We start from the raw sequence: 57,671 nt of genomic DNA, 5'->3' as shown, positions 1-57,671 counted from the left end.
ATCTCCACTTTTTCTAGGGTCATGCCGCAGATAGGACAGGTTCCGGGGGTATCACTGACAATCTGTGGATGCATCGGGCAGACATATTTAATGGTGCCACCGTGAGAGGGCTGCGCTTTGTCGACACTACTGAAGACCTTTTGCACATTGGCCGCTTGTTTGGCAGTTGTTGGCTTTACGGACATATCCATCGTCGCAGTTTTATCCTTGCCCTGTGACATGTCCATCTGCATCTTGGCATGATCATCGGGATCTGCTGGGGCCGAGGTCTGTGGTTGTGCCATGTCCATTTGAGGTTTGGCATCTGCATCAGCGTCCTTTTCGACCAGAAACATACCGCAAATCGGACAGCGTCCCGGCTCATGACTCACGATTTGTGGGTGCATGGGACAGACATAGGTTTTCTGGTGCTCTGCTGTAGTTGTAGCACTCGGCTTGGCCGGTGATTGTTTGGGTTCAGTTGCTTCGTCCTTTACCAGAAACATGCCGCATATAGGACAGCGCCCCGGTTTGTCGCTGCGTTCTTGCGGATGCATTGGGCAATAATATGCTCCCTGAGCAGCCGTCGTTGTCTGGTGCTGGTGATCTTGGTGCTCATCGGTAACCGCCAGGGCTTGTAGACTCCACTGTGACCCCGTGGCCAGCGCCAGACTGAGGACGCAAGCCAGGTTTCGACGTGTTTGTTTAGTACTCATATGCCTCATCTCCACCTGCGCCTAAATTTATTGTTGCTGCATGTGCATCGCGTGCATAGCACTGTCACCCTGCGATTGTGCTGGCACCAGCTTCATACCACATTTCGGGCAGCTGTCGCCTTTATGTCCAGTCACTTCTGGATGCATTGGGCAGTGATACACCACAGCATCAGCTTTGGCTTTCACTAGCTTCATGCCACATTTCGGGCAGGAATCGCCTTTGTGTCCGGTCACTTCCGGATGCATTGGGCAGTGATAAACCTCGGCTGTGTCAGCAGCTTTAGTTTGTTGAACGGCTTCACCAGCGTAACTGTAGCTGGTTAGGCCAAGACTTAACATTAGGGCAAAAAACAGGGTAAAAAGGATTTTCATAAGTCACTCCATAGCGGGCAAGACTGAGATCGCTAAGACATCAGTAACAGACCCAAAAATTAATTCAGCTTGTGTTTAGTAGATTTCGGGCACAGGTGTGCCGTAGCAGTTATGCAATGGGGGGTTTTAAGCTGGGATTAACGTCAACAGAGTGGAAATGAGGCATAGGGGTTGCAACGGCAACTTCAGGCTGCTTGGCTGTCGGCCAGGAAACGGCTGCCAGAAGAGTACCTGTCACGGATATCACTAAACAATGACCACCTTTACAGAGTCCCTTGCCGTCACAGCAGTGATGGGTTGCAGTGTCGGGAAGCACTTGTGCAACATGGTGCCCATCACAACAGTCGGGAGTCATAGTCTTTTGAGTGTGACAATCCATTGAAGCAGCCATTGGCTGGCTACTTGTCGCCGACATCATAATTGTGGGTTCTGTAGCATTAGCAGATGGAATCATCCAATGGTCATTAGATAGCAACCCCTGCCCGATAAACGCGAGCATGGTGAGTATCAATCCCATATGACGACGCAGCCGTTGCATAAGATGTCCCAAAATAATGATCGCCTAAATTTTAACACGTCCTAAACAGACTAACTTGATTAAATTCACAATTATCTGAATCTATTCTAAAACTTCAGGCAATCTCAACGCCTATCCTCATGGTTCCTCAATAATTGACCTTGAGTGGTCAGCTAGTCGGCGATAATGCCAGCTTCGCGTTGTGGCGATAAATTGTTGATATTGTTATTGATATCGATGGCGTTAACGAATGGTCGTCGCAGGTAGGCTTTTGTTGTCGCTGCATCATTCAGGTGGGTAAGTTTAGTGAGACCTGCTTTTTGATCCCCAACGTTTACCTGTAAATGCAGCGGTTCTGACGTTACCCAAGTGCTGGCGTCATCTGCGCTGTAACGAAATAAATTACGGTACCACCAGGAGATGCGAACCTTTGGTCAGTTGTAGCCTGTCGCTGTGGTTTGTATTGGGGTGACCATCAACGCCGTCAAGTTGTAAAACCTCGGGCCATGAGAGTTGTGCCGCTTGCAGTTGTGTGGCGATAAATACGGTTGATGTCGCGAGGAAGGCGGCGACAGTCACTGTTAAGGAGACTTTCGTAAACATAGTCATTACTCCAAAATATCGGTAACCAAAATAAGATGTGATGAAGTCGTTTAGACTTAGATACGCGTTATTGATGATTACAGCGAATCTGGAGGCGGAGTTTTTAGGCCGTTGATAACGGTTTGCACACTCCAGCTATTATGGGAAATGGCTTGAGTAGCCGTATCATCTAGCGTCGCTAAGCCAATGGGGAGTGGTGCCGATATCAAATTAGCACAGTGAGTCACACAGGTTCCTGCCGGGCTACAGTTGGCTGTAACGGCACTGCATTGCCGGCCGTGCATTTGTCCCTGACAGCAATGCTTCATTGTCTGCGGTTCAACTAACATTTGGGCAAATGCGTGCTGAGCCACTGGCATCGCCACCGCTTGTCGCGGCGAAAGCGCCTGACTGAACAGCATCATCAGTACAGTGATGGTTAACAGCAAATTTCGCATTATTGGCATGATGTCAGTATGACAAACCTGTTATTAAGAGGCGTTGTATCGGAAAAAGTTGCATTGAAGAAAAAACCTTAACCGGGATTAAATTGAGCAGGATCAAGGAATAATTTTGCGATTAAGCCATTTGCGCAGAATTGCCAAAATAAAAAAATAGTGGGCAGCAATAGATGCGCTAAATTAGCTAAGTTGATTAAGCAGAGTTAGACCTCCGTCGCATTTTAGCTTATTAAGGTCAGATTAATTAAATAAAGTTGGTTTATAATCCGTTTCGGAAAAAGGTATTGTTAAATACTAAAAAAAGAAATTGCATATTCCATATTGGAGAAGAGTGATGAATTGGCGTGCACTATTCAAACCCAGCGCAAAGTATTCCATCGTTTCACTGTTGATTGTCGGTGTAGTGATCGGTGTCATTGGTTACTTTGCCACACAGCAGACATTACATTTTACTAGCTCAGATGCTTTCTGTATGAGCTGCCACAGCCACCATTCTATTCAGAAAGAGTTGATGGCATCGCCTCACGGCAGCAACCCTCAGGGTATCACCGTGACCTGTGAAGATTGTCACTTGCCACATAACCCTATCAAATACCTGATGAAAAAGATCGTGGTATCTAAGGATCTGTATGGCTTCCTGACTATCGATGGTTTTAATACTCAGGCATGGTTGGACGCAAACCGTAAAGAACAGGCAGATAAAGCTCTGGCTGACTTCCGCGCCAATGATTCTGAAAACTGTCAGCACTGCCATACTCGTATTTTCGAAAATCAGCCTGAATCTATGAAGAAGATTGCGGTAACCATGCACAGCATGAACTTCAAGAAAGATCCGGATAAGCGTAAAACTTGTGTGGATTGCCACAAGGGTGTAGCGCATTTCTATCCAAAGGGCTAAGTAATCGTCGCTCTTCATTGAAAGCCGGTGCAGCGCACCGGCTTTTTTTATGTCGTTATCGACTAAAAGCCAACACCTTGTAGGCTAACAGGTCATAAACCTTTATGGCGCTCTGTGGTATTGTTGGCGCATTTAACGCTAGTGAACAAACTGATTGTTGGATTTATGCACAATATTGCTCAAATCATCGCTCAGGAACTGGATGTTCGTGAGCAACAGGTAGCAGCAACCATAACGCTGCTGGATGAAGGTTCTACGGTGCCATTTATTGCCCGTTACCGTAAGGAAGTTACCGGAGGCCTGGACGATACCCAGTTGCGTACCCTTTATAGCCGCCTCGGTTATTTGCGGGAACTGAATGAGCGCCGCGAAGTCATTCTGAAGTCAATTAGCGAGCAGGGCAAGATGACGCCGGAATTGGAAAAAGCGTTGCATGACGCGGATACCAAAACTCGCCTCGAAGATCTTTACCTGCCCTTTAAGCCTAAACGCCGAACCAAAGGACAGATTGCGATTGAAGCCGGTATTGAACCGCTGGCTGAGCAATTGTTTGCGGCTGTGGGGGATAACCATCTCGACCCAGAGCAATTAAGCAGCGCATACCTTAATGCTGACGCTGGCTTTTCTGACGAGAAGGCGGTACTGGATGGTGCCCGCTATATCCTGATGGAACGTTTTGCAGAAGATGCAGATCTACTCGCGAAAGTAAGACGCTATTTGACAGAAAATGCGTTGCTGGAAAGTAAAGTGATCAGCGGTAAGGAGCAGGAAGGGGCTAAATTCCGCGATTATTTTGAACATAGCGAACCCGTCAGTCAGGTGCCCTCACATCGCGCGCTGGCGATGCTACGCGGTCGCAATGAAGGTGTGCTCAGTTTGGCACTAAATGCTGATCCCGGCACTGAGGCTAAAGAAGGCAGTTACTGTGAGCAGATAATTGCCGCGCATCTGGGTTGGCAATTATCTGACTGCGCGGTTGATCGTTGGTTACGAACTGTAGTGACTGCAACCTGGCGCATTAAAATTGCACTGCAGATGGAAACCGAATTTATCGCGCAGATGCGTGAAGCTGCGGAAACGGAAGCTATCAAAGTGTTCGCCCGTAATCTTGGCGATTTGTTGATGGCAGCGCCGGCAGGTGCCAAAGCGACAATGGGATTAGATCCCGGTTTGCGTACCGGTGTGAAAGTGGCTGTAGTGAACGATACCGGTAAGCTGGTGGCTCACACCACCATTTTCCCACATGCGCCACAAAACCAGTGGGACAAGTCGGTAAGAACCTTGGCAACGCTGGCTAACATGCATCAGGTGGAGTTGATCGCTATCGGTAATGGCACTGCTTCTCGGGAAACGGATAAATTGGCGGCAGATGTTATCGCCGCAGTTAAAGAACAGCGCCCACATCTGACCAAAGTGGTGGTGAGTGAAGCCGGGGCTTCGGTGTATTCAGCTTCCGAATTTGCGGCCAATGAATTCCCGGATTTAGACGTGTCACTGCGGGGCGCGGTGTCTATTGCCCGCCGTTTGCAGGACCCGCTTGCCGAACTGGTAAAAATTGAACCCAAATCAATTGGGGTGGGTCAGTATCAGCATGATGTCAGCCAAAGTCAGTTGTCCACGTCACTGGAAGCGGTGGTAGAAGACTGTGTAAACAGTGTCGGTGTAGACGTGAATATGGCGTCGGTTCCATTATTGAGCCAGGTGGCAGGACTTAACCGCACATTGGCAAAAAATATCGTCGATTATCGCGATGAAAATGGCCGCTTCAATAATCGTAAAGCGTTACTTAACGTGCCTCGCCTTGGGCCGAAAGCGTTCGAGCAGGCGGCTGGCTTCTTGCGTATTCATGGTGGCGATAATCCATTGGATGAGTCCGCTGTGCATCCTGAAGCCTATATGCTGGTGGAAAATATCTCGCAAGCCAAAAGCACGCCATTAGCAGCGATCATCGGTAACTCCGCACTGCTAGCCAGTCTGAACCCACAGGATTTCACGACTGCAGATTTTGGGCTGCCAACGGTTACCGATATCCTCAAAGAGCTGGATAAACCGGGTCGTGACCCGCGCGGAGAATTTAAAACCGCGAGCTTTAAAGATGGTGTTGAAGCTATCACCGATCTAAATCCAGAAATGGTGCTGGAAGGGGTTGTCACCAATGTGACTAACTTTGGTGCGTTTGTGGATATCGGGGTGCATCAGGATGGACTGGTACATATCTCGTCGCTCACGGATAAATTTGTGAGCGATCCACACACAGTTGTGAAAGCCGGTGATGTGGTCAAAGTGAAGGTGCTGGAAGTAGACGTACCGCGCAAACGCATTAGTCTTACCATGCGCCTCGATGAGAAGGCCGAACCTAAAGTGGTGCAGCCAAAAGCCAATTCGCAGCCGCCCGTGCATAAACCTGCCGCGAAAGCCAATAAGGCTCCTGCACATAAAGCACAGGAAAAAGCTAAGCCGTTAAATGCGGCGATGGGAAACGCTTTTGCTGAGGCATTTGCCAAACTTAAAAAATAGTTCAGCAACCCAAAGCCGAAGTAAATACTTCGGCTTTTTGACCGCTGTCATGCCAATGCCTCTAAACTTGCGGTAGTCAATGGCGAGGTTTGCTGTTGGTAATATTCCGCAATACGGTTACCCAACGCCCGGTAAAAATCGTCAGATTCATCGGGCATTGGATGTTCACTACTGTCTGATGTAGCGGTTTGGCGGTTGTTCAGCGGCGTTGGGTCTACCCGATTACGGATATCTTTGCGATCCAATGCCGGTTTGATAAAGACCGCCGCTAATAGAGATTTCCCCTGCTGCTTTTGTTGCTGGGAACTCTGCTGCTGTTGCTGATTTGATTGTTGCTGTTCATGTACCAGCGTTGCTTGCTTGGCATTTTGTTGCGCGGCATCTGCTGTTCGTTCATTTTGCGCGTTAAAGGCTCTTTCTTCATGGCCTTTAGCGGGCTCTTGTGGCGGGATGACCGGCGGCCGTTGCTGACCCTCAACCCTTGCAGCATCTGTCGCTGGGTTGCTGGTTGCAAGTGGCACTTGTGGATAATTGGAAACAAGTTGCATGGCAAATCCTTTTGGTCATTGCACAAATTGTAAGCAACTATCGGCTGGAATTAAACCCCTTTTCGTACAACCAGCTACGCAAATACTGTAAAAAATCCTCCGGATGGGAAATAAAAGGCGCGTGAGACGACTTGGGTAATATTACGTCTTCGATTTGCGGTGTCACCGGCAACAACGGCACAATTTTTTGCGGTACTAAGCCGTCCAGTCGCCCCCAAACCCTTAACCACGGTAATGTTAAAGAGGATAAGCTGTCACGCAGGTCGACCTGTTTGAGCATAGAAAGCCCCTGAGCGAGGGCGAAAGCGTCGGGCAATGGCTTGGATAGCACCAATTCCTTGAGATGGCGAATATCTTCGCGCGCTGTGTCGCTACCCATCGCCTGGATCGCTAAAAAGCGTTCTACGGTGCGTTGCAGATCCTGCTGCAGTTGCGCTTCAAACTGTTGCAGTACTGAGGGTGCAATGCCTGGCCACGCATTATCGGGACGCGCCATAAAACAGGGTGAAGAGGCTACCGTTACTAGCGCTTTGACTTTGTCTGGCCATCGCTGAGCAACGCGTGTCGCCAATAAGCCACCCAGCGACCAACCGATCCAGATGGCATCGGCGGGCAGTTCGGCAATTAATCTCTCCGCCCAATCATCCAAAGTGCCGAACTGAGGTTGGCTGTCACCAAATCCCGGCAAATCAACACAGTAACTTCTATACTGGGGAAGTTGCGTCACCGTTGGCAGGAACACACTGCCGTTAACTCCCCAACCATGAAGCCATACCAGAGGTTGACCATCACCAGCTATGTGGCAAAACAGGGACGATGTCATTAATCACAGCCTGAATTCAATAAAGTGAACAAATTTAGCCCTTTCCTGGCAGGATGCCGGGCGTTATTAGCCGCCAGTTTACCTAATCGTTGTCTGCTGTGTCATCAGCGGCTGCTGTCTGCAAGCTCCGGTATCTGCGACGTCTGCCTGCAAAGTTGTCTGTATCAGACGCCGGTTTGTCTGGGCTGTGGTCTGCCATTAACAACCCCCTGCCGCTACTGTGGCAGTTGTCTGTCCACACAGCCAATACCGGTGGTGGCTCCTGCGAGCTATCACTCATTGTTGGGACCGTTAATTCCACAAATCAAATATCACGCTCAGTTCGCCGCATTGCCACCGTTGGTGAAGGCACTGGCAGACCGTGTAACACAAGCGCTAAGCGATGAGTTGATCATCTTGCCGCAAGTGCTAGTGCCTGTGCCACTGCATCCGCATCGGTTACGTCAGCGTGGCTTTAATCAGGCCACCGTGATTGCCAAATTATTGGGACAGTACTTACAGTTGCCAGTGGACGAACAACTTGTGCAGCGGCAAACTGAAACATTACCGCAAGCCGGGTTGGACGGGCAGGCGCGCCGAAGCAATTTGCAGGGAGCGTTCCTGGTGACACAGGCGGTGTCGTGGCAGCGGATTGCGCTGATCGATGATGTGGTCACTACCGGAACCACAATCAATGAACTTGCACGTTCACTTTCACCTTGGACCCCTGATTTGCAGGTCTGGTGTCTGGCGCGAGCAGAAGCCCCGGGAATGTGATCCAGATGCCAAGATAATTTAAACCGCCACCTTAAAAACTTAACCTGTAGATGGGGGGACTACAAAGCTGGCTTCATCAGGAGTATCATAAGCCTAATTCTTACCAATTCACTCAGGTTTATCCTGACGGAGCAGGTTTTTCATGATTAGCATTTCTGAATCAGCACAGGCCCACTTTGTCAAACTGCTGGCCGATCAGCCGGAAGGCACTAACATCCGTGTATTTGTTATCAGTCCTGGTACCCCACAGGCCGAGTGTGGCGTTTCATACTGCCCGCCAGATGCCATTGAAAGCGATGATATTGAACTGGAGTTCAATGGCTTCAACGCAATGGTTGATGAAAAAAGCGCTCCATTTCTGGAAGATGCCAGCATCGATCTGGTAACTGATCAGTTGGGTTCACAGTTAACCCTGAAAGCCCCTAACGCTAAAATGCGTAAAGTCGCTGATGATGCGCCGCTGCGGGAGCGGGTGGAGTATCTAATCCAGTCAGAAATCAATCCACAACTGGCCAGTCATGGTGGTCATATTATGCTGGTGGAAATCACTGATGACGGGATTGCGGTATTGCAGTTCGGCGGTGGTTGTAACGGTTGTTCCATGGTCGACGTCACGCTGAAAGATGGCATCGAAACTCAGATGCTGGAGCGTTTCCCTGGTGAACTGACTGGCGTGCAGGACGTGACTGAACATCAGCACGGCTCTCATTCCTATCAGTAACATGCTGCCGAATAAAAATGGCGCCCAAGGGCGCCATTTTTATTCGGCCAGGCTGTGGTTACGCGGGATAATCTAGGATCGCTGCCTGACGAGCTTACCACTGATAAAGTGGTCGCGGTTGACCCAATAATGACCACCGAGTGTCAGTGTGCGCGCCAACATAAATCCGCTAAGTGCAGCCCATAAACCATGATTGCCCCAGTGTTGTAATAACCACCAAATCGGTAAAAATACTCCGAGCGATGCCGTTAACATACTGTTGCGCATTACCGCGCCTTTAGCGGCACCAATATAGACGCCATCAAACAGATAACAGCCAAATGCCAACAACGGCATAAATGTCAGCCAGGGCAGGTAGCTATCCGCAGTGTCGCGTACACTGGCAATATTGGTAAGTAAGGCGACCAGTTGCACCCCGCCGACCATAAACACTAAGCAAAAGCCACAGGCAACCACCAGTGACCAGCCAAATGCGAGTGATACCGCGGCTTTCACCTCATCGTCTCGGCCTTTACCACTCGCCTGACCGACTTCGGCCTCGGCGTAATATGCTATACCGTCAAGGGCGTATGCGATCAGCAACAGTAAATTCAGCAACACTGCGTTAGCGGCGACGATTTCATCACTGATCCCCGCCCCCTTGAAGGTCATAAAGGCAAAGGTTCCCTGGAGACAGAGACTACGAATGAAAATGTCCCGATTAAGTCTTAATAGCTGGGCGAATCCCTGAAGATTAAGCCGTTCCAAAATTGAGGTTAGCGCGATAGATGGCATCTGCTTCAATTCGCAGATCACCACATAAACTGCCACGCCACAGGCGAGCAGATCCGATGCTACCGATGCCAATGCGGCCCCAGCGACGCCCAGATTGAGTCCGAGTACCAGGAATAAGTCCAGCAAAATATTCGCGAGGTTAGCAATGATAAGTTGCCACATCGCCGCCTTGGGTCGCTGCCGCCCTAGCAGCCAGCCGAGTAACACAAGGTTGAGTAAGGCAAATGGTGCGGACCAGATGCGGATCAGAAAATAGCTCTTGGCATAGCTGGCGACTTCTGGACTGGCATTATTCAGGTAATCAGCCAAGGCCCAGATAGGATTTTGTAGCACCAACAGTAGCATCCCTAACCCCAACGCCAGCAGTCCGGACTGCAATAACACTAGCTGCTGTTTACTGCTATCACCGGCACCAAAGGCGTGAGCCGTCAGGCCAGTGGTTGCCATGCGGAGAAATGCCAATAACCAGAACAGCAATGTTATAATGGTCGACCCTAATGCCACGCCGCCAAGAAACCAGGCATCACTCAGATGACCGATAACGGCAGTATCTACCAGTCCCAGTAGTGGCACGGTAATGTTGGACAAAATCATTGGCACAGCCAGCGCCAACAAGCGTCGGTTTTTTTGTCGATCAAACAGGCTGAACAGCATAATTCCCCGGAGGTTGGTAAATGTTAAGTGGTAAACGTGTGTTAGTTGCTTTGGCGCTAATGCTTGCCGCACCCTTGTGTCAGGCGGTGGTCATTCTACAGTACCATCATGTTTCAGAAACCACACCTAAAGTCACCAGCGTGACTCCGGCGCAATTCAAACAGCAGATGCAGTATCTGGCAGAGAATGGATTCAAGGTTGTACCGTTAACAACGGTTGTTGACACCATTAAAAAAGGTGAGGATTTGCCGGTCAAAACCGTGGCCATTACCTTCGACGATGGTTATCGGAGTATTTTTGAAACCGCGCGTCCAATCCTTAAATCTTATGGATTTCCTTATACTTTGTTTGTGTCGATAGCACCCACCGCAAAAGGTTACCGTGAAATGATGAGCTGGCAACAATTGCAGCAACTCGCGAAAGAGGGGGTAACCATTGCTAACCATAGCTATGGTCATGAACATCTTATTCGTAAACTCCCCGGTGAAACCGAGTCGCAGTGGCTCGCCCGAGTGAAGCAAAATATTCTTGATACTGAAGCTGAGTTGAAAGCCAGAACCGGGCAGGATGTCAAAATGCTGGCCTATCCCTACGGTGAGTACAATACCGCATTGCAACAACTGTTGACCCAATTAGGCTATGTTGGCTTTGGTCAGCAATCCGGTGCAGCGGGCCCTTATTCAGAGTTGACCGCGTTACCAAGATTTCCCGCCGCGGGAGTCTATGCCGAAATGAATACGCTAAAGGTTAAACTGCTTGCACGCAATATGCCGGTGGTCAGCAGTTCTCCAACCAATCCAGAACTGGCCGCGGGTCAATGGCAACCGCAATTGCGTGTAACCTTAAAACTCGATGATATCAATCCATCGCAGATGTTATGTTATTTGCCGGGGCAGCCCGCTACTGCACCGCAATGGTTAACCAACGATACCTTTATGATCCAGGCACAGAACCCTCTGCCAGCAGGTCGCTCGCGTTATAACTGTACCGTACCCAGCAAGCAGGGGAGCGGTTATTACTGGTTTTCGCAAGCGTGGGTCCGGCCGGATGATCGGGGACAGTGGTTAGCGGAATAACCAGATTGCAATTACCTGATTGTTATTAATGACCCAATTATCGGGAAAGCGTCATAAAACGGCGATAGGATGGCGGCTTAAGACTTGCTCCAACGTGCGGGTTTTAGGCATCATATGCAGATCATAATATTTCGCTAATAATTGGCCATTATGCTGAGCGGCGAAATGTCAGAGACCTATTGTTAAGGTTCGGGAGTATATCGTTGATTTCTGTAGTAATACCTGCCAAAGATGAAGCTGGCAACATCGGTCCGCTAATGGATGAAATATGTCAATCACTGAATGGTCTGTGCGATTTTGAAATTCTGGTGGTCGATGATGGCAGCAGTGACGGTACTGCTCAGGAAGTTATCGACACCGCGAATAAAAATCATTGCAGTGCCAAGGCGATTGTTCATAACCGTAGTACCGGACAGAGTACCGCTGTCGCTACCGGGGTTCGCCAGGCATCTGGGAAGTATATTGTGACGCTGGATGCCGATGGCCAAAATGATCCCGCTGATATCCCGGCGATGCTGAAATTGACCGAAAATATTACTGCTGAACATTTTTGTATCGCTGGCTATCGTAAAAACCGCAAAGATACTGCCTGGAAACGCTTCCAATCTCGATTTGCTAACAAAGTTCGCGATGCCATGTTGCACGACGGGGTGCCAGACACCGGTTGTGGTCTGAAACTGTTTCCGCGCGAGACTTTTTTAAGGTTGCCATATTTTAATCACATGCACCGTTATATTCCTGCATTGGTAAGACGTCTTGGTGGCGAAGTCTATATCTCGGTAGTGCATCATCGTGATCGTGGCGTCGGTGTTTCCAAGTACACCGCCTGGAATAGAATGTGGGTTGGCATTGTCGACATTCTGGGGGTGATGTGGCTTATCCGCAGAGCAAAAATAGCAGAGATTAAACGCATTGATAGCACCCAATAATGGACTCAAGCGGCTGGCTAAGGCCGGTGTCGTCGTTATCATTTTATTGTTACTGACCTGGGCGGTAAAAGAAGGGTGGTTTGAACACCTGACCGATAGTAACTGGGTCGCACGCTTTGTGAAAACTAATGGGCTTTACGGCTGGGGTATTCTATTACTCGCCGGCGGCTTTTTCACCGCAGTTGGCGGCCCACGTCAGGTCATTGCCTTTGTCTTTGGCTTTGCCATCGGAGGCTGGCAAGGCGCGCTATATTCCACGTTAGCGGCTTTGCTGGGATGTGCCATCAGTTTCTATGTGGCACGACTGACCTTCCGCAGTAGTCTGCAACGTCGTTTTGGTCGCAGACTGCAAAAGTTTGAAAATCTGGTGATCCGCAATACCTGGCTCAAAGTCTTGATGATCCGCTTGTTACCGGTCGGCAGCAATTTGTTGACTAACCTGTTCGCGGGAGCTACCCACGTACCCGCCAGAGGCTTTATGGTTGGCAGTACCATCGGCTATTTACCGCAGATGCTGATTTTTTCCTTTGCAGGTGCCGGGTTGGGGTTATCGGATCATATTCAACTAAGCATCAGCATCGTGCTGTTTTTAGTGTCCAGTATTATCGGCGCCTATCTATATCGCAGTCGTTTACAACATCAGGTAGACGAGCTGATTACCGAAGATAAAGAGACTGTTAAATGAATTTCCTGTTCAAACCGTTTGACTCAGACGACTATCGCCGAGTGTTCTGGGCCCTGTTCTGGCTGACCCTCGTGGTCATGCTGATCGGTGTCGGTCTGCGCTCTCCTTGGCCAGCTGATGAACCGAGATTCGTAGAAGCAGCCCGTGAAATGGTGGCTAATGGCCAGTGGCTGTTTCCCAGTCGCGGTGGTGAATTTTATCCGGACAAACCACCGGTATTCATGTGGGCCATTGCGCTTTGTTATCTGATTTTAGGAAACCTCAAATTAGCTTTCCTGTTACCCAACGCATTTTGTGGCTTACTGACCGTGATGCTGGTGTATGACCTTGGTGCCAAATTGTGGAATGTTCGCACCGGACGCAACGCTGCATTGTTGCTGTTATTGGTACCACAGTTTCTGGTGCAAGTGAAAAGTGCCCAGATAGATGCCATGGTGATGTGTTGGATTACCGTAGGTTGTTACGGACTGATCCGTCACTTTATGCTTGGTCCGAATTGGCGGTGGTATTTTGTTTCTTGGGCGTTTATGGGCCTTGGCGTCATCACCAAAGGGGTTGGCTTTCTGCCATTATTGATGTTGTTGCCTTTAGGGTTCTATGCTTGGCGCCAACAACTTTATCGCCCTAGTTGGAAGTGGCGGGCGGCATTAGGGCCTTTGGTCATGTTGGCTGTTATTGCTGCTTGGTTGGTGCCAATGGTGTTGACGGTGTTACACAATGGCTCGCCGGAATACACCGCTTACATGAACAATATTCTGTTTAAGCAAACCGGTCATCGTTACGCTAATGCCTGGCACCATATTAAACCGTGGTATTTCTTTATTGTCAGTGTGATCCCTTGGTTATGGTTTCCGCTGCCATTTCTCGCGGTCGCGCACTGGAAGACGTTTGTTGCAAAAATAAAGGCTGATCCGCAGATTGTCATTCTGTTGGCTTGGGTAGCGCTGGTCGTGCTGTTTTTTAGTATCAGTCCAGGTAAACGTAACCTTTATATTTTACCGGCACTACCTATCGCCTCTCTGGCCGTTGCTGCTGCATTGCAAGGTGTGGGACAAAGACGCTGGTTTGAATGGCTAGTGACCGGACTGCTGTGGCTGGTCAGTGGGTTAACCCTGGCACTGGGCGTGATGGCCGTGATGGAAATGCCCTGGCTGCTGAACAAATTGGATGAGTACACTGACAACCTAGCGGCGTTTGGTTACTTCCTCATAGTGATGGCCGTGCTATGGTTGGTGATACTGGGATGGGCACGCCGTTCATTTTCCCTAATCCGCGCCGGAGCCATGACATTTGTTGGTTGGATGTTGTTTGCTACCTGGGGTTATCAGCTATTAGATTCAGTTCGTACACCCAAAGCGGTGTTGCAGCATACGGCTGAAGTCATAGGTAACGACGCCCAACTCGGTTTGCTCCATTTTAAAGAGCAGTTCATTTTGTTTTCACCGCTCGACATTACGCATTTCAGTTATCTGGCACCGCTATCTGAGCAAGAACGTAACGCCTGGCGTTGGATGCAACAGGGTGATAAACGTTATTTGCTGCTACCTGGTGATGACAAATTGCAGTGTTTTGATATGTCGAAAGGGCAAAATATGGGCACAGCTCATCGTATCGATTGGTACTTGTTGGGCGCGGACGCGTTGCTGCCGACATGTCCTGAACCTGAGCGCGTTGAGATTTATCATACTGAGCGTCCGGGAAAATGGATGGCAGAATAAGTGGACTATCAGTGAGATGACAGGCAATAAAAAACCGCAGTGACATCTGCGGTTTTTTATTGCTGTATGAGGAATCAAATTAATAGGTGCGGTTAATGCACGGCCTGCAATCGGGGAAGTGGAGTTGCATTATCCGCACAGGAACTGGTTTCTAGCACAATTCCCATGGCCCGTGCACTTTTGGCAACAAGCTGCAATCGACGTTTATCTTTGTGATCCAGCTGTTCGACCCAACTGATCACCGCACTGGAAGTGCCGCTGGTCAGTGCTTTTTCTGTGGCCCACAAGGCTTCAACTTCGTCGCGGGCGCGAACCTGCAATACGCGATCCATCCTCACTCCAGCCCGCGCGAGCAGTTCTTTGTAACCTATGGCATTCTCAGGATTAATCAGCACAATCCAGCGGCCCTGCTGACTTAATTGTGCCAATTGTGCACTCAGCTGCTGTAATTCCTGACGTCCATGACTGCGTGTCGTTAAATTGGCAATCCCCATTTGCTGCCAGGCGCTATCAGTCGGATAAATCGCTTCCTGCCATAACCCCGGATGTCTGGGGGCGTTACCCATCACAATGCTCATAGCCAGTCTCCATTACGAATTACGCCTACGGCCAGACCTTCAATGGTCAGTGGCTGACAGGTGAGGTCCACTCTAATCGGTTGATAATCATCATTTTCAGGATGTAGTAAAACGATGTTGCCTTTCTTTTCAAACCGCTTAACGGTGACATCATCTTCAACGCGGGCAACCACAACTTGTCCATTACGCGCTTCTTGCACTTTGTGCACGGCAAGCAGATCGCCTTCAAGAATGCCGATGTTTTTCATACTGTCACCGCGTACGCGTAACAGAAAATCGGCACTGGGATGAAACATGGCCGGATCCACCTGGTAATATTGCTCTACGTGTTGCTGCGCCAGAATAGGTTCACCAGCGGCTACCTGGCCAATTAGCGGCAAGCCGGTTTCTTCTTGAGCGGTTTCATCTATAGGTAATCGGATACCGCGGGAGGTACCCGGCATGATTTCAATACACCCCTTTTTTGCCAGTGCTTTAAGGTGTTCTTCTGCCGCGTTTGCGCTTTTAAAGCCTAAACGACTGGCAATTTCGGCCCGTGTTGGCGGCATACCGGTCTCGGCAATATTGTGCTTAATCAGCTCCAGTATTTGCGCTTGTCGTGGTGTCAGTGGTCTCATATTGATTCCTGTTTTTTCATACAGTAACTGTTAGTATATACAGTATTTTTGATAGCGCAAGTATTAACCAGTTATCAGACTGTTGGCTAAGCCTTAGCGTATTCTGGTATTCTACGGGGTCATTGACCGAGGTTTAGATTCTAACAACACGATGTCCAAACAAGACTCAATCTGGCGCACATCGCTGCGTTGGCTGCAGCGGCAGCTGGTGCACACAGTGGTTGTGCCGCAGGATCCATTCACTGACTTGAATCTGGATCCATCAAAACCAATGGCGTATGTGGTGAAAACCGAATCCCTCAGTGATATTGCTGCATTAGCAGATGTCACCGATAAGCTGGGATTGCCAAGTCCGTACGCTCCTCTCGTGGTGGGTGATGAACACTTGCCACGTGTGGTTTGCCTGGAAGGGGCTAAACCGCTGTTCGGGAGCCGCAAAGGTATACTGCCGTTTCTTAACAGCTTTACCCAACTGTTAAATCTGCATAAATCTGACCGTTCACTGGATATCCAGCTGGTGCCGGTAAGCCTTTATTGGGGACGTACCCCTGGCAAAGAAGACGACTCGATGCGCGCTGCGGTATTTGAGCGGGAGAACCCTACCTGGCTGCGTAAGTTTCTGATGATCCTTTTTCTTGGCCGTGACAACTTTGTGCAGTTTTCCAATGCGGTGTCATTGCGCTTCATGGCGGATGAACATGGCACCGACCAAGCGATTGCACATAAATTATCGCGGGTGGCTCGGGTACATTTCCGCCGTCAGCGTAAAGTGATGACCGGTCCGGTATTGCCCAATCGGCAGGCACTGTTTGCCGACCTGCTGCAGTCAGAAAATCTGATCAAGGCAATCAAAGAGGAAGCGGACAGCAAGAAGAGCACCGAAATAGAAGCGCGTTCTCAGGCCGAAGCTTATCTGGACGAAATCGCCGCTGACTATTCTGATAGTCTCATTCGCGTCTCCAAACGACTACTCACGCTGTTGTGGCACAAGCTCTATCGCGGGATTTCTATTCGAGGCGCGGAGCATGTGCGGCAACTGCATCATGATGGCCATGAAATTGTCTATGTACCGTGCCATCGTAGCCACATGGATTATCTGTTGCTGTCTTACTTGCTGTATTTCGAAGGCATGGTGCCACCGCATATTGCCGCAGGGATTAACCTCAATTTTTGGCCGGCCGGGCCGTTATTCCGACGGGGTGGGGCATTCTTCATTCGGCGGAGTTTCAATGGCAATAAGCTCTATACCGCCGTATTTAAAGAATATCTCGATCAACTGTTTGCTAAGGGCTACTCGGTAGAGTATTTCACCGAAGGTGGCCGTTCCCGCACTGGCAGATTGCTGTCACCTAAAACCGGGATGCTGGCGATGACGGTCAATTCTGTACTGCGTGGCATTGATCGGCCTGTAACCTTAGTCCCGGTTTATCTGGGCTATGACCATGTGATGGAAGTGGCGACCTATCTGAAAGAGCTTAGCGGACGGAAGAAGCAAAAAGAGTCAGTATGGCAGGTCCTCGGTGCTGTGCGTAAATTAGGTAACTTTGGCCGGGTATATGTGAACTTTGGCGAACCGATTAACCTGCAAAGCTTTTTAACCGCTGCGGCTCCTGATTGGCGTGATGAAATGTCCGCTGAGCCGGATCAAAAGCCCGTATGGCTGACCCCGATGGTGAATAATCTTGCCAGTCGAGTGATGACACATATCAACGATGCGGCTGCGGCCACGTCGGTTGCCCTGATTAGTCTGGTGTTGTTGTCCACCAAGCAACATGCCTTAGCGCGTAAGACGTTAGAAGCGCAACTGGATTTCTATTTGGATCTGCTGCAGCAGGTGCCTTATACCAGTTATGGTTCGGTGGCCGAAGGCGATGGTCATGAATTATTGCGCCAGGGCATAGAGCTGAATAAATTTTGTGTAGATAATGATGGACTTGGTGATATTGTTTCGATTGACGAAAAAGTCGCAATTACCATGACTTATTATCGCAACAACGTGCTGCATTTGTTTGCGATCCCGGCATTGGTTGCCAGCTGTTTGCTGCGTGCAGAACTGAGCAGTCGGGAACAGCTACGGGACGTTTTGCCGAAGTTTTTCGCGTTACTGCAGGCGGAACTGTTCATGGGACAAAAGGCGTTGCCGCATTATATCGATGCGATATTACAACGTTTTGAAGCAGCCGGTTACCTGACACCGGGGACGTTAAAGGTAACCGAAAGCGGTATTAACACCTTAGGCTTGCTTGCCGAGACAATGGGCGAGACCTTACAGCGTTATGCCATTATTTTTAATTTATTATCGGCGCATCCGGAAATTGAGCGGGGCGATTTGGAAAGCGAGAGTCATCTGCTAGCCAGTCGTTTGGGGGCTTTGCACGGTATCACTGCGCCAGAGTTTTACGATAAGAAGCTTTATGCCATGCTCAGCATCCGTTTGAAGGAGCTGGGGTATTTATGCGGCTCTGACAACCAGCAGGCAATCCACCAGATGCGGGATTACACCAATCTGCTGTTGCGGCCAGAGATCCGTAAAACCATTGAGGATAGTATCCAGATAAGACAGGAGTCTTGATGAACACTCAGGATGTCAGCGCCAAAGCCCCCTCCCTGCTTGGCGGTGCAATGATTATTGCGGGTACCACTGTCGGTGCCGGCATGTTTTCTCTGCCAGTGGTTGGCGCCGGTATGTGGTTTGGTTATTCGGTCGTCATGTTGCTGGTGGTGTGGTTCTGCATGTTAATGTCCGGGCTGTTACTGCTGGAAACTAACCTGCATTTTGAACCCGGCGCCAGCTTTGACACCCTGACCCGCAAGACCCTCGGACAGTTCTGGCGGGTCCTGAATGGGGCCTCCATTGCCTTTGTGCTATACATCCTGACTTATGCCTATATCAGCGGCGGCGGTTCTATCGTCAATCACTATCTCGCCGGCTCTGGGGTGAGTCTGCCGCAGAGCGCCGCAGCGCTGATGTTTGCGCTGGTGTTGTCGGTAATTGTATTTATCAGTACCAAAGCCGTTGATCGCGTGACCTCCATTATGATCGGCGGCATGGTGATTAGTTTCCTGTTGGCGATTGGTCATCTATTTTCCGGGGTAGACAGTGTGAAATTGTGGCAGCCTGACGGACCACAACACTTTACACCTTACCTGTGGGCAGCCATTCCGTTCGGGCTGGCAAGCTTCGGTTATCACGGCAACGTCCCATCTTTGGTGAAGTATTACGGCCATCGTCCAGCATTGATCGTTAAGGCACTGTTTATCGGGACCTTCATCGCCTTGGTTATCTATCTTGGGTGGCTGGTGGCGACCATGGGGAACCTGCAACGTAGTGCTTTTTCGGCAATTATTGAGCAGGGTGGCAACATGGGCGTACTGGTGGCGGCATTGAGTAAAACTATGCCCTCCGGAATGCTGGATACCATGTTGACCTTATTCGCAAACCTGGCGGTTGCATCGTCTTTCCTAGGAGTAACGCTGGGCTTGTTCGATTATGTGGCAGATCTGTTTGGCTTCGATGATAGCCGCATTGGTCGGATTAAAACCGCGTTGGTCACCTTTATTCCCCCAACAGTTATGGGGGTGTTGTTTCCGAACGGCTTCCTGATCGCAATCGGTTTCGCAGCGCTCGCGGCCACTATCTGGGCTGTGATAGTGCCAGCGCTGATGGCTTACCGTTCTCGGCAGATGTTTGCCGAAGCTAAACGTTTCCAGGTACCTGGTGGCACCGCGTTAATTGTGGTAATCGTCGCGTTTGGCGTATTAACCGCAGCATGTCATCTGTTGGTGATGGCGGATATTTTGCCGCAATTTCGCGGATAACGCGGATAATTTGAGCGGTTGTCGGTACGGCTTGTCAGTGTGATGGCAAGCCGCTTGACTTTGTGCTTAAAGTCAGTAATTTATGGTGCCACTGCGATGCAGTCACGTCATTTGCGGGTGTAGTTCAATGGTAGAACGGCAGCTTCCCAAGCTGCATACGAGGGTTCGATTCCCTTCACCCGCTCCAATCGATTTCTCTTGATATTTCCTCACTCATGCGTGCGTTAGCGCTATCTTCTGCTTTAATAAAAATGCGACTCAGCCAAGCAGGATTGCGTTATGAAGATTGCACATTATGAACAGGGATACCCCTGCTGGAGTGAACTGGCCAGTACCCAGTACGAGCAAGCTAAGGTGTTTTACCAGCGTCTCTTTAATTGGCAGTATCAGGATATGCCATTACCGCAAGGGGCATATGCTATTGCCAGTCTGCATGGTGAGGATGTCGGTGCTATTTATCAACAACAAGCGCAGCAAAACATGCCGAGCCAATGGATCGCCTATTTCGCCGTAGATAGTGTGGATGCAACGATAACGGCGGTACATGCGGCTGGTGGTCAGTTATTACTGGGACCACATCAAGTGGGGGACGCGGGGCGCATGGCGATGTTTACCGATCCAGACGGCGCCAAATTTGCGGTATGGCAGGCCAACAATCATCCTGGCGCAGGACGCTTTGATGAAACCAACAGTTTGTGTTGGGTCGAGTTGGTGTGCAAAAATCCAAAGACTGCCCGTGATTTTTATCCGCAGATTTTTGGCTGGCTGCCGCGTATCAGTAGCAATCCTGATTTTGACTATACCGAGTGGCAGTTGGCCGATGTGAGCCTAGGCGGTATGATGCAAATGCCGCGGGAATGGGGGGCGATGGCGCCTTATTGGATGCTGTATTTTGCGGTTGACGATTGTGATGCCACTGTGGAAGTCGCATCGGAGATGGGAGGCACGATATTGGTGCCTCCCAATGACATCCCGGAGGTGGGGCGATTCGCTGTGCTCAACGACCCAAGCGGCGCAACTTTTGCCATTATCCGTTTGTCGCCAGTGCTCTAAGGACGATCGATACGGAATTTCCGGCCACAATTGCCTGGGCGAACTGCTGCAGCTTCAGTCAATAATTGTGCCAGTGGGACGTCATCCGCAATGGTTGCTGGCAGTGAGATGCGGATTTCAGTCAACATCTGGTTATCACATTTCAGTGTCAGCTTATGTTCACTTCCTTCGCCAAAAGCTTGTTTCCAGGCGTTGATAAAATCCTGCTTTTTCACTGTGCCGCCGAGGTGATAACTGATGAAACTGATAAGTGGTGTCGCATCATTGACCTGTTGGGCGAGCTCGGTGGCGAGTTGGAAATAGTGATTGGGCTGTTCATCGCGGCAACTACCGTGTTTCCAATACTCATGTCGTTCCAGACAGCTGCCGTAAGCATAGCTGGGCATCAGCTGTTTTAACGTCGAAGATGTTTTGTCATCGAGAGGCAGTGCTGGATAATCGCAGAAATTTTTCGGTTGCTGTTTGACCGCACCACAATAACCATAGCTGTTGCCACAATTGCTGTTATTGGGCCATAAGCCGTGCAGCGTGAAATGTCCCGCGGCATAACTCTTGCGAGATATCGCTTTGCATTCCGGCTTATTGCTGCCATGTAACTCACAAAAAGCACTTTGCCAGGATAGGGCTAATACCTGACTGTCGAAGTGCTGCTGCAGATTACATTTGTTAGCGACTGGGGCTGCAACAATCGCCGGGGTCTTGAGATGACCGCATTCAGCGGCAATCCAGCGTAAAGGCGCTTGAGGCGACTCGGTTGTTACCCTAAACCAGTGTGGGTTCGGCGTTCCAAGCACTTCTTTAACAATAAACTCTTGTCCAGGCGTACTGAACAGGTTGTTAGGGTTGGTGTGCTTGTTTTTCGATTGATATAACGGACATTTGCGATCGGCGATAAAGCTACCGTCATCGACAGGTGCAGCCAGGCTGTTGTGGCAGATCCCCAGTAACAGCGTGATGCTTAATATGGTTTTAACCTTACCGCTCAGATTAAAACGATATTCAGTGATTGGCATTAGTGAAATCCTGGTTTCAAGTCTTTGATAAAGCCAATTAAAATTATTGATTTCCCTTAGTATTTTGACCGAAAACAGCGGGTACTGATATTACGGCAATGCTCGCAGGTGTTGATTTGATGTCAGGCGCAATTGTTCTACTGCGATAGCCGCTGGCCTAGGGTAATTAACTTAACCCTTGGCGATAATGGCTATCGTTGATTGCGTTGTTAATACGGCATCACTCCTCTTCTGGTTTAAAGGGCTGGTATTGAATTGCATTAACATACCATTCTTTTAGGCCCGATGGCGTCTGAACTCTGACTTCATCATCTACCTGTTTACCAATAAGCGCTCTGGCCATCGGGGAATCGATAGTGATGTAGCCCTTCTTGGTGTCGATCTCGTCTTTGCCAACAATCCGGTACTGCACGACTGTGCCCGCGTCATTCTCCAACTCGACCCAGGCACCAAAAAAGATTTTGCCTTCCTGTTTGGGGGAGTAATCAACGATGGTCAGTTCGTCCAGACGTTTAGCCAGGTAACGTACCCGGCGATCAATTTGTCGCAAAAGACGCTTATTGTAGGTGTAATCGGCGTTCTCTGAGCGATCACCTTGTGCGGCAGCTTCCTGAACTTTTAGCGTAATTTCAGGGCGATACTGTTTCCAGAGATATTTCAGTTCCCGATCCAGCGCTTCCCATCCCTTGCGGGTGATCAGATGTGCATTACTCATTGAGGTTCGTGCTAATCCTGCGATACGTCATGTGTTAATTCATCGTGGCGATAATGGTGTTTTCTGGACTGAAGCCGGCGTAGAAATAATCACCCAGTTGCAGTTCGATGTCTTGTAGTAATTCATTTGCGACTGAAGCATACACCTTTTCGCCATTGCCAATGTCGAGAGTGATTTCACTCTTATCCTGATTGCGTTTGATATTCAGCAATTGTCCCTGCAAACAGTTACCATTTTTCACGGCTTGCTTATGGATTAATACCGTTGGTGCTTTTACCAGTAGTAGTACCTTTTTCCCTGGATGCAATCCCAGTCGATCGGTGCTGGCATGGGTTATCGCGGCGTGTACCTGCTGCCCGCTGCTGAGCTGTACCAACACATTGTCACTTAAGGTGTCACCTTGCAGACCCACGATTTCTCCTGACAATTGATTACGAGCGCTGGTTTTGAGCGAAAAATGTGCCATGAGCTCCAGCAAGTTATCCATGGGGACGGCTTCATCAAGCAAGGCTTCCAGCGCCATATCCTGCATCTGATCCATTAAGTCATACACTTTAAGCAATCGATGGCCGAAAGGGGTCAACTGCGCGCCACCACCGCCTTTGCCGCCTTTTTCACTGCTAACCAGAGGCATATCTGCTTGCAAGTTCATATCGTTCACCGCATCCCAGGCGGCTTTATAACTGATACCGGCTTCACGCGCTCCCTGGCTGATAGAGCCGGTATCGCGGATTTGCTGTAATAACTTAATCCGGCGCGGATTCGCAAACAGCTGCTGTTGATCATTCAGTGTCAGTAGGGCTTTGAGATTCATCTTCTTTTTACCGGCTTGGTGTTGACCGTATTTTCGTTCAAACCCGCACGAAAAACCACCTCAGATCACGAAACTTGTCGAATCTGTTGTTTATCGATATATAGTGATGTATATATCGAATAGGTTTAGACCCGTTTTTCTACACTGATTGCTCGATTAAGGATAAAAAATGAAATCACTGGTGCGTGTATTACTCGCCTCGGCGCTGGGGCTGGTATTGAGCTTTGGCGTCAGTGCCAAAGAGAAGTTGACCGTGTTTGCGGCCGCGTCATTGACCAACGCGTTGACAGATATTGGTCAGAATTTTGATAAAGCACACGGGAGCGAAACCGTCTTCTCGTTTGCCTCTTCCTCAACATTAGCCCGGCAAATCGCGGAAGGCGCTCCGGCAGAATTGTTTTTATCTGCTAATCAGAAATGGATGGACTATCTGGTTGATAACAAGGCCGTTGACAGCAGCAGTCGGGTAACCTTGTTGCACAATGCCCTGGTGCTGATCGCTCCCAAAACCAGTGCTGCAAAGGACGTAACCATTTCTGCATCTTGGGACCTGAACGCCGCCGTGGCGGACAGCCGTTTAGCCGTAGGCGATCCTGACCATGTGCCAGCCGGACGTTATGCCAAACAGTCGCTGGAAAATCTGGGATTGTGGCCGCAGGCAGAACCGCTATTGGCGCGCGCTAACAACGTGAGAGCGGCGCTGGCACTGGTGGAACGTGGAGAAGCACAGCTAGGCATTGTCTATGCCACTGACGCGCTGATTTCTAAAGATGTGAAGACTCTAGGCGTATTCCCCGAAAGCAGTCACAAACCGATCAGTTATCCGTTAGCGTTGGTAAGCAGTAAACCCAGCGCTACCGCAAAAGCATTTTATGACTACCTGCAAACTGATGCGGCCAAAGCAGTTTTTGTTAAGTACGGTTTTGTTATCAAGTAAAGGATATTGAGCCTTGGCGTTACTGACAGAGTATGAAGTCGCCGCTTTATTATTAAGCCTGAAAGTCTCGCTGACAGCGGTTTGTTGCAGTCTGCCAGCGGGGATTTTGATTGCTTGGGTGCTGGCGCGCTTCGATTTTCCCGGTAAATCGCTATTGGACGGCGTGATCCATCTGCCTTTGGTGCTGCCGCCGGTGGTCGTCGGGTATCTGTTGTTGATCTCCATGGGACGCTCGGGCTGGCTTGGTCACTGGCTGTATGAAACCTTTGGCATCAGTTTCGCCTTTAGCTGGCGCGGTGCGGCATTGGCGGCAGCCGTGGTTTCGTTTCCCTTGATGGTACGCGCAATACGACAAGCGTTTGAGGCTGTAGATACTCGACTGGAACAAGCCGCTCGCACCTTGGGCGCCGGACGGTTAAGGGTGTTTTTTACCATTAGCCTGCCATTGACGGCACCGGGGATCGTTTCCGGTATGGTATTGGCTTTCGCCCGCAGTCTTGGCGAATTCGGTTCGACCATCACCTTTGTGTCTAATATCCCGGGAGAAACGCGTACGCTGCCATTGGCGATGTATTCGTTTATTGAAACCCCGGGTGCTGAAGCGCAAGCCGGACGCCTGTGTGTTATCGCCATCATTATCTCACTGTTATCGTTGGTAGCGTCACAATGGCTGGGTAAAAAAGCCCAACAGAGGGCACACGGACAATGCTAACTATCAAGGTAAAGCGGCAGTTGGGCGAAACACTGCTGGATGTGGACGTGGCCTTGCCATTACAGGGCGTCAGTGCGGTGTTTGGTCGCAGTGGTGCGGGTAAAACCTCATTAGTGAATATCTTAGGTGGGTTAGCTGCGCCGGACAGCGGTGAAGTCAGACTCGGGGAGCGCTGGCTTTACCATTCCGGCAAACATATCAATTTACGACCCGAACAACGCAATGCGGGATTTGTCTTCCAAGATGCCCGGTTGTTTCCGCATTATCGGGTGCGTGGCAATCTCAATTATGGTCGTAAAGGCAATAAATCGGTGGCGCAGTTTGACGCCGTGGTGCAACTGTTAGGATTGGAGCATTTGCTGGAGCGCTATCCAACAAGCCTGTCCGGGGGAGAAAAGCAGCGTGTGGCAATCGGCCGTGCGCTGCTGACTAATCCGGAGATTCTGCTGATGGACGAACCGTTGGCATCGCTGGATCTACCGCGCAAACGCGAGTTGTTACCCTACCTGCAACGATTGACGCGAGAGCTGAAATTGCCAATCGTCTATGTCAGTCACAGCCTGGATGAAATTCTGCAACTGGCGGATTACATGCTGGTGATCGACAAAGGTAAAACGGTGATCAGTGGCCCATTAGAAACTGTCTGGGACAGTGATGAATTGCGGCCTTGGCTGAGTCAGCAGGAGCAAAGTTCACTGCTGCTGGCGACGGTAGCAGAAACACATGCAGATTACGCCATGACCCGATTACAGCTGGACAATGGTGCTAGCCTCTGGGTGAGCCAGACGCATCGGGAACCCGGCGAACGGATCCGGGTGCGGGTACATAGCAATCAGGTGTCCGTGTGCACGACTATGCCGGTGGGAAGCAGTATTCGTAATATCCTGCCGGTCACCGTTGCACAGATTAATACTACGGCCAACAGCGATTACGTGCAGCTGCGTTTGTCGCTATCCAATATGCCGTTGTGGGCTAACATTACCCGCTGGTCGCTGGATGAGTTGGCTCTCAAGCCGGGGACCGAATTGTTTGCACAAATCAAAGGGGTCAGCCTTACCGAGGCTGATATTGCCCATTCGTAATTTTTTAAGCATTAAAATCTGCATAAAATTAATGAACTTGACGCGGCTATCTTAAATTCCTGTTACAAAGTATCGGGTGGCTTTTTGCGGGTTAACTCGCTAAATTTTGGCCGGACTTTCCACTTTTCGGTTACTATGGTGCAAAATCAGGCCATACGCCGCGTAGCGGCTTTCCGTTTGCTTTAAGGAACACTCGCATGGGACAAGAAACTTCCAAGATTCTGGTGGTTGACGATGATATGAGGCTAAGAGCCTTATTGGAGCGTTATCTGGTAGAGCAAGGGTTCCAGGTGCGCAGTGCTGCCAATGCTGAACAGATGGATCGGTTGCTGGAGCGGGAAAATTTTCACCTGCTAGTGCTGGATTTGATGTTGCCCGGCGAAGACGGCCTGTCGATTTGCCGCCGTTTGCGCCAGCAAGGCAGTGTGTTGCCAATCGTGATGCTGACCGCCAAAGGTGATGAAGTTGACCGAATTATCGGCCTTGAACTCGGTGCCGATGATTACCTGCCCAAGCCCTTCAATCCGCGTGAATTATTAGCGCGTATCAAAGCGGTCATGCGCCGTCAGACGCAGGACATCCCCGGTGCGCCATCACAACAGGAAGAGTTAGTCGAATTTGGCGAATTCAGCCTGAATCTTGCGACTCGCGAGATGTACCACAATGATGAGTCTATCGCGTTGACCAGCGGCGAATTCGCCGTTTTGAAAGTATTAGTGACTCATCCGCGAGAACCTTTATCCCGCGATAAACTGATGAATCTGGCACGTGGTCGTGATTATTCTGCGCTGGAGCGGTCCATTGACGTTCAGGTGTCGCGTCTGCGCCGTTTGATTGAAAAAGACCCAGCCAATCCACGCTATATCCAGACGGTCTGGGGACTGGGATATGTCTTCGTGCCGGATGGTGCGCAACGGAAATGAAACTTCGCTGGTGGCAGCGGCTGCTGCCGCGTAGCGCCTTCAGCCAGACGGTGATGCTGATAGGCTGCCTGCTGTTGATCAATCAGTTGGTGTCCTATCTGACGGTTACGGTCTATTTCATCAAGCCCAGTTACCAGCAAATCAACCAGTTGATTGCGCGGCAGATCAATCTGTTGTTTGCCGATGGTGTCGATATCGGTCGTGAGCATTTGACCATGGTTGATGCCTTGAATGCCAAAGTGCATAGCGACGAGATGCAGGTTTATAACCAGCAGCAGGCGCGTGCAGCCGGAATTGAACACACGACCTATTACGGCTTTCTGTCGAGCCAGATGTCCCAATATCTGGGCGGCGATGCTGAAGTAAGGATCTCGCAGCATGATAGAGGCTTGCAGATCTGGATCCGACCACCGCAGGCGCCCTCAGTGTGGATCAAGGTGCCACTTAATAGCTGGAATGAAAACGCGCTCTCGCCCCTAAATCTGTATCTGCTGGTAATTGGTGCCTTGAGTGTCGCCGGTGGTTGGTGGTTTGCCCGCCAGCAAAACCGCCCATTGCGACGTTTGCAGAAGGCTGCCGTAGCCGTATCCCGCGGCGACTTCCCCGAACCGTTACCGCTGACCGGATCATCGGAAATTATCGAAGTCACCAGCACCTTTAACCAGATGGCGCAGAGTATGCGGCAGTTGGAACAGGACCGGGCGCTGTTGATGGCCGGGATTTCACACGATCTGCGTACGCCGTTAACTCGCATCCGTTTGGCCTCGGAGATGATGGCACCGGAAGATGCCTACCTGCAGGAAGGGATCATCAAAGATATTGAGGATATGGATGCCATCATCAACCAATTCATTGCATACATCCGTCAGGATCAGCAGGCGCATGAACCGGCACAGATTAATCAGCTGATTGAAGACCTAGTGCAACTTGAAGGTAAACGTACTGAAGGGATTGAGATGGTATTAAGTCCCGATTGCCCGGTCATCAATATTAACGTGATTGCCATAAAACGGGTATTGGCCAATCTGGTGGAAAATGCGCGCCGTTACGGTAATGGCTGGATCCGCATCTCATCCGGCTGGGATCGGGATTGGGTCCGCTTCTGCGTGGAAGACAACGGCCCGGGCATTTTGCCGGAACAGGTTAAAACGTTGTTTCAACCTTTTACCCAAGGTGACAGCGCACGTGGCAGTGTCGGCTCCGGACTCGGCTTGGCCATTATCAAGCGGATCATTGAACGCCATCAGGGGCAGATAATACTGGATAATCGCCGTGAAGGTGGCTTGCGCGCCACCATCAGATTACCGCGAGACTAATTACAGTGCCGCCAGAATGGTGCGCGCATCGCTGACTTTAAACACTTTGGGCTCATCGACATTCAGGAGTGTCACCACGCCATCGTCTACGATCATGGCGTAGCGACGCGAGCGTATGCCACCGAAATGACCAGTATCAAAATTCAGACCCAATGCCGTTGTAAATGCGGCATCGCCATCAGCAGCCATCATAATTTCTGTGGCATTTTGCGCTTCACCCCAGGCTTTCATCACAAATGCATCATTGACCGCAAGGCAGATGATTAAATCGACGCCTTTGGCTTTTATCTCATCTGCCAGTGCCACAAAGCCGGGTAGGTGGGCATTAGAACAGGTGGGGGTGAAGGCGCCGGGGACGGCAAACATGACCACTTTTTTCTTGGCAAACAGCTCTCGGATCTGATGTTCGACGACACCTTCAGCGGTAAGTTCGCTGAGCTTGCCTTCTGGTAAACGCTGACCTTGAGTAATCATATCGAGAGTCCTTGTTAAGTGATTGAATTTATGCAGACAGCCGTCTTCTGAATGGCAACCGACACAATAGCCAAATGAGACTGAGCAACGCTTCAGTCAGCATCGCCAGCAGTAACCCGGACACCAGTCCAAAAGCCATCGCATCGGGTTTCAGTAACACATTGTGGCTATAGTGTTGCCAAACTTCTTGGCGGATATCGGGTAATGGGTGTAACAAGATTTCAGTATATGGCGTGTAAATCGCTTTATTGAAACGTTGCCAGGCATCCTGTAACACGTATTGACGTTGTGCCATCGTACTCACATTATTACCGCCAGCACTGAATATCGGGTCTGGACTGGCAGCGTAATGAGCGATGAGCTGTTCGAGGTTGCCGCCGAAATAGCGATCGGCATCCTGTTGAAAGCCTGCTAGCTGCTGTTTTGCTTCGGCCAAGTGTGCCTGCAGACTTTTGCCATATTGATCAACAAAACCTGGCACCTGTAGTCCGGCTAAAGTTCCTGTGAAGAACAGCAGCAGGCGCAGATAATCTCGTAGCATTTTCAGCATTATCACCTCCATACCCGCAGATGGTTAAATCATGGCGGCTTTTACATATACGTCAAAACGATTTTTCTTACAGGCCATCACCAGTGTGGGCACTTTCCCTGCAAGATCTTCTGCATAATCAGGCCGTTTAACGACTACGCGTTTGCTTGCCAAGGCTAATGCGGGCTCGAGTAGCTGTGCGGCATCGTCATCGGCACCGACTAATTGCTGAAATACCCGCATCTCCTTTTTCACCAGCGCTGATTTGTCGCGATGTGGATACATGGGGTCGAGATACACCACTTCAATTGCTAATTGCGGCAAGGCTTCACTCATCAGGGTGGTGCCCCAAGGAAGCAACTGCATCCGCTGCTGCATCCACTCGCCAATTTCGGCATCTGCATAAGCACGGCGTAAGCCATCTGCCAATAATGCGGCCACTACCGGGTGTCGTTCAATCATCCACACTTTACAACCTAAGCTGGCTAATACAAATGCGTCACGTCCGAGCCCGGCAGTCGCGTCGAGCACTGTCGGACAAGCGCCTTGTTTGAGACCGGCAGCTTTGGCGATTTCCTGACCGCGTCCGCCACCAAATTTGCGCCGGTGTGCCACCGCGCCACCAGTAAAATCTACGTGAATACCGCCGAGCTTGGGTTCATCCCGTTTAAAGAGATTAAGCATACCGTCAACCAGTGCCATTTCAAACGGTGAATCGGTCGCATATTGCAGCGGATAGCGCGCCATTAATTCGACGAGCTGAGGCTGCTGTTGGTCAAAGTAAATTGTGGGTTCGGGAGATTTCAAAAGCGTACTCTGGCTTTAAACCGCGTTAGCCACATTATGCCAAAGCCGGCATGTAACAGATACAGCCGCTCGGGTGCTTTTTAGTGCAATGAATCTTATAATGCCGCCCTCAGAAGACTGTTGGAAGCCCTTATGCTCAGCTATCGTCACGGATACCATGCCGGCAACTACGCCGATGTACTGAAACATGCAGTGTTGTTGCAGGCGCTGACCTTATTACAGAAAAAAGATAAAGGACTGGTCTATATCGACACTCATGCGGGGGCGGGTGGCTATAGTCTGAGTGACGAGTTTTCCGAAAAAACCGGAGAATTTCGCGATGGTATTGGTCGTTTGTGGCAGCGCGACGATTTACCGGAAAGTCTGCAGCTATATCTCGAGAATGTCCGTCATTTCAATGAAAGCCATGATGAACTCGGTTTCTATCCTGGTTCGCCAGCGCTGGTGGATATGAATTTGCGCCCCCAGGACAGAATGTTGATCCATGAATTGCATCCTTCGGATCAACAGTTGCTCACAGAGTATTTCGGTAAAGATCCTCAGGTAAAATGTATCGAAGGTGATGGTCTGCATGGGCTACTGGCCGCCGTGCCTCCCAAGGAGCGCCGAGGGCTGGTATTGATTGATCCCAGTTACGAAATTAAAAGTGATTATGAACTGGTGGCAGAAACTCTGATTAAGGCTTATCGCAAATTTGCTACCGGCGTTTATATGTTGTGGTATCCGGTTGTGCATCGTCAGCAGACTGAAGCGATGTTGTCGCGTTTGAAAGAAAGTGGCATTCGACGGCAATTACGCATTGAACAAGCCATCAAGCCTGACAGTGAAGAGTTTGGGATGACTGCCGCCGGATTGTGGATTATTAATCCGCCCTGGCAGTTGGATGAGATTGCCAAGGAGATGTTGGCTACCTTGCAGCCTTTGTTGGCTTCAGACGCAGAACCGGGGAGTTATCGCGTTGTCTGGGAAGTCGGCGAGTAGCTTACAGCGCACGATAACGTTGTAGAAGAATCCCCACCCGCTCGACATAGGCTTTAGTTTCCGGGTAAGGCGGAATGCCGTTGTAATTGCTGACCGTCGTGGGTCCTGCATTATAGGCGGCGCACGCCAGTGAGATATTGCCATTAAACCGCTGTAACATCTGTGCCAAATAACGACTGCCAGCATCAATATTTTCTGGCGCAGAGAAAGCGTTAGCGACGCCAAGCGCTTTAGCGGTTTTGGGCATCAGTTGCATCAAGCCTATGGCACCCGTACGGGATTCGGCGGCGCTATTAAATGCCGACTCGGCATGGATTACGGCGCGGATCAGTGCTGGGTCTAATTGGTAGGCTTTAGCCGCTTTAGCGATTTCGGTTTTGTAGCTGCTGCGAAATAGCGGGGTGGTGCGCCAGTTAATGGTTGAGCTCGGATTACAGGCATAACAGTCAAACAGCAATACTTCATAATTGTCGTTGCTGGGGATGCGATCACTGAACACCGTGATGCCATCATGGGAGGAACGATAGACTTTTTCCTGCTGCAATTGCTGACTAGTACCCTGCGCCGAGTAATGGGCAATAATCTTACGTTTTGGCGGGTTTGTTTCCGCATGCACGAGCGTAATTACCAGCAAGGTAGCGACAAAAATCAGCAGGTGCTTCAACGTTAGGCTCCGTTATTGCGCTCAAAGTGCCTTCATCTTAGCAAATGTTATTCAAATGTATCGATACGCATCATACAAACAGTTTAATTAATGATTAAATATCAAACATTTTTATAATTATCCGCTTAAAAAACCGCACAAAAATATTAAGATAACTATCATTTTTAACATTTTGTTTGCATATTTAGGTCGCGATATCTTATTTCTATCATTTAAGTGCTGTTGAGTTTCATAATTGTCTGAAAATTTTGATAAAAATATATTATTTTAGTGTGTTTAATGTGCTGCTATTAAAATTATCATTAACAATTCTTAGTTAAAACCGTAGGCATAAATGTAAAAAAACTGGTGTTTTTATTATTCTCATGCGTTTTGCTTAACTTTTCTGGACTCACTGTTCAGCTTTTATTCAGTCTTTTAGGTTTAAATTGAATCTGTACATGGTTTAGGCGAAAGCGATTAGTTCAATAGTTTGCCTTTTCAGACCCTCTCCGGGTCTTTTTTTTTGCCTGATTTTCAGCCTGAGGGCAATCAGCGCCGCCATGTAATCCCCAATAAAGCCCATAAAAAATGTATGGTCCGCCTCGTTGTTGCAAGCATAAAATTCAATAACGAGGTGGGTCTGCGCTAATGTATTCGGAGTCTCTGCTGGAGGCTCTCGCCTACCGCTCCACGATGAGTTCCGCGCCGGAATATCCTCAAAAAAGCTAAAGCATTTTACTGCTGTTTTTTATGTCAGGTTTTACCCCGGTGGTACTACCGTTTTCGTCATCTTCACTCTATTCATGCAAACTCAGGTTGCAGCTTTGCTGCGTTAAATTGCGCTTTTGTTCTTAACACTGACCACACGATGCGCGCCAGTTTGTTTGCCAACGCCACACACGCCACATTGAATGGCTTGGTTGCCCTGAGCTTTATCAGCCATTCGCCAAACACCGCGCCCGTCTTCTCGGGTCTCGATAAAATCGCTCTTGCACCGTGAATGAGTAACGTGCGTAGATGCTTGTTACCACGTTTGCTTATCCCGAGTAATCGGGGCTTACCTCCGGTGGAGTGTTGATGAGGCACCAAGCCTAACCAGGCAGCTAAATTTCGGCCATTACTGAATTGCTTTGCTGAACCTAGTTCCGTTACACACTAACTGGCCGTGATATCTCCAATCCCCGGAATGGATTTCAGCAATTGTGCATCTTCATGTTGTGCCAAATGGTGTTGCAGCTTCACCTCTTGCTCACTTATCCGGGCTGACAGATAGTCGTAATAGTCATGGAGCCCTTTCAACTCTGTCATCAACATCTCTGGTAAAGGTTGGGCATGCTCATCCAGCCACTGAAATAACCGCTTCATCACGCTGTGGCCTTTAGGAAAACTTATCCCAAACTCCAGCAGTAACGCGCCCACCCGGGACATACAAGCCGTACGTTCTTTGATATAGCCCTGACGTACACGATGGATAGCCGAAATTATCTGCGCTTCCTCGGATTTCACTTCCACAAAGCGCATCGATGGCCGTCCGGCAGCTTCAGCTATCGCATCGGCATCAATAAAATCATTCTTGTTGCCTTTGACGTACGGCTTTACATACTGCGGTGGGATGAGTTTGACGTGATGCTCAAACTGCTGACAAAGACGCCCGAGCCAATGAGCACCACCACAAGCTTCAAAGGCGATAGTGGTAGATGGTAGTTGCTGAAGAAAAACAATGAGTTGTTTACGGGAAAGCTTCTTACGCACAACCGTTTTACCTGCACGGTCATGGCCTACAAGATGAAAGTTTGACTTGCCTAAATCGATACCAAGTACTTGAATAAACAGGATGGTCTACCTCCTGTCTAGCCTAATCTCAGCATAGTCGCTGAGAAGGGAGGCGGACCATCACATTAAGCCACCCGATAAGAGTGGCCTTTTTTACTAGTAAGTTTCTACTGGTCAGTTCCCGATTCTTCTCGTTTGCTGAACAGCCGCTCAACGACGACGAAAAATACCGGAATGAAGAAGATACCCAAGAAGGTTGAACTCATCATCCCCCCTAAGACACCTGTGCCAATGGCGTGCTGACTACCGGAACCTGCGCCATTGCTGACGGTTAACGGTACCACCCCAAGGCCGAAAGCCAGGGATGTCATCAGAATAGGCCGAAGCCTCACGCGAACGGCATGCAGTGTTGCTTCGATTAAGCCGGCACCTTTCTCATAGAAGTCTTTGGCGAATTCCACAATAAGAATCGCGTTCTTAGTGGCTAGCCCCACAGTAGTCAACAGACCGACTTGGAAGAACACGTCGTTAGACAATCCTCGGCCATTCATTGCCAGGAGTGCACCGATTACTCCTAGTGGTACCACCAAGATCACCGCGATGGGTACTGACCAGCTTTCATACAAGGCTGCCAATACCAGGAACACCACCAACAGTGACAGGGCATATAAGCCAGGTGCCTGGTTACCGGAGAGTTGTTCCTCGTATGAGACCCCATTCCAGGAAATCCCGAATCCAGGTGGTAACTGGCTGGCTAATTGCTTCATGGTTTCTATGGCCTCGCCGGTACTGTATCCGGGCGCTGCTGAACCCTGAATGTTCACTGCTGACAAGCCGTTAAAACGTTCCAGTCGTGGTGAACCGTACTCCCAGTAGCCCTTGGCAAAGGCCGAGAACGGTACCATGTCGCCACTGCTGTTACGCACATACCACTTGTCGAGATCGTCAGGTTGCATACGGTACTTGGCTTCACCCTGCACATAGACTTTCTTCACCCGGCCGCGATCAATAAAGTCGTTGACGTATGAACCGCCCCAGGCGGTGGCTAAGGTACTGTTGACGGTACTGATCTCGACGCCAAGTGCTTTCAGCTTCTCGTAATCGATATCCAGTTTGTACATCGGCGCATCTTCCTGGCCGTTAGGTCGTACAGCCATCAGCTTAGGATTCTGTGCTGCCATTCCCAACAACTGATTACGTGCCTGGATCAGTTTGTCATGGCCTTGTCCGGTCAAATCTTGCAGATACATATCGAAGCCATTCGCTGTACCTAGTTCAATCACCGCTGGTGGCACAAACGCAAACACCATCGCGTCTTTAAACTGAGAAAATGCCCCCATGGCTCTGCCGACTACCGCCTGGACACTTTGTCCCGGTCCGGTACGTTCTGACCAGTCCTTCAGGTTAACGAAGGCCATCCCCATGTTCTGTCCCTGACCGGCGAAACTGAAGCCCGCAACGGTAAACACCGATTTTACAACCGATTCTTTCTGGAACTGATCTGAGACCTTTTTCAGTACTTTTTCGGTACTTTCCTGAGTGGAGTTTGGCGGCAATATCACCATAGATACTGCAATCCCCTGATCTTCATCAGGTAGGAAGGCAGTTGGCATCCGCGTAAACATCCAGGCAACCACACCCACCAGCGCCACGTAAATAATCAGCATCCGGAAAGAACGTTTAAGGATTTTCGCCACTGAAGATTGATAGCCAGAGGTGAAGCGTTCAAAGCCACGGTTGAACCAACCAAAAAATCCACGCTTTTCATGTCCTTCGCCTTGGTGGATTGGCTTCAGCATGGTGGCACAAAGTGCCGGTGTTAGCACGATTGCCACGATAACTGACAACGCCATGGCCGAGACGATAGTGATAGAGAACTGTCGGTAAATAACCCCGGTTGAACCTGACATAAATGCCATCGGCACAAACACCGCAGACAGCGTGGCACCGATACCAATCAAGGCGCCGGTGATCTGTCCCATCGATTTCTTGGTGGCTTCTTTAGGGCTAAGTCCCTCTTCCGACATCACACGTTCGACGTTTTCTACCACCACAATGGCATCGTCTACCAGCAAACCAATCGCCAGTACCATGGCGAACATCGTCAAGGTGTTAATGGAGTAACCGGCAAATGACAGGATGGCAAAGGTACCCAGCAACACGACTGGAACGGCAATGGTAGGAATTAATGTGGCACGGAAGTTCTGCAAGAACAGGTACATGATGACGAACACCAGTACGATGGCTTCCAGCAGCGTATGTACTACGCCTTCAATCGACTTTTCGACGAATGGAGTGGTGTCATAAGGGTAAATAACCTTTAACCCCTCAGGAAAAATCGGTTGTAACTCTGCTAACTTTGCTCTCACGGCCGCGGCGGTATCCAGAGCGTTGGCTCCTGATGCCAGGCTGATCGCCAGACCACTGGAGGGTTGTCCGTTGTAGAGCGAGGAGATGTTGTAGTTCTGCGCTCCCAGTTCTACGCGGGCTACGTCTGACAAATACACATTTGCGCCGCTGCTGTTCGACTTCAGAATGATCTTACGGAACTGTTCTGGTGTCTGTAACCGGCTCTGTGCGGTAATGGTGGCGTTCAGTTCCTGGCCTTTTACCGCAGGTGCACCGCCGAACTGGCCCGCCGCCACCTGTGCGTTTTGCGAACTAATGGCAGAAACAACATCGGCAGTCGTCAAATCATATTGGGTAAGCTTGAGGGGATCGAGCCATATACGCATGGCGTACTGGGCACCAAACAAGCGGGTTTCCCCCACGCCGGGTACACGGCTGAGGGGATCTTTGATACTTGAACCAATGAAATCGGCAATATCGGCTTTATTCATGGAGCCATCGGTGGAGATAAAACCTACCACCATCAAGAATCCTGAGGTCGACTTGTTAACGCTGACCCCTTGCTGCTGTACCTCCTGCGGTAACAGTGTCATCGCAGTCTGCAGTTTGTTCTGCACTTGCACCTGAGCAATGTCAGGATCTGCCTCAGCGTTAAAGGTAATGGTTACCTGCGCATTCCCGAAACTGTCGCTGGTAGAGGTGATATAGCGCATGTGGTCAAGACCAGTCATGCTCTGTTCAATGATCTGCGTGACCGAATCTTCTACTGTCTTGGCAGAAGCGCCAGGATAAGTTGCAGAAATCACCACGGTTGGCGGCGCAATTTTCGGGTATTGGGAGACTGGCAATGACTTAATCGCCAGCACCCCAGCTAACATCAATAATATTGCGATCACCCACGCAAAGATGGGGCGATCGATAAAGAAACGTGCCATAAGTTCCGCCCTGTTATTGCTGGTTTGAAAGCTCTTTCGGAGTGACTGGGGCCCCCGGACGAATTTTTTGCAAGCCTTCGACAATCAGCTTATCGCCAGCGTGGAGACCACTGGTGATGCGCCATTGATTACCGATAACTTCTGCGGTAGTCACAATGCGAGCTTCGACTTGATTCTGCGGATTGACCACCATTGCCACGGCTTGCCCCTTGGAGTTACGGCTGATCGCTTTTTGCGGCACCAAAATCGCGTTGGGGTCGATGCCAGTGCTTAACACCGCACGGACATACATTCCAGGTAACAACAATCCTTCGGGATTGGGAAACTCGGCGCGCATGGTGACTGAACCGGTGCTTTCGTCAACACTGACTTCAGAAAATTTCAGCGTACCTTCATGGCTATATTGGCTGCCATCTTCCAGCATTAATTTCACTTTGGCATTATCCGCCGCTTTTAATTGACCGGCCTTGAGACTGCTCTTCAGTTGCAGCATCTGGGTGCTGGACTGCACGATATCTACGTTGATGGGGTCCAACTGCTGAATCGTAGCCAGGGCAGTTGTCTGATTGGCGGTGACGAGCGCCCCTGGGGTAACGCTGGACTTGCCGACGTGGCCAGAAATCGGTGCCCGCACTTCGGTATATTCCAGATTAATTTTAGCGGTATTCAGTGCGGCTTTGGCTGTTAATACAGTCGCTTTGGCTTGTTTGTAGGCGGCTTCCGCAGTATCGAAATCTTCTTTACTGATGAAGTCTGTCTTTAACAATTTTTGATAACGCTGATAAGTGGCCGTTGCCGATTGGAGGCTGGCGTCTGCATTTGCTAACGCGGCTTCAGCACTCTGGACGCTAGCTTTGTAAGTGGCTGGGTCTATCTGATAGAGGGACTGTCCCTTTTTCACATAGCCGCCTTCAGTAAAACTGCGCTTCAAAATGATGCCACTCACCTGCGGCCGCACTTCAGCTTCCAGATAGGCGACGCTGCGACCGGGCAACACCGTGGTGAGTTCCTGAGACGCTGTTTTGACAGGAATGATCCCCACTTCAGTGGCTGGTGCCGTCTGTTGTCCTTTCACTGGCTCCTTTTCTGCACCGCAGGCGTTAAGCCATAGTGCCATGCTTACAACTGAGGCAACTTTCAATATCTGCCGCATGAGAACTCCTATCAATAATCGACTTGTTTGAGAGACCGTCCGGTCATCCCATATCCTGATACAGGCAATTGAATTCCATGACTGCCGAAATCAGTGTATAGGCAATCATTATTAACAAGTGCGAATAAAAGGGAAAATTTAAAATGGTAAAATTTCATTAAAGTGTCAGTTTATTACCACTCATTTCGTGGTAATCCGCTTACTTCCATATCCTATAGATCCTTGAATGTCGCCAGGCATTCAGGCCCTTCGACGCCGTGCACTATGTTCGTCGCAGTCATTACATACCGCATTGCATCATTTGCGCGCGACTAGAAAAAGCAACTGGTTCACTTCTTCAGGGTAGGTTATTCTACAACTGTGCCAAAAATTTTATTAGTAGTTTAATAATTCACTCACTGTTGCATAGGCGAAACAATTAATGGATCTGAATCGGGTACAAATTTTTGCCCAGGTAGTGGAGCAAGGAAGTTTCACTGGGGCAGCTAATGCGTTGGGATTGACCAAAACCACTGTCAGCCGCAAAGTGGCCGAGTTGGAAAAGCAAACCGGTGTACAGCTGTTATTTCGTACCACACGGGCATTGCGCCTGACTGAAGCTGGTGCGGAATATTACAACAAAATTACTAAGATTCTGTTGGATCTGGAAAATGCCGAGGCACAACTGAGTGCCAGCCAACAGCGAGTAAAAGGTAATCTCCATGTGGTGTGTCCATTTGAGATGGGTCAGTTATTCATGGGGCCGGTATTTGCGTGTTTCTTGGAGTCCTATCCCGATATCCGTATTGACACCGAATTAAGCAACCGCAATGTGGATCTTATCGCCGAAGGCGTGGACATTCTGTTCCATGTGGGGATGGTGGAAGATTCTAGATTGCAAACTTACCGACTGTTCAATACCTCTACGGTGTTAGTTGCTAGTCCTAGTTATCTGAAACGCTTCGGCCATCCGCAGCAGCCGGAGGAGCTGTGGCAACATAAATATATTGACCTGTACACCTCCCTAGCGAAGTTGCCGTCAGAAGGGCAGATCCGTATTTTTGATGGTCAGCAATGGCAGAGTATTACGCCGAAAATTCAATTCAGAGTAAACAACATTACTTTAGCCCGGGAAGTGGCAATTGCCGGGTTGGGTATTGCAGCATTGCCGCCGATGATTGTCGAAGAAGCGATTAAGAGCGGCGAATTGGTGCCTTTGTTAGAAGATTTCCCTATGGAACATAATGTGCTGGGGGTATCTTTTCCAAAACGGGCTTACTTGCCACGTAAATATATTATTTTTATCGACTTTGTTTATCAGGTACTGTTCCGCTATAAGGCCGATGAACTGCTGGAAAAGCCTGATTTTGTGCATTTTGACGATGAAAAACAAAGTAAATGCAAAGCCGATCAATATGTTTGTGATGGTGCCGAGGTTGCCGCTTGGGGTACTAAGCTCAGAGAGGCATTGGTATAACGCATAGCGTCGTGGTGTGCTGGCAAGGCCGATATCTTGCCGAGCCACTCTTATCATTGGCAAGATAAACGGGGATCAGGCTCATTAATAAGTTGAATGACGGGGTACCGGCCATTCAACTTAACTGAGGCTTTGGCGGGTTCAGGATAACTGGGTCTGCGTCCCCGTATCCAGGATCCAGTCCTGTAAATAACGTAACAACACCCCATAAGCGGGCAGAAACAGCGCAAAGCTGATCAGCAGTTTAAAGCTGTAATCCACCGTGGCAATTTCTGGCCAATTAGCTGCCATAAAGGCGTTACTGGATGCATAGAACGCCACACTGAAAAATATCAGGGTATCAATCAGATTGCCGAAAATAGTGGATGCTGAAGGGGCTACCCACCAGGCACATTTAGCGCGAATGGCCGCAAACACTTTGATGTCCATCAGTTGCCCCATCAGATAAGCGGCAAAACTGGCAAAGGCGATGCGAAAGACAACGTCATTGGTTGATGCCAACGCCGCTAAGCCCTGAAATTGCCCATCGTGGAACAACACTCCAATGGCGTAAGACACCACTAACGCCGGAAGCATGGCAAAAAAGATAATACGTCGTGCGGGTTGCTGACCAAAAATGCGCACTGTTAAATCGGTAGCAAGATAGACGAATGGAAAACTGAAAGCGCCCCAAGTGGTATGCCAACCGAAAATTTGAAACGGTAGCTGCACCAGATAGTTACTGGCACTGATGATCAGAATATGGAAGCTGACTAATAGCCATAAAGCGCGTTTTACTTGCGCTGGAGTTAACAAAAGCATCTTGTGACCTTTTTGGTTAGTTACGCGGGGTGAGGGAACCCGCTGCCCGAATTGCCCGGGCGGCGCACATTATAGTCGGCGATATGCAGATTACAAGCGCTGCTAGAAATCCACCAGAATCGACATGATGGTCGCTAATTTGTTTTCCAGTTCCTGCCACTCTAGCACTGGATCGGAACCGGTGAGGATCCCGGCGCCAGCGTACAGATTAATGCAACCCGGCTCTAGCAGTGCGCTGCGAATTGCCACAGCGAACTCACTGAGTTGGGAACTGAGGAAACCACAGGCCCCGGCGTACCAACCCCGAGTATAGCCCTCATGGCTGGCAATATATTGCAAGGCGGATGCCTTAGGAAAACCACCCACCGCTGGCGTCGGATGCAATGCCTGCAACAATTGAAAGTCACTGACCTCCGCGCGCAAACGTGCCTTGATCACCCGATGCAGATGTTGGATGTGGTTCAACTTAAAGATTTTTAGCGGTTCATCGGCAAAGACCTGTGCACTGAGTGGCCGCAATTCTGACTCAATATGGGTGCCAACAAACTGATTTTCATGACTGTTCTTATGATCATCCAGCAGCTGTTGTGCTAACTGTTCATCTTCTTCTTCGGTTAACCCCCGGACGGTCGTACCTGCCAGTGCCTCGGTAACCAATTCGTTCAGCTGCCGACGATATAAACGTTCCGGAGTACAGGAGATGAAACTGCGTTCCGGACTGAACTGAAACCCAAACTGAAAACTGGTGGGATTGCGCCCCTGCCAGCATGCCAGCACCGTCCAGGGATCGGGCGTCTGCGCTACTTGCAGTTTGGTTTGCCGTGATAACACCACTTTGGGCGTGTCCCGATTGAAGTCTGGTGACGTTACCTCGGTCACTAGTTCTGACCAGCGCGCAAAATCGGGAATATCCACCCGCGTCTGCACATCAGTTTTTATCGGTGGCGGTAAGGGTTGTGCAGCTTGCAACGCCGCCAACGCCTCTTGGGCACTGGAAATTTGCTCGGAAAGTGGTTGTGCGCTGAGGTTGAGATTAACAATCAACAACCCTTTATCGTCGCAACGGCGCAATTCTATGCGAGGCACCAAAAAACGCGCGCGACCGAATTCGGGCCAGGATTCTAACCGACGATCGAATGCTACCCCGCCATAAAAACGCACATCAGCAGTGCGCGGTAGTGATCTTTGTTGTTGGTAAAATTGCAGCAGTTTTTCGTCATCAACCGCCTCGGCAAACTGCAGATCCAGACAACTACCTACGCCTGCAACTTCCTCATAGCGATCGCGACCTTGCCAGTAAATTTTGGGAAATTGCTGCTGTGCAGCCAGCCATGACATCAGCGGCGGCAGACTCACTTCCTCTACCAGCTGCAGAATGCCCGCGGTTTGGGAATGGTCAAATAACTGGGAAAGTCTGTCGCTTAAGGAGCTGACAGCCTTCGACAGGGGTAGTACAGACAAATGGTGCTCCGGATGGTTTTACAACAACCTGGATCGGCACAACGACACCGACGATAGGAATATGCGACACAAACTAAAGTCAGCAGCCAACACTGTCAAGTTATGGCGTATTTCGGCGTGAATTTTTGCGTGATCTTTATCAGTTTTTACTTATTTTCGATTTGAAAAATATGGACATATTTACGTGATACATCGCACATGTGAGACATTTTGGCCAGCATTTAACATATCCGCTACGGTGTTTCTCCGTAATAGTCGATCCTGGTCAGTTTTTTGCTTGGCATTTGTTGAGCCTTTTACAGGCATCGCGAAAATAAGCAAATACTTCACTACCAATAAGGCATAAAAATGTCACGAGTACCACTGAAAATTTCAGCTGTTGCGCTAGCGATGGCGGCTATGGGATATGGCATAACCGCACAAGCAGAAGAAACTGCTAAGGATCCGCTGTTAAACATTAATGAAGTCATGGTTGTTCATGGCGAACGCGGTAGCGCAGTCAAAAACTCCACTACACAATGGTACATCACGGAAGATGAGATCCAGGCCCTGGGGGCGCAAAGCCTGGATGAAGTGTTGAAAACTGTTCCCGGTGTTTATGTGCGTTATGGTGGTGAGGGGTCTCCTCGTGTTGATATCCGGGGGTTCAAAACCCGCCATGTCATGCTGTTGATCAACGGTGTCCCGGCCAACGGTGCCGATGACGGTCAGTTTGACCCAAGTATTATTCCGACCAGCCAGATTGCTTCAATTGAAGTTTCTGTCGGTCCTACCTCAGTGCTGTATGGTCCTGGTGGGGCCGGCGGTGTTATCAACATCATCACCAAGCAGGGCAATAGTGCGCCAGCCTTAGCCGGCAACATTGAAGCCAGTAGCAACGATACTTACAAAGGAGATGTCAGTGCTGCCGGTTCAGGTGCCAACTGGCAGGGATTTGTCAGCGGTAGCTACCAGACCACTGATGGATATGACCTGTCTTCTGATTACCAAGCAACGGCTATTCAGGATGAAGGTGTTCGTCTTAACTCTGATAAAACATTGCGCAATTTTTACGCGCAGGGTAGCTACTGGTTTAACGACGATACGCAGTTGATCGCCAATATGGCAATACGTTCCGGTGATTGGGGTAAACCACCGCGTGATGGCAGTGGCACTGGTACGGTTAAGTATGAGCGGGTTGATGATTACGACGCTAAAACCTATCAGTTAGGTTTGGCACATAAATTCAATGAGTTACTGACATTGCGCGGCTTTGGTTATTACAACGAAGCGGCAACCTATGACTCCGTTTATACTGACGCAAGCTATGACACCCTCAGTGAATATCAAGACGGTACCTCTAAAACGCAGGGGGCCAATGTTCAGCTAATTGCCGATTTCAATGATCTGGGCATTCTGACGACTTCGGTCATTGCCGAGAAGCAGAGCTGGGAAGCGGTTTCTGGGACTTTTAGCACGACTTCGTCTGGCAGTGGTTCCGGTTCAGGCTCAGGCTCAGGCTCTGGTTCTGGCAGTGGTTCAGGTTCTGGCTCAGGCTCAGGCAGCAGTTCCAGCAGTACAGTCGATTCCTTCAATGATTCAGCCTGGGTATATAGCGGCGCTGCTGAATACCAGTATCAGGCAGCTAGCAACTGGGGCTATACCCTAGGTGCGGCATACCACGACATGGACCGTGAGAAAAATTCTGACAACGATTACTCTGCTATGGCCTCGAGCTATTGGCAGCCACTGGATAGCACTAAACTAACCTTGAGTGCTGCCCGCAAAATTCGTTTCCCTTCCATGTCAGATCTGTATGACCTGTCGTCCGGCAACGAAGATTTGAAAACCGAAGTGTCTAAAACTATTGAACTCGGCCTGAACCAGGGCTTGGGCATGGACACCGATTTTGAAATCCATCTGTTCCATACCGATACCGACAATTTCATCGCCAAAGATAGCAACAGTATTTCCCAGAACCTTGGCGATTACCGCTTCCAGGGCTTTGATACCGTATTAAGCAACCACAGTATCGATAAACTGAATTTGAGTCTGGCGTACAGTTATCTCGATTCTAAAGACAAAACTGCGGATGACACCAAAAATGACGGTCTCAATTACCGACCAAAACACCAGATCCGCTTTGAATTGGGTTATCAGTTACCTACTAACACCCGCTTCCATCTGAATGTCGAACGGATCATTGACCAGGTTTACTATCAGAATGTGAAGGTCAACAACGTTAAGACGCTGACTGAATTCTCGCTGGGTAATTTCACCGTAGTGGATGTTAATTTGACTCAGCCGGTGATTGGTACCGGGGTAGAGTTCTACCTGCGTGCCACTAACCTGCTGGATGAGAATTACTACCAAGCCGATTCATTACCGCAACCAGGTCGGCAGGTATTTGTTGGGGTTAACTGGCAGATCTGACCATGAGATTACTGGAGCTCGACGGCGTCTGTTTTAACTATGGCAGTTTGGAACCCTGGATCTTCAGGGATCTGACCATGTCAGTAGAATCTGGAAGTTGTCACTGTATCAGTGGGCCAACGGGCTCCGGTAAGTCGACGTTGCTGCGGCTGTTATCTGGACTGCAGACGCGTCCGTTTGAAGGTGGGGTTTATCGACGTAGTCAACTACTCTGCGGTCTAGTGATGCAAGATCCGCAGGTTCAGTTGCTGCGACAAACCGTAGGCGCCGAAGTTGCCTTTGCATTGGAAAACATCGGCGTTGACACTGAGGCAATGATCCCCAGAGTGCAGAAGGCATTGCGTCGCGTCGGACTATTTGTCAGTCTCGATTGTCCTATCGGGAATCTGTCGCTCGGGCAGAAATACCGTTTGATGATTGCCGCGCAGTTGGTGAGTGAGCCAGCCGTCTTGCTCCTCGATGAACCTTGGGCACAATTGGATAATTCTGGCGTCGAAGAACTACAAGCCGTCATTCGTAGTTTACTGGCAGAAGACATTGCCGTGGTGATGTCAGAGCATAACCCTGGCGCATTTGCGGATATTGTCAGCCATTACTGGCAACTGCACGCCGGGCATTTAGTACCCGGGCAGTTCCACTGTGGTCATCAACTGACGGTGACAGAAGTAAAGCCTGGTCATGAGGTGATCTTGAGTGCGGAACCATTCGAGTTTCGTTATCAGGGTGACAATGTGTTGTTTCGCAGTAAGCAACCATTGACGGTTCGTGATGGTGAGCTAGTGATGTTGTGTGGTGATAACGGTGCTGGCAAAAGTAGTTTGCTCAAAGCCATCGCGGGTATCCAGTCCAACGTTAACCCGTTACCTGTTAAAGTGTTTGGTCAGCGTCCCAAAACTGGCGTGTTTGGCGGACAACTGGGATTGCTCATGCAGCGTCCCAATCGACAGCTATTTGAATCAACGGTTATTGATGAGATGAGCTTCAGTCTGCGGCGTTTCGGTTTGCCGGTTTCTTTCGCCAGTGAGCTGCTACAGCAACTGGATCTGTTGTCTCTGGCACAGCGGTCTCCCCATACCTTGTCCTACGGCCAACAGCATTTGGTGGCCTTGGCTTCTTTAGTATGTTATCGCCCATCACTGTTGTTGTTAGATGATCCGTTAGCAGGGTTGGATGGTGCGCATTTAGACAAATTATGGTTTATGATCAACTATTTACGTTCTATTGGTGGCACGGTAATCCTCAGCAGTCACCGTGCGTTGTCGCTGGCATCAGTGACGCAGGAATGGCAGCTTACCCAGCAAGCGTTGCACGTGAGCGCATTATCCTCGGAGCAACGCTATGCGGGCTAAGCGTCTACAAGCATTCATGAGCGCCAATGCGGCTGTTGACGGTGACCTATGGTTAACCGCGGCCGCAATGTTGTTAGTTACCTTACTGTCTTCCGCCGCATTTTTGGCTCCACAATCAAGTTTGCTGTATTTGGCGTTTATCAATTTGTTGTTGCTGGTTCATGGACTCATCAAGCGCGGTGATATTCGCGGTATTATCCGTTATATCGTGCTGCAATTAGGTTTCACGTTACTGCTTTATGCGTTAATTCATGGCGGCAAGCAGATGAATCAAGGGGCGTGGGCCGTTGCCAGAATGCTGTTGGCTCTATTACCGGGCTGGTGGCTTACGGTGGTGATTAAGCCGCAATTGATTGGTGTGGTTCTGGCCAAAGTGATGCCGGCAAAATGGGCATTTGTGGTTGCAGCGTCGATTAATCTATTGCCCTTTATGACTAATGAACTGCGCGATATTTACCAGCTGCAGTTATTGCGCGGCGCCAGAATCGCACCTCGACAACTGTTGAATCCGTTGAACTGGTATGAACTGGCATACTGCGTGATTTTCCCTTTATTTGTGCAATTGCTAAAGCTGGCGCAGCAAACCGCTACTGCTGCGCGTAGTCGCCATTTCGGCAGTCAGCCGCAGGTGACATATTGGCGTGAGCCGCGGAGTCCACATGACACAGACAGATAACAAATTAGGTTTTCAGTTGCAGGATGCATTGTTTATCGGCTTTTGCGCGACCTTGCTGGTGGCATTAAAAGGGATGTTACGGATAAAGCTGGGATTGTCGGGCCATTCCATGTTGCTGATGAGCTTTTTTTATCTCATTTGCTACGGTGCTGTCGGTCGAAAAGGCGCGATTACCACCTGTGGCGCGCTGGCGGGGGCGGTCGCGGCCATTCTTGGGATAGGAAAAGGTGGACCGTTAATTTTTCTTAAATTTTTCATTCCTGCATTATCGATGGATTTAGCCTTAATCGTTTTAGGTACTTTGCTCACCTTGCGTTGGCGCTTTGTCATTGTGGCATTGGTGGGCTGCTTGGCCTGGTCAGCCAAAGGACTGGTAGAAGATTTGCTGATAGGGATGAGCCAGCAGGTAGCGTTAGTACGTTTTGGTCTCAAATTTCTTATGGGCGCGCTGTTTTCCGTTGCCGGGGCGTTACTGGTGATCCCGGTGATCCGTCGCCTAAAAGCGCATGATTTGCTTTATAAAGAAACCCTCATCAAGTAGGTAATATATGGCTCAATGGTTAATTTGTATTGATGACACGGATGATATTGGCACCAAAGGGACGGGTGAAATTGCCGGTGAAATTGCGGACTTATTGCAAGTTCATGGTGGTTCTGCGTCATTGGTAACGCGTCACCAGTTATTTGTACATGAAGATATTCCTTATACGTCCCACAACAGTGCCATGTGTTTTGCGTATGAGGGCCCGCTGTCTGGCGAGGAGATCAAGGCCATCGCCGTGGCACATCTGTGTCAGGAAAGTGCGGCAGCGGCAGATCCCGGCTTGGCCTTCGTCTATCTGCCGCACCTGAAAAATGCGTTGGCGTTGCAAGCGTTTGGTCAGTCAGCGAAGCAACAGGTACTCACTAAAGCGGCGGCGTACGAACTGGCCCGCGAGCTACAAATCGATTTGAGTGAACACGGCGGCACGGGGCAGGGTGTGATTGGGGCTTTAGCGGGGCTAGGATTACGTTTGTCTGGCAATGATGGCCGTGTGAAAGGTCAGCTGAAATTTGGGCAAGGCGAGACGCCTCAGCCCTTCAGTGTCGCTGATATTTTACAACAGGGGGCCTTGGACGGTGTGCTAACAACCGACGGTGATTGGTTAGCACCTGAAACTCAAGTCTGGCTAAGTGGTAAGGTTAAAGCGGTGATGGCGCAAGGGCGCTTTGCGCTATTGGTATCCCAGCAAAACGGTGACTGGCACAATGCTACCAAGCAGCAGCTTAAGGACTACTGATGAGCGAACTTGCAGGATTTGAATTGCAGGAAGACCGTTGGGTATTTCGTGCCGGACGCGAAAACGTCACAGCCGCGCGAGCTCAGGCCGCCAATTGCCAGGCGTTTGCCGAAGATGATGAAGATGAACAGATAGATGATGTTGTTCGCAGTTGTCATAACTGCGTCTTCAGAAGGTGGACTCCGTCAAGTTTTCAATGCCTTGCGATCAAACCGACAAGAAAAAAGTAGAAGTTGAATCCGACCATAGGTAAAACGTAAATTTATCTATAATATAGTGCTGTCGAAATTTGACCCGTTGGACAAGTTAGCCTGTGCTCAGGTGCGAGGGTCGCAATGGATGCGCCAGCCTATTGTCGGAGCAACTGCATGACTGAGACTTTGCGAAAAGCCGATCTGATCAAACTGCCAGTTTCCAGTTTGGAAGTGGGTATGTTTGTGTCGGCTATTGAAAACAGCCAACAGCTCACGGTTGCGAACGCTGGACGCATTACTCAGCTGGATCTGGTGACCAAGCTAAAAAGCAAAGGTGTGCAGTTCGTCTGGATTGATCCTGCCCGCAGTACGTTTACTGCCGAAAAAGTCCCGGCAAATAGCCGTGCGGCCATTTCACCACCCACTATAAAAAATCGCGAACAAGCGCAAAAGCAGGCCAGTGAGTTGCTTCATGAAGCGAAGGGGCTCGTGCGCAAAGTGCTGTCAGAGACCTTTGAAGGCAAAGCCATAGAAGTTGCCAAAGTCGAAGCCCTCGCTGAAAACATGATTGAGTCGGTGATGGACAACGCTGATGCATTCAAATGTGTATCGGCCTTACGTACCAAAGATGCTTATCTGCTGGAGCACTCGGTTAACGTTGCGGTTTTGCTGGTTACTTTCGGGCGTTACTTGGGGCTAGAACGCGACATGCTCAGGCAACTTGCGGTGGGCGGAATTTTGCATGACGTGGGCAAAATTAAAGTCGACAGTTCGGTGCTGAATAAACCGGGTAAGCTGACGCCGGAAGAGTTTGAGCACATGAAGTTACATCAGGTCTACGCCATACCGATCATGTCAGAAGCGCAAGGGCTATCTCAGGTGAGTCGAGATGTTTGCCTGATGCACCATGAAAAGCTCGATGGTCGTGGTTATCCTCGTGGCTTAAAAGGCGAACAGTTGCCGCAGCATGGGCGCATGAGCTGCATTGTTGATATTTATGATGCGCTGACCGCTACCCGCTGCTACAAAGAAGCGATGAGCCCGGCCGCAGCGTTTAAAATCTTGCTGAGTCTGACGCCCTTTCACCTTGATGAAAGTCTGGTGTATGAATTTATTCGTTGTATAGGTGTTTACCCGGTCGGCTCATTGGTCGAGCTGTCGGATGGGCGCGTAGGTATTGTTTGGGAAACCGAAGGCCGTGATGTGTTGCACCCGGTAGTGAAATGTTTCTATTCGAATAAACATAAGCATTACACCGACGTTGTGCTGGTCGATTTGAAAAAATCAGATCTCAATATTGAGCGTGGTATTTCACCTTCTGCGATGGCGGTTGACCCGACACCTTTCTATTAGCACCTGACGTGCTTAGCCAAAATCGGTAGACTGAGCGAGTCTGCACATAGCAGACCCTGAGTTGGAGGCCGAATGTCAAACTGGAAAGCTTTATTGCTGTTACTGTTGTCGCTGGCACTGCTGGTGCCTGGAGTAACCATGCCAATCTTAACGATTGATGGGCATGTGGAAAAAGCGAAACTGTCCGCAACCGGCATGGATATGATCGCCGAAAGCGTTAGCAACGACTCCGACGAAGGCCAACAGCGTACCCGCAATATGTTGGGGATGGTGGCGGGGTTGCTCGGGCTCAATCATCTGCAAGGTGAAGTGGCGGTATTTCACAAAAGTCGCAGTATCTGGGGCACGGTGACAGAATTACAGCAGCACGGCAATCTGCTGGTTGCGGTGCTGGTGGCCTTGTTTTCTGTAGTTATTCCGGCATTAAAGTTACTCATGTTACTGGCGTCAGTAATTTTGCCCTTACGTGCGGGAGCTCAACGCAATCTTGCGTTGGTAACCAATGCGATTGCCAAGTGGTCGATGGCGGATGTGTTTGTGGTGGCTTTGATCATCACCTATATGGCGGGCGATGCCTCAGCGGGTATGGGCGACCTGGTGCGTACCAGTGCCAAATTTGAAAGCGGTTTCTGGTTTTTCCTGGGTTATTGCGTATTGGCGATTGCGGGTCAAGCACTGCTGGGCAAAGGTCGCACGCTCCAGCGCAATTAGGACTGGTTCCCCTTAGCCAGTCATAACACATTGTAATCAATTACAATCTCGCAATACCGTAGCGGTTATCTCAAGAATTTTGGTTAACGCTTGTCATCGCAACGAAGTGGGCTTTTAATAATTTATTATTATTAAAATATAATTAGTTATTAGATATTGTTTTTAAATATTGGTCTGGAAATAACGCGCCATCAATAATGAACAGCGTTATTGATGAAGGAAAGACCATGAAGCCCATCATTGCTGTTGTTGTCATTTTTTTTGTGGCCATTGCGACGCTGATAGTCGTAGATCGGTCGCTGACAGGCCTGTGGCGCTCACTGTTGGAATGTGCGGTATTTTTATGTTTGTGGGGATATTTTTCGGGCTGGTTTCAATGTAAAAAACCCCCGGAATAATGTTCCGAGGGTTTAAGCTAATCACCGTGTCCAGTTACGCCTTGCCCAGCACTCCGTTACTGGCGATGGGGACTATCCAGTAACGGCAAGGGTTATGTTGGCACACTTTCGCCAGGATGGTCAGTAACTCTTGCTGGAATTCTTGTGGATGCATGATCTCAAACTTATAGAATTCCCGGTAACCTTCCACCTGTTCCTTCAAGTTGTATTGGCTGTGCTCGCGGCTGAATCCACAGATATCCACCAGACTGAAGCCGGAAAGATAGTCCAGCGACATCAGCGTATCGACAATATCATCTTTAATATTGTGTTGGGCGATCAGTACCAGCAGTTGTTTCATTTACGTTTCTCCAGAGTTTCATACAACAGCGGCAACAGATACAAAGTGGTAATGGTTGAGGTGATAAGTCCACCGATCACCACAATTGCCAATGGTCGTTGAATTTCTGCGCCAGGGCCGGTCGCAAACGCCAGCGGGATCAGACCGAACATCGCGGTGGTTGCGGTCATCATGATCGGCCTTAATCGGCGAGCAGCCCCTTGTTTTACCCGTTCTTCAAGTGTGGCAAACATATGTCGCGATTGCTCGTAATAACTCACCATTACTACCCCATTAAGTACCGCTACCCCCAGCAAGGCAATAAAGCCTACCGATGCCGGTACCGACAAGTATTCTCCCGACAGATAGAGACTGATAATCCCGCCCATCATGGCAAATGGCACGTTGGCTAAAATCAGCAATGCCTTGGAAATCGTGCCAAAGGTGGTAAACAGAATGAGGTTAATCAGCATGATGGCTACCGGCACTACCAGCAGCAGGTTGTTAGTCGCGCGTTGCTGGTTTTCAAATTCGCCGCCATAACTGAGGCTGAAACCACTCGGCAGTTTCACTTGTTGGGCTAACTTGCCTTTCAGCTCTTCAACAAAGCTGACGATATCTCGGCCACTAACGTTGGTTGTGACCACTGCAAAGCGGTTACCCTGTTCGCGGTCGATTCGGATTGGTCCTTGTTGATAATTGATGTCAGCCAATTCACTTAACGGTTTAAGGCTGGCATCAGGCATCAGGATCACTTGCTGCTGTAGTTGCGCCAAGCTGGCAATATTGTCCCGTGGGTAGGCAATCAATACCGGCGTGCGTTTTTTACCTTGGATCACTTCGGTGACCGCAACGCCTTCGAGTTGGCTCTTCAGATAACTGCCAAACTCGGTAGCATTCATGCCATAACGACTGGCCAGTCCATCTTTCAGTTTCAGATTGATAAAGGGACTGCCTTCAGTCATGGCGGTTTTCACATCCTGAGCGCCGCTAGTGGCACTGGTAATGTCACTGATTTGCCCGGCGAGTTGGTTTAACGCGGCTAAGTCATCACCAAAAATTTTAATCGCCACATCGCCGATACTGCCGGTCAGCATCTCAGAAACACGCATCTGGATGGGCTGCGTAAAGTTGAAGTCAATACCGGGGAATTTCACTACTTCGGCCCGGATAGCGTCAATCAGCTGCTCTTTGGTTTTAAAGCGCCATTCGTCAGCAGGCTTTAGCTGCAAAAATACGTCGGTTTCATTAAGACCCATAGGGTCCAATCCCAACTCATCGGCGCCGGTACGAGCAACTAGCTGGCGGATTTCTGGCACAGTTTTCAGCAGATGGTTTTCGATCTGCGCGTCCAGATCTAATGATGATTGCAAGGAAATAGAAGGTGATTTTGCTAACTGCAGAATAATGTCGCCTTCATCCAAGGTCGGCATAAAGGTTTTACCGACGAGGGTGAACAGGCCAAAGCTCATCACCAATAATATCCCGGCCGTAATGACAAACCGTTTTCCGTGGTGCAGTACCCATTCCAACGATTGCAGGTAGTGGCGCTTTAGCCAGTGCACGAACTTCGGCTCCTCTACTGCCTTTTCATTCACCAGATAAGAGGCCACCACTGGGATAATGGTTAACGCCAGTAACAGTGCAGACAGCATGGCAAAGACAATTGTGATGGCGACTGGTGAAAACATCTTGCCTTCCAGCCCGCTTAACGTCAGCAATGGCGAAAACACAATCATCACAATCACTGTGCCGGAGACGACTGGGGTAGCCACGTCTTTGGTCGCCCGGTAGATCAGATGCAGTCTGGGCAAGCGTTGTCCACCGGCTAACTGATTCACCATGTTTTCCACGACCACCACCGACGAGTCCACCAGCATCCCGATGGCGATCACTAACCCCCCCAGACTCATCAAGTTGGCCGACAGGTGGAAGTAACGCATCAATACAAAGGTCGACAGCGCCGCCAGTGGCAATGCCAGCGACACCACCAGTGCCGCGCGCACATTACCCAGAAATAGCGCCAGCAACACAATCACCAACACCACGGCTTCCACCAGCGCTTCGGAGATGGTACCGATAGCGGTACTGATCAGATTGGCGCGATCATAAAACACATTGAGCTTACTGCCTGGTGGCAAGGTCGGCTCTATCTGCGCCAGTTTCTCTTTCACGGCTTTGACCACATCGGCCGTGTTCGAGTCCTTCAACGCGACAATCAGTGCTTCAGCGGTTTCACTGCCATTGCGGGTGACTGCGCCATAGCGGGCGAGGTGACCGATTTCAACGGCGGCGAGATCCTGTAATCGATAAGTGCCGTGAGCGTTACTGGTGATCACCATATTGCGCAGCGCATCGATGGAGCTGACACGGCCTTCAGTACGAACCGTGAAATTATCGGTGCCGACAGTAATGCGCCCGGCACCGGTATTAGCATTATTGGCATTGATACGGGCGATCAGGTCGTCCTGGCTCAGTCCCGCTTGCGCCATCGCTTCGGGGATTGGGGTGATTTGCAGCGTTTTGGCATAGCCGCCGAGGATGTTGACGTCGGCTACACCGGCCACAGTACGTAACAATGGGCGAATTTGCCATTGCAGCATCTGTCGGCGTTCCAACAAACTCATCGAAGGATTTTCCAGTGAAAACATAAAAATTTCACTGAGCGGGGTACTCATTGGCGCAATGCCACCCTCAATATTCGCTGGTAGCTTGTCTTTTACGGCGGCCAGACGGTCACTGACCTGCTGCCGCGCCCAGTAAATATCTGTTCCTTCGTTAAAATCGAGCGTGATGGCAGTGATGGCATATTTGGTGGTGGAACGCAGAATCGCCTGCTTAGGGATCCCCAGCAATTCAGTTTCTACCGGAACCGTCACCTGCGACTCAATCTCTTCGGCGGTCATTCCCGGGGCTTTCAGAATGATCTTCACTTGCGTGGGCGAAATGTCTGGGAACGCGTCCAACGGAATACCCAGCCAGGCATAACTGCCAGCCGCCGCCAGGATCAGCCCGGTGATCAGCATAAACAACCGCTGAGTCAGTGAGAAACGAATGATAGCATTGAGCATGTTATTCGCCTCCTAGTCCCAGCAGCATGCCTTTGGCTGCGGCCACGGACTCGCTCAATACTTCACTGTTCTGCAGTTCAGTCAGTGGCTGAAGCAGGTAATCATTGCCGTTCACGCCCAAAATAGTGACGGTGGTTGGTAGCAGTTTGTCACCCTGATGCCGCAGAACCTGGGTGCCGGTTCCCCAGGAATAAACACTTTGTTTGGGCACTTCCAACGCTTGTACCTGACGCAGCGGGATAACCTGCAATTGCTGACCGGTGGTCAAGCCACAGTTCGCGGGTACGGTTTCGGTCCAGGCACTGACGAAGCCTCCCTGAGCGAAGTTGTCGCGCCGGGTCAAAGACAATTGGCAACTGCCGGTATTGACTGACACTGTATCGTGAGCAATGGCTAATGGCAGATTGACGTGCAAGCGGATATCTTCGGCAGGGACTAGGCCGAGCAACAGGCCACCATCCGGTAGCGGTTGGCTATTGTCTCCGTAACGTAAAATACCGGCCATTGGGGCTTTCAGTAATGAGCCCTCCGGCGCTTCCTGTAGCAGTTCCATAAAGTGGTGCATGTGCTCAAACTTCAGTTTGGCATCATGGTACTGCATACTGATTTGGCTCCACACTTCGGCACCGATAGTCCCGTTGGCGTGTAATTTGCGGTTATGTTCGTAGCGGTTTTGCGCCAGGTTAAAGGCTTCTTCGGCAGCTTCAAACTGCATATGAAAATGATGAATACCTGCCCCTTGCAATAAGATCAGCGGTTGGCCAGCAGTGACTGTTGAACCATCAGCGACCAACCAGTGGCGCTGCTGAATCGTTTCCGGAACGCTCAGGTAGAAGGTATTGCCGGGTTCAACGGTGACTTCCGCAGGCACTGGGCTGGCAGGTAGTTGCTGTACCGCTTTAACGGACGCGTAGCTTAATGTCAGTTTGCCAAGCGCTGCCACAGACAGCTCCTGAGCGGTAACTGATGAACATGACAGTGCCAGAACACTGCTGCCGAGCAGTGATTTCCATCTCATAAGGTAACTCCAAGGGCTTGCAATTGTTTTGAATGCAGTTGGGACTGCGCCAATTGGTTAAGTGCCAGACGACTTTCGGTATCTAATGTATCCACATAGCTCCGCAGCCATGCCTGATATTGCGGCAGACCCTGTTGTTTTGTGGCTGCCAATGACGCGGTCAGTTGTTGGCTCAGTGTCAACGATTGCTGTAGCAACAGTTGTTGCTGTTGCAGTTGCGCCAGTTGTTGGCGCAGTTCATCCAGCTGCAGCTTGGTCTGTAACATCAGTTGCTGTTGTTGTTGTTCGAGTTGCAGTTGCTGTTCAACCAAAGTGCCGACTTCCTGTTGGCTGAGGCCACTGCTGGTCGGCAGCGGGATATCCAGTGCTAGGCCGATGGCCTGCTCTTCCATCCCCGGCGTGGCGGTGTTTTTGGCATTCACGGACAGAATCCACGGCGTGGTATCACCTTCAGCCATGGTTTTGCCCAGTAACTTCTGTCGTTGCAGTTGGATACTCGCCAGTTGCCATAACGGATTGTTGATGCCGTCATCTTGCGGTAACAAACGACTGCTTTCCTCAAGGGAGGGAAGCTGTTCTAAGCCGGTCAGCCGCCGTAAGGCTTCGGCGGCACTTGCCCGTTGTTGCTTAGGCGTCAGCATCGCTAACTGGAGGTCAAGTAATTCGCGTTGCAGTACCAATAGCTGGCTGGTGGGCGCTTCACCGCTAAGGCTCAGCGCTTTCTGGCGTTCCAGCAACTGTTGCAATAGTTGCTGCTTATGCTGCAGTTGCTGCAATTCCGTGTCGGCCAGCTGTTGCTGCCACCAATATTGCCGCAACAAACCGGACAGATAGAGCTGTTGCAACCTACTCTGTTGCACAATCAACTGCTGATTGAGGGGTTTCAACGCCTCGTCTAGTCGATGCATGGCGGGGGACTTGAACGGCAGATTCAGTGACAACTGCTGCTCGTAACTGCGCCGACTGTCCAGTCCCTGCAGATGGCTTATACTGATGGTTGGTAAACCAATTAACCAGTCAGCACTCTGATAAATAGGTGTGAGTTGTGCGGCGTAATTGTGTAATCTGGATTGTGCCTGAGCCAACATGGCTTCTCGGGCATTTTCTGGGGCGGCCGACAATGGCAAAATGGGCACTAGTAGCACTAGCGCTAACGTAATCTTTCTGAATTTCATAGGCTGTGATCACCGGGGGAAACAACGATGCCAGCCTGACACAAAAACGTGTTGAATTCTTCGGGGAGCTGTATCATAAAAGCCTGCTATGGTACATATGTACCATAGTGTTAACTGTTTGATAGGAAATGATTTATTTTCAGGAGTTGTGAAAATGAAAGATTGGCTAATGATTACACTGCTCACAGTGATAATGGTGCTGAATTTCTTGGATGTATTGTCAGATTTGGAACTGGGCGTGCCCCGTTGGCACATTATTCAGGAAACATTATTGGTGACGTTATCCGCGTTGGGAGCACTGTACATTGGAACTGATCTGCTAAACCGTACCCGTAAAATCCGACAGCTGGCCAATCAACTCAAACGGGCGGATACCCGGATCTGTAATATCTCCAGCCGGATGCAGGCGGCCAGACAAGAATATACTCAAGCGGTACAACAGCAATTTGAACTCTGGTCGCTGACTCGTAGCGAACAGGAAGTCGCGTTGTTGCTATTAAAAGGATTGAGCTTTAAAGAAATCTCCGGTGTTCGCAGCACCAAGGAAAAGACCGTCAGACAACAGGCGTCATCTATCTATACCAAAGCGGGCGTTGACGGTCGCCATAGTTTCTGTGCGTGGTTTATGGAAGATTTCATTCAGCCTGCTCCAGAAAGCAATGCGCAGGCTGCCTGAATAAGGCCAATCACTCCAGTAACAACACGCTGAGCAACGAGCCGCTGCCGATAGCCACCCACAAAATGGTTGCCATCAACAACGGACCTCGCCCGTGAGTTCGCAATTTCTTCAGCGTGATACCGCAACCAATCAGAAACAGACACACCACTAAAGACTTTTTCCCCGCCGCAAATAGCAGCTGGTACAGTGCTTGTCCTTGTGGCAACAGACTGGTGATAGCGATTGCCAGGCAGTAATAAATGATAAAAGAGGGGAGCACCAGTTTCCCTTTACCACCAAAGGCCATGGCACTAAGCGCCGCTACTGGAATAATCCATAACGCCCGCGCCAGTTTAATGGTGGTGGCGGTTTTCAGCGCTTCTTCGCCATAAGCTGATGCTGCCCCCACTACCGAAGATGTATCGTGAATGGCAATTGCACTCCAGACCCCAAATTCGTGTTGGCTTAAGGCCAGCAGATGACCAATTACCGGAAATATAAACAGGGCGATGGAGTTAAGGATAAATACACAGGCTAACGCAATGGCAGTTTGTTCACTTTTGGCATTGATCGCGGGAGCGACGGCCGCAATGGCACTGCCGCCGCAAATAGCGGTTCCGCAAGCAATCAAATGGCCGGTACGCTGTTCAAGATGCAATAATTTGGTGAGCAAGGTGCCAAAGGCGATAGTAAAAATAATACTGCCGAGAATTAACGGCAGGTTGTGGGTGCTGATGCTAATTGCTTGTTGCAGTGGAATACCAAACCCCAGTCCGACAATCGACAGCGCCAACAGCTTTTTCGTGAATTTGCCAATCTCCCACTCTGCGGGTAACCAGCCGAGATTTGCCAGGATGAAGCCAAGAATTAATGCCAGCGGCGAGGTGATGCCGGGTAACAAGCACACCGCGGCTAAAAGGCAAAACAACACCTTACGGTGACTTTCCTGCAAATTGAAATTGCTAACCATTGGGAGATTTTTCCACAGTGAACGAGAGTGGCAGTATAGGAGAGAACAATAACGCAAGAAAAATCAAATAATCTTAATTGAAAGATTAAATTTTATTGAATCAAATGGGCCGTACCAAACGTAACGGCAGCCATAGGGCTGCCGTGTTTGGTCAGACAGTAACAAGCACATGGAACTGTAATTACAGGGCGTATATCAAGCCTTCATGGTCGACAAACTGCTTTCGCATTTCCTGCGGGCTAGTATGACCGTCTATGCTTTCATGCAGCAAACTGATCCAGCGATTACCGTGATTGTGGGCCTCTTCTAGCTGCAGATCATCGAGACCTGATTGGTCATGACAGCCAATCAATCCGCCGTGATTAAAACTCATTTCCAGGTGACAGCCACTGTCATGCTTTAACAGTAACGCATCTG

At 49.8% G+C, this 57,671-nt stretch carries 54 protein-coding genes, 1 tRNA gene and 1 pseudogene (2 of these 56 only partly in view); 28 read left to right on the top strand and 28 right to left on the bottom strand.

Annotated elements, in window-relative coordinates; genetic code table 11:
• The 5 genes from PY479_RS10345 to PY479_RS10325 form a co-directional block, all read right to left on the bottom strand.
• Nucleotides 1-695 carry part of the coding region annotated (locus PY479_RS10345; protein WP_275483690.1) for a heavy metal-binding domain-containing protein on the bottom strand (this coding region is incomplete at its 3' end). Its footprint begins 111 nt before the window's first position, so 695 of the 806 annotated nt are shown.
• A gap of 27 nt (nt 696-722) precedes the next feature.
• Nucleotides 723-1,067, bottom strand: a complete 345-nt coding sequence (locus PY479_RS10340) for a heavy metal-binding domain-containing protein (RefSeq protein WP_212594987.1) — start codon at nt 1,065-1,067, stop codon at nt 723-725.
• Nucleotides 1,068-1,176: 109 nt separating this feature from the next.
• The gene (locus PY479_RS10335) at nt 1,177-1,605 is read right to left on the bottom strand and encodes a hypothetical protein (RefSeq protein WP_275483689.1); all 429 of its coding nucleotides are present in this window, start codon (nt 1,603-1,605) and stop codon (nt 1,177-1,179) included.
• Between the two features lie 381 nt (nt 1,606-1,986).
• The gene (locus PY479_RS10330) at nt 1,987-2,187 is read right to left on the bottom strand and encodes a hypothetical protein (protein ID WP_275483688.1); all 201 of its coding nucleotides are present in this window, start codon (nt 2,185-2,187) and stop codon (nt 1,987-1,989) included.
• A gap of 77 nt (nt 2,188-2,264) precedes the next feature.
• Nucleotides 2,265-2,624, bottom strand: coding sequence for a hypothetical protein (locus tag PY479_RS10325; protein ID WP_275483687.1), 360 nt, complete (start codon nt 2,622-2,624; stop codon nt 2,265-2,267).
• Nucleotides 2,625-2,961: 337 nt separating this feature from the next.
• Here PY479_RS10325 and PY479_RS10320 point away from each other — a divergent pair, with 337 nt between their 5' ends.
• Nucleotides 2,962-3,525, top strand: coding sequence for a NapC/NirT family cytochrome c (locus PY479_RS10320; protein ID WP_212594990.1), 564 nt, complete (start codon nt 2,962-2,964; stop codon nt 3,523-3,525).
• A gap of 165 nt (nt 3,526-3,690) precedes the next feature.
• A complete protein-coding gene (locus PY479_RS10315; protein ID WP_275483696.1) occupies nt 3,691-6,042 on the top strand; it encodes a Tex family protein in 2,352 nt (783 codons plus the stop codon).
• Nucleotides 6,043-6,089: 47 nt separating this feature from the next.
• Here the strand turns inward: PY479_RS10315 and PY479_RS10310 are convergent, their stop codons facing one another.
• Both PY479_RS10310 and bioH read right to left on the bottom strand, forming a co-directional pair.
• A complete protein-coding gene (locus PY479_RS10310) occupies nt 6,090-6,590 on the bottom strand; it encodes a hypothetical protein (RefSeq protein ID WP_275483686.1) in 501 nt (166 codons plus the stop codon).
• Between the two features lie 37 nt (nt 6,591-6,627).
• Nucleotides 6,628-7,413, bottom strand: a complete 786-nt coding sequence (bioH, locus tag PY479_RS10305; protein WP_275483685.1) for a pimeloyl-ACP methyl ester esterase BioH — start codon at nt 7,411-7,413, stop codon at nt 6,628-6,630.
• 24 nt (nt 7,414-7,437) lie between these two features.
• On the opposite strand from bioH, the gene PY479_RS10300 reads away from it, so the two are divergent.
• A complete protein-coding gene (locus PY479_RS10300; protein ID WP_275483684.1) occupies nt 7,438-8,169 on the top strand; it encodes a double zinc ribbon domain-containing protein in 732 nt (243 codons plus the stop codon).
• 142 nt (nt 8,170-8,311) lie between these two features.
• Nucleotides 8,312-8,890 carry a Fe-S biogenesis protein NfuA gene (gene nfuA / locus PY479_RS10295; protein WP_212594993.1) on the top strand — a complete coding sequence of 193 codons (579 nt, stop codon included), beginning with the start codon at nt 8,312-8,314 and terminating at the stop codon, nt 8,888-8,890.
• Nucleotides 8,891-8,962: 72 nt separating this feature from the next.
• Here nfuA and PY479_RS10290 read toward each other — a convergent pair whose 3' ends face one another.
• Nucleotides 8,963-10,318, bottom strand: coding sequence for an MATE family efflux transporter (locus PY479_RS10290; protein ID WP_275483683.1), 1,356 nt, complete (start codon nt 10,316-10,318; stop codon nt 8,963-8,965).
• Between the two features lie 59 nt (nt 10,319-10,377).
• Between PY479_RS10290 and PY479_RS10285 the strand changes: the two genes are divergently transcribed.
• The 4 genes from PY479_RS10285 to PY479_RS10270 all read left to right on the top strand — a co-directional run bounded on the left by PY479_RS10285 (nt 10,378) and on the right by PY479_RS10270 (nt 14,726).
• A complete protein-coding gene (locus tag PY479_RS10285) occupies nt 10,378-11,394 on the top strand; it encodes a polysaccharide deacetylase family protein (RefSeq protein ID WP_275483695.1) in 1,017 nt (338 codons plus the stop codon).
• A gap of 203 nt (nt 11,395-11,597) precedes the next feature.
• Complete coding sequence (locus tag PY479_RS10280) at nt 11,598-12,323, top strand: glycosyltransferase family 2 protein (protein WP_275483682.1); 726 nt, start codon at nt 11,598-11,600, stop codon at nt 12,321-12,323.
• A complete protein-coding gene (locus PY479_RS10275; RefSeq protein WP_275483681.1) occupies nt 12,307-13,008 on the top strand; it encodes a VTT domain-containing protein in 702 nt (233 codons plus the stop codon). Before PY479_RS10280 ends, PY479_RS10275 begins: the two co-directional genes overlap by 17 nt.
• A complete protein-coding gene (locus tag PY479_RS10270; protein ID WP_275483680.1) occupies nt 13,005-14,726 on the top strand; it encodes a glycosyltransferase family 39 protein in 1,722 nt (573 codons plus the stop codon). Before PY479_RS10275 ends, PY479_RS10270 begins: the two co-directional genes overlap by 4 nt.
• A gap of 92 nt (nt 14,727-14,818) precedes the next feature.
• Here the strand turns inward: PY479_RS10270 and PY479_RS10265 are convergent, their stop codons facing one another.
• Complete coding sequence (locus PY479_RS10265) at nt 14,819-15,304, bottom strand: SulA-like leucine-rich domain-containing protein (protein WP_212594998.1); 486 nt, start codon at nt 15,302-15,304, stop codon at nt 14,819-14,821.
• Nucleotides 15,301-15,921 (bottom strand): transcriptional repressor LexA, encoded by a 621-nt coding sequence (gene lexA / locus PY479_RS10260; RefSeq protein ID WP_275483679.1) that lies wholly within the window; start codon nt 15,919-15,921, stop codon nt 15,301-15,303. Before lexA ends, PY479_RS10265 begins: the two co-directional genes overlap by 4 nt.
• Before the next feature lie 151 nt (nt 15,922-16,072).
• On the opposite strand from lexA, the gene plsB reads away from it, so the two are divergent.
• The 4 genes from plsB (at nt 16,073) to PY479_RS10240 (ending at nt 20,793) form a co-directional block, all read left to right on the top strand.
• Nucleotides 16,073-18,493, top strand: coding sequence for a glycerol-3-phosphate 1-O-acyltransferase PlsB (gene plsB, locus PY479_RS10255; RefSeq protein ID WP_212595000.1), 2,421 nt, complete (start codon nt 16,073-16,075; stop codon nt 18,491-18,493).
• Entirely contained in the window at nt 18,493-19,740 is a 1,248-nt protein-coding gene (mtr, locus tag PY479_RS10250) for a tryptophan permease (protein WP_212595001.1), read from the top strand. The genes plsB and mtr overlap by 1 nt, the downstream gene beginning before the upstream one ends.
• Nucleotides 19,741-19,853: 113 nt before the next feature.
• A tRNA-Gly gene (locus tag PY479_RS10245) sits at nt 19,854-19,927 on the top strand.
• A gap of 92 nt (nt 19,928-20,019) precedes the next feature.
• A complete protein-coding gene (locus tag PY479_RS10240) occupies nt 20,020-20,793 on the top strand; it encodes a VOC family protein (protein ID WP_275483678.1) in 774 nt (257 codons plus the stop codon).
• Here PY479_RS10240 and PY479_RS10235 read toward each other — a convergent pair.
• The 3 genes from PY479_RS10235 to PY479_RS10225 form a co-directional block, all read right to left on the bottom strand.
• Nucleotides 20,790-21,806, bottom strand: a complete 1,017-nt coding sequence (locus PY479_RS10235; RefSeq protein WP_275483677.1) for a ribonuclease T — start codon at nt 21,804-21,806, stop codon at nt 20,790-20,792. The two genes, PY479_RS10240 and PY479_RS10235, sit on opposite strands and share 4 nt — an antisense overlap.
• Before the next feature lie 220 nt (nt 21,807-22,026).
• Entirely contained in the window at nt 22,027-22,521 is a 495-nt protein-coding gene (gene greB / locus PY479_RS10230; protein WP_275483676.1) for a transcription elongation factor GreB, read from the bottom strand.
• Between the two features lie 34 nt (nt 22,522-22,555).
• Nucleotides 22,556-23,335 carry a TOBE domain-containing protein gene (locus PY479_RS10225; protein WP_212595005.1) on the bottom strand — a complete coding sequence of 260 codons (780 nt, stop codon included), beginning with the start codon at nt 23,333-23,335 and terminating at the stop codon, nt 22,556-22,558.
• Nucleotides 23,336-23,504: 169 nt separating this feature from the next.
• Between PY479_RS10225 and modA the strand changes: the two genes are divergently transcribed.
• From modA to envZ, 5 genes are all read left to right on the top strand, one after another.
• Nucleotides 23,505-24,272 (top strand): molybdate ABC transporter substrate-binding protein, encoded by a 768-nt coding sequence (gene modA, locus PY479_RS10220; RefSeq protein ID WP_275483675.1) that lies wholly within the window; start codon nt 23,505-23,507, stop codon nt 24,270-24,272.
• A gap of 13 nt (nt 24,273-24,285) precedes the next feature.
• Nucleotides 24,286-24,984: a molybdate ABC transporter permease subunit gene (gene modB, locus PY479_RS10215; protein WP_212595007.1), complete on the top strand. Its 699-nt coding sequence runs from the start codon at nt 24,286-24,288 to the stop codon at nt 24,982-24,984.
• Complete coding sequence (modC, locus tag PY479_RS10210; protein WP_212595008.1) at nt 24,978-26,066, top strand: molybdenum ABC transporter ATP-binding protein ModC; 1,089 nt, start codon at nt 24,978-24,980, stop codon at nt 26,064-26,066. Before modB ends, modC begins: the two co-directional genes overlap by 7 nt.
• Nucleotides 26,067-26,263: 197 nt before the next feature.
• The gene (gene ompR / locus PY479_RS10205) at nt 26,264-26,989 is read left to right on the top strand and encodes a two-component system response regulator OmpR (protein ID WP_212595009.1); all 726 of its coding nucleotides are present in this window, start codon (nt 26,264-26,266) and stop codon (nt 26,987-26,989) included.
• Nucleotides 26,986-28,305 (top strand): two-component system sensor histidine kinase EnvZ, encoded by a 1,320-nt coding sequence (gene envZ / locus PY479_RS10200; protein WP_212595010.1) that lies wholly within the window; start codon nt 26,986-26,988, stop codon nt 28,303-28,305. Before ompR ends, envZ begins: the two co-directional genes overlap by 4 nt.
• On the opposite strand, the gene PY479_RS10195 is transcribed toward envZ, so the two are convergent.
• Genes PY479_RS10195 through PY479_RS10185 form a run of 3 tightly spaced genes read right to left on the bottom strand, consistent with a single transcriptional unit; the run spans nt 28,306 to nt 30,055 of the window.
• The gene (locus PY479_RS10195; RefSeq protein ID WP_275483674.1) at nt 28,306-28,779 is read right to left on the bottom strand and encodes a peroxiredoxin; all 474 of its coding nucleotides are present in this window, start codon (nt 28,777-28,779) and stop codon (nt 28,306-28,308) included.
• A gap of 28 nt (nt 28,780-28,807) precedes the next feature.
• The gene (locus tag PY479_RS10190) at nt 28,808-29,329 is read right to left on the bottom strand and encodes a DUF2937 family protein (protein WP_212595012.1); all 522 of its coding nucleotides are present in this window, start codon (nt 29,327-29,329) and stop codon (nt 28,808-28,810) included.
• Between the two features lie 24 nt (nt 29,330-29,353).
• Nucleotides 29,354-30,055 carry a class I SAM-dependent methyltransferase gene (locus tag PY479_RS10185; RefSeq protein ID WP_212596466.1) on the bottom strand — a complete coding sequence of 234 codons (702 nt, stop codon included), beginning with the start codon at nt 30,053-30,055 and terminating at the stop codon, nt 29,354-29,356.
• Between the two features lie 192 nt (nt 30,056-30,247).
• Here PY479_RS10185 and rlmJ point away from each other — a divergent pair, with 192 nt between their 5' ends.
• Entirely contained in the window at nt 30,248-31,096 is an 849-nt protein-coding gene (rlmJ, locus tag PY479_RS10180) for a 23S rRNA (adenine(2030)-N(6))-methyltransferase RlmJ (protein WP_275483673.1), read from the top strand.
• A 1-nt stretch (nt 31,097) separates the two neighbouring features.
• Here rlmJ and PY479_RS10175 read toward each other — a convergent pair whose 3' ends face one another.
• The 4 genes and pseudogenes from PY479_RS10175 to PY479_RS10160 all read right to left on the bottom strand — a co-directional run bounded on the left by PY479_RS10175 (nt 31,098) and on the right by PY479_RS10160 (nt 37,952).
• The gene (locus PY479_RS10175; RefSeq protein WP_212595014.1) at nt 31,098-31,760 is read right to left on the bottom strand and encodes a lytic transglycosylase domain-containing protein; all 663 of its coding nucleotides are present in this window, start codon (nt 31,758-31,760) and stop codon (nt 31,098-31,100) included.
• A gap of 783 nt (nt 31,761-32,543) precedes the next feature.
• A pseudogene (locus tag PY479_RS10170) lies at nt 32,544-33,578 on the bottom strand (IS110 family transposase).
• Between the two features lie 104 nt (nt 33,579-33,682).
• Nucleotides 33,683-36,799, bottom strand: a complete 3,117-nt coding sequence (locus PY479_RS10165) for an efflux RND transporter permease subunit (RefSeq protein WP_212595015.1) — start codon at nt 36,797-36,799, stop codon at nt 33,683-33,685.
• A 13-nt stretch (nt 36,800-36,812) separates the two neighbouring features.
• Complete coding sequence (locus tag PY479_RS10160; RefSeq protein ID WP_275483672.1) at nt 36,813-37,952, bottom strand: efflux RND transporter periplasmic adaptor subunit; 1,140 nt, start codon at nt 37,950-37,952, stop codon at nt 36,813-36,815.
• A 421-nt stretch (nt 37,953-38,373) separates the two neighbouring features.
• On the opposite strand from PY479_RS10160, the gene PY479_RS10155 reads away from it, so the two are divergent.
• Nucleotides 38,374-39,408, top strand: coding sequence for a LysR family transcriptional regulator (locus tag PY479_RS10155; RefSeq protein WP_212595017.1), 1,035 nt, complete (start codon nt 38,374-38,376; stop codon nt 39,406-39,408).
• A 141-nt stretch (nt 39,409-39,549) separates the two neighbouring features.
• On the opposite strand, the gene PY479_RS10150 is transcribed toward PY479_RS10155, so the two are convergent.
• Both PY479_RS10150 and PY479_RS10145 read right to left on the bottom strand, forming a co-directional pair.
• Nucleotides 39,550-40,209, bottom strand: a complete 660-nt coding sequence (locus PY479_RS10150; protein WP_212595018.1) for a 7-cyano-7-deazaguanine/7-aminomethyl-7-deazaguanine transporter — start codon at nt 40,207-40,209, stop codon at nt 39,550-39,552.
• A 102-nt stretch (nt 40,210-40,311) separates the two neighbouring features.
• On the bottom strand, nt 40,312-41,670 hold the full coding sequence (locus PY479_RS10145) for an isochorismate synthase (protein WP_275483671.1): 1,359 nt from the start codon (nt 41,668-41,670) through the stop codon (nt 40,312-40,314).
• Nucleotides 41,671-42,018: 348 nt separating this feature from the next.
• On the opposite strand from PY479_RS10145, the gene PY479_RS10140 reads away from it, so the two are divergent.
• From PY479_RS10140 to PY479_RS10105, 8 genes are all read left to right on the top strand, one after another.
• Nucleotides 42,019-44,082, top strand: coding sequence for a TonB-dependent receptor (locus PY479_RS10140; protein WP_275483670.1), 2,064 nt, complete (start codon nt 42,019-42,021; stop codon nt 44,080-44,082).
• A 2-nt stretch (nt 44,083-44,084) separates the two neighbouring features.
• The gene (locus PY479_RS10135; RefSeq protein WP_275483669.1) at nt 44,085-45,431 is read left to right on the top strand and encodes an ATP-binding cassette domain-containing protein; all 1,347 of its coding nucleotides are present in this window, start codon (nt 44,085-44,087) and stop codon (nt 45,429-45,431) included.
• On the top strand, nt 45,421-46,107 hold the full coding sequence (locus PY479_RS10130; RefSeq protein ID WP_275483668.1) for an energy-coupling factor transporter transmembrane component T: 687 nt from the start codon (nt 45,421-45,423) through the stop codon (nt 46,105-46,107). Before PY479_RS10135 ends, PY479_RS10130 begins: the two co-directional genes overlap by 11 nt.
• The gene (locus PY479_RS10125; protein ID WP_212595022.1) at nt 46,091-46,648 is read left to right on the top strand and encodes a core component of ECF transporter; all 558 of its coding nucleotides are present in this window, start codon (nt 46,091-46,093) and stop codon (nt 46,646-46,648) included. Before PY479_RS10130 ends, PY479_RS10125 begins: the two co-directional genes overlap by 17 nt.
• A 7-nt stretch (nt 46,649-46,655) precedes the next feature.
• A complete protein-coding gene (locus PY479_RS10120; protein ID WP_212595023.1) occupies nt 46,656-47,387 on the top strand; it encodes a DNA-binding protein in 732 nt (243 codons plus the stop codon).
• The gene (locus PY479_RS10115) at nt 47,387-47,617 is read left to right on the top strand and encodes a hypothetical protein (protein WP_275483667.1); all 231 of its coding nucleotides are present in this window, start codon (nt 47,387-47,389) and stop codon (nt 47,615-47,617) included. The genes PY479_RS10120 and PY479_RS10115 overlap by 1 nt, the downstream gene beginning before the upstream one ends.
• A 138-nt stretch (nt 47,618-47,755) precedes the next feature.
• Entirely contained in the window at nt 47,756-48,934 is a 1,179-nt protein-coding gene (locus PY479_RS10110) for an HD-GYP domain-containing protein (protein ID WP_212595025.1), read from the top strand.
• Nucleotides 48,935-49,006: 72 nt separating this feature from the next.
• Nucleotides 49,007-49,645, top strand: coding sequence for a paraquat-inducible protein A (locus PY479_RS10105; protein ID WP_275483666.1), 639 nt, complete (start codon nt 49,007-49,009; stop codon nt 49,643-49,645).
• Nucleotides 49,646-50,077: 432 nt separating this feature from the next.
• Here PY479_RS10105 and PY479_RS10100 read toward each other — a convergent pair whose 3' ends face one another.
• From PY479_RS10100 to PY479_RS10085, 4 genes are read right to left on the bottom strand one after another with little or no spacing between them, the layout of a single operon-like run.
• On the bottom strand, nt 50,078-50,383 hold the full coding sequence (locus tag PY479_RS10100; RefSeq protein ID WP_212595027.1) for a DUF3240 family protein: 306 nt from the start codon (nt 50,381-50,383) through the stop codon (nt 50,078-50,080).
• Nucleotides 50,380-53,433: a CusA/CzcA family heavy metal efflux RND transporter gene (locus tag PY479_RS10095; RefSeq protein ID WP_212595028.1), complete on the bottom strand. Its 3,054-nt coding sequence runs from the start codon at nt 53,431-53,433 to the stop codon at nt 50,380-50,382. Before PY479_RS10095 ends, PY479_RS10100 begins: the two co-directional genes overlap by 4 nt.
• Nucleotide 53,434: 1 nt before the next feature.
• Nucleotides 53,435-54,451, bottom strand: a complete 1,017-nt coding sequence (locus PY479_RS10090; RefSeq protein ID WP_212595029.1) for a hypothetical protein — start codon at nt 54,449-54,451, stop codon at nt 53,435-53,437.
• Nucleotides 54,448-55,626 (bottom strand): metal transporter, encoded by a 1,179-nt coding sequence (locus PY479_RS10085; RefSeq protein WP_275483665.1) that lies wholly within the window; start codon nt 55,624-55,626, stop codon nt 54,448-54,450. The genes PY479_RS10090 and PY479_RS10085 overlap by 4 nt, the downstream gene beginning before the upstream one ends.
• Before the next feature lie 154 nt (nt 55,627-55,780).
• On the opposite strand from PY479_RS10085, the gene PY479_RS10080 reads away from it, so the two are divergent.
• On the top strand, nt 55,781-56,302 hold the full coding sequence (locus tag PY479_RS10080; protein ID WP_212595031.1) for a LuxR C-terminal-related transcriptional regulator: 522 nt from the start codon (nt 55,781-55,783) through the stop codon (nt 56,300-56,302).
• Between the two features lie 10 nt (nt 56,303-56,312).
• Here the strand turns inward: PY479_RS10080 and PY479_RS10075 are convergent, their stop codons facing one another.
• On the bottom strand, nt 56,313-57,254 hold the full coding sequence (locus PY479_RS10075) for a putative sulfate exporter family transporter (protein ID WP_275483664.1): 942 nt from the start codon (nt 57,252-57,254) through the stop codon (nt 56,313-56,315).
• A 181-nt stretch (nt 57,255-57,435) separates the two neighbouring features.
• A protein-coding gene (locus PY479_RS10070; protein WP_275483663.1) for a malate synthase crosses the window boundary here: on the bottom strand, nt 57,436-57,671 show its 3' end. Its footprint extends 283 nt past the window's final position; the window shows 236 of its 519 coding nt (coding positions 284-519); its start codon lies beyond the right edge, outside the window — the gene reads right to left on this strand; the stop codon is at nt 57,436-57,438.

It is taken from the genome of Shewanella sp. A32 (assembly GCF_029167175.1).
GTDB lineage: Bacteria > Pseudomonadota > Gammaproteobacteria > Enterobacterales > Shewanellaceae > Shewanella > Shewanella yunxiaonensis.
Note: the sequence above shows the minus strand (reverse complement) of the source record. Positions and strands in the feature narration are given on the sequence as shown.

Excerpts from the sequence above, each read along its gene's own strand:
- PY479_RS10270 (WP_275483680.1), top strand. The coding sequence starts at position 13,005 with ATGAATTTCCTGTTCAAACCGTTTGACTCAGACGACTATCGCCGAGTG.
- ompR (WP_212595009.1), top strand. The coding sequence starts at position 26,264 with ATGGGACAAGAAACTTCCAAGATTCTGGTGGTTGACGATGATATGAGG.
- PY479_RS10310 (WP_275483686.1), bottom strand. The coding sequence starts at position 6,590 with ATGCAACTTGTTTCCAATTATCCACAAGTGCCACTTGCAACCAGCAAC.
- PY479_RS10160 (WP_275483672.1), bottom strand. The coding sequence starts at position 37,952 with ATGCGGCAGATATTGAAAGTTGCCTCAGTTGTAAGCATGGCACTATGG.
- PY479_RS10225 (WP_212595005.1), bottom strand. The coding sequence starts at position 23,335 with ATGAATCTCAAAGCCCTACTGACACTGAATGATCAACAGCAGCTGTTT.
- lexA (WP_275483679.1), bottom strand. The coding sequence starts at position 15,921 with ATGAGACCACTGACACCACGACAAGCGCAAATACTGGAGCTGATTAAG.
- PY479_RS10265 (WP_212594998.1), bottom strand. The coding sequence starts at position 15,304 with ATGAGCATTGTGATGGGTAACGCCCCCAGACATCCGGGGTTATGGCAG.
- PY479_RS10075 (WP_275483664.1), bottom strand. The coding sequence starts at position 57,254 with ATGGTTAGCAATTTCAATTTGCAGGAAAGTCACCGTAAGGTGTTGTTT.
- PY479_RS10135 (WP_275483669.1), top strand. The coding sequence starts at position 44,085 with ATGAGATTACTGGAGCTCGACGGCGTCTGTTTTAACTATGGCAGTTTG.
- PY479_RS10155 (WP_212595017.1), top strand. The coding sequence starts at position 38,374 with ATGGATCTGAATCGGGTACAAATTTTTGCCCAGGTAGTGGAGCAAGGA.
- modA (WP_275483675.1), top strand. The coding sequence starts at position 23,505 with ATGAAATCACTGGTGCGTGTATTACTCGCCTCGGCGCTGGGGCTGGTA.
- plsB (WP_212595000.1), top strand. The coding sequence starts at position 16,073 with ATGTCCAAACAAGACTCAATCTGGCGCACATCGCTGCGTTGGCTGCAG.
- bioH (WP_275483685.1), bottom strand. The coding sequence starts at position 7,413 with ATGACATCGTCCCTGTTTTGCCACATAGCTGGTGATGGTCAACCTCTG.
- PY479_RS10190 (WP_212595012.1), bottom strand. The coding sequence starts at position 29,329 with ATGCTGAAAATGCTACGAGATTATCTGCGCCTGCTGCTGTTCTTCACA.
- rlmJ (WP_275483673.1), top strand. The coding sequence starts at position 30,248 with ATGCTCAGCTATCGTCACGGATACCATGCCGGCAACTACGCCGATGTA.
- PY479_RS10165 (WP_212595015.1), bottom strand. The coding sequence starts at position 36,799 with ATGGCACGTTTCTTTATCGATCGCCCCATCTTTGCGTGGGTGATCGCA.
- PY479_RS10125 (WP_212595022.1), top strand. The coding sequence starts at position 46,091 with ATGACACAGACAGATAACAAATTAGGTTTTCAGTTGCAGGATGCATTG.
- PY479_RS10185 (WP_212596466.1), bottom strand. The coding sequence starts at position 30,055 with ATGGCGCGCTATCCGCTGCAATATGCGACCGATTCACCGTTTGAAATG.
- PY479_RS10100 (WP_212595027.1), bottom strand. The coding sequence starts at position 50,383 with ATGAAACAACTGCTGGTACTGATCGCCCAACACAATATTAAAGATGAT.
- envZ (WP_212595010.1), top strand. The coding sequence starts at position 26,986 with ATGAAACTTCGCTGGTGGCAGCGGCTGCTGCCGCGTAGCGCCTTCAGC.
- PY479_RS10240 (WP_275483678.1), top strand. The coding sequence starts at position 20,020 with ATGAAGATTGCACATTATGAACAGGGATACCCCTGCTGGAGTGAACTG.
- PY479_RS10290 (WP_275483683.1), bottom strand. The coding sequence starts at position 10,318 with ATGCTGTTCAGCCTGTTTGATCGACAAAAAAACCGACGCTTGTTGGCG.
- PY479_RS10110 (WP_212595025.1), top strand. The coding sequence starts at position 47,756 with ATGACTGAGACTTTGCGAAAAGCCGATCTGATCAAACTGCCAGTTTCC.
- modC (WP_212595008.1), top strand. The coding sequence starts at position 24,978 with ATGCTAACTATCAAGGTAAAGCGGCAGTTGGGCGAAACACTGCTGGAT.
- PY479_RS10320 (WP_212594990.1), top strand. The coding sequence starts at position 2,962 with ATGAATTGGCGTGCACTATTCAAACCCAGCGCAAAGTATTCCATCGTT.
- PY479_RS10335 (WP_275483689.1), bottom strand. The coding sequence starts at position 1,605 with ATGCAACGGCTGCGTCGTCATATGGGATTGATACTCACCATGCTCGCG.
- nfuA (WP_212594993.1), top strand. The coding sequence starts at position 8,312 with ATGATTAGCATTTCTGAATCAGCACAGGCCCACTTTGTCAAACTGCTG.
- PY479_RS10120 (WP_212595023.1), top strand. The coding sequence starts at position 46,656 with ATGGCTCAATGGTTAATTTGTATTGATGACACGGATGATATTGGCACC.
- PY479_RS10080 (WP_212595031.1), top strand. The coding sequence starts at position 55,781 with ATGAAAGATTGGCTAATGATTACACTGCTCACAGTGATAATGGTGCTG.
- PY479_RS10130 (WP_275483668.1), top strand. The coding sequence starts at position 45,421 with ATGCGGGCTAAGCGTCTACAAGCATTCATGAGCGCCAATGCGGCTGTT.
- PY479_RS10105 (WP_275483666.1), top strand. The coding sequence starts at position 49,007 with ATGTCAAACTGGAAAGCTTTATTGCTGTTACTGTTGTCGCTGGCACTG.
- PY479_RS10235 (WP_275483677.1), bottom strand. The coding sequence starts at position 21,806 with ATGCCAATCACTGAATATCGTTTTAATCTGAGCGGTAAGGTTAAAACC.
- PY479_RS10315 (WP_275483696.1), top strand. The coding sequence starts at position 3,691 with ATGCACAATATTGCTCAAATCATCGCTCAGGAACTGGATGTTCGTGAG.
- PY479_RS10090 (WP_212595029.1), bottom strand. The coding sequence starts at position 54,451 with ATGAGATGGAAATCACTGCTCGGCAGCAGTGTTCTGGCACTGTCATGT.
- PY479_RS10330 (WP_275483688.1), bottom strand. The coding sequence starts at position 2,187 with ATGTTTACGAAAGTCTCCTTAACAGTGACTGTCGCCGCCTTCCTCGCG.
- PY479_RS10285 (WP_275483695.1), top strand. The coding sequence starts at position 10,378 with ATGCTTGCCGCACCCTTGTGTCAGGCGGTGGTCATTCTACAGTACCAT.
- greB (WP_275483676.1), bottom strand. The coding sequence starts at position 22,521 with ATGAGTAATGCACATCTGATCACCCGCAAGGGATGGGAAGCGCTGGAT.
- PY479_RS10115 (WP_275483667.1), top strand. The coding sequence starts at position 47,387 with ATGAGCGAACTTGCAGGATTTGAATTGCAGGAAGACCGTTGGGTATTT.
- PY479_RS10140 (WP_275483670.1), top strand. The coding sequence starts at position 42,019 with ATGTCACGAGTACCACTGAAAATTTCAGCTGTTGCGCTAGCGATGGCG.
- mtr (WP_212595001.1), top strand. The coding sequence starts at position 18,493 with ATGAACACTCAGGATGTCAGCGCCAAAGCCCCCTCCCTGCTTGGCGGT.
- PY479_RS10340 (WP_212594987.1), bottom strand. The coding sequence starts at position 1,067 with ATGAAAATCCTTTTTACCCTGTTTTTTGCCCTAATGTTAAGTCTTGGC.
- PY479_RS10150 (WP_212595018.1), bottom strand. The coding sequence starts at position 40,209 with ATGCTTTTGTTAACTCCAGCGCAAGTAAAACGCGCTTTATGGCTATTA.
- PY479_RS10095 (WP_212595028.1), bottom strand. The coding sequence starts at position 53,433 with ATGCTCAATGCTATCATTCGTTTCTCACTGACTCAGCGGTTGTTTATG.
- PY479_RS10195 (WP_275483674.1), bottom strand. The coding sequence starts at position 28,779 with ATGATTACTCAAGGTCAGCGTTTACCAGAAGGCAAGCTCAGCGAACTT.
- PY479_RS10085 (WP_275483665.1), bottom strand. The coding sequence starts at position 55,626 with ATGAAATTCAGAAAGATTACGTTAGCGCTAGTGCTACTAGTGCCCATT.
- PY479_RS10325 (WP_275483687.1), bottom strand. The coding sequence starts at position 2,624 with ATGCGAAATTTGCTGTTAACCATCACTGTACTGATGATGCTGTTCAGT.